This window comes from Roseburia amylophila, from assembly GCF_025567465.1.
In the GTDB taxonomy this organism is placed as follows: domain Bacteria; phylum Bacillota; class Clostridia; order Lachnospirales; family Lachnospiraceae; genus Roseburia_C; species Roseburia_C amylophila.
Genome location: NZ_JAOQKI010000024.1, coordinates 1 through 41,910, shown reverse-complemented (window position 1 = coordinate 41,910; position 41,910 = coordinate 1). Strand labels below are relative to the sequence as shown.

At 36.9% G+C, this 41,910-nt stretch carries 44 protein-coding genes, 2 tRNA genes and 2 pseudogenes; 31 read left to right on the top strand and 17 right to left on the bottom strand.

Annotated features, from left to right (window positions below; genetic code table 11):
• Nucleotides 1–189 precede the first annotated feature (189 nt).
• The 12 genes from OCV43_RS12580 to dnaA form a co-directional block, all read right to left on the bottom strand.
• A tRNA-Ser gene (locus OCV43_RS12580) sits at nucleotides 190–277 on the bottom strand.
• A 126-nt stretch (nucleotides 278–403) separates the two neighbouring features.
• Entirely contained in the window at nucleotides 404–961 is a 558-nt protein-coding gene (locus OCV43_RS12575) for a Fe-S-containing hydro-lyase (RefSeq protein ID WP_117842284.1), read from the bottom strand.
• Nucleotides 962–1,021: 60 nt separating this feature from the next.
• On the bottom strand, nucleotides 1,022–1,534 hold the full coding sequence (locus OCV43_RS12570; protein WP_262624251.1) for a GNAT family N-acetyltransferase: 513 nt from the start codon (nucleotides 1,532–1,534) through the stop codon (nucleotides 1,022–1,024).
• Nucleotide 1,535: 1 nt separating this feature from the next.
• Complete coding sequence (locus tag OCV43_RS12565) at nucleotides 1,536–2,381, bottom strand: fumarate hydratase (RefSeq protein ID WP_262624250.1); 846 nt, start codon at nucleotides 2,379–2,381, stop codon at nucleotides 1,536–1,538.
• Between the two features lie 11 nt (nucleotides 2,382–2,392).
• Nucleotides 2,393–2,893: a hypothetical protein gene (locus OCV43_RS12560; protein WP_262624249.1), complete on the bottom strand. Its 501-nt coding sequence runs from the start codon at nucleotides 2,891–2,893 to the stop codon at nucleotides 2,393–2,395.
• A gap of 6 nt (nucleotides 2,894–2,899) precedes the next feature.
• The gene (locus OCV43_RS12555) at nucleotides 2,900–3,703 is read right to left on the bottom strand and encodes a putative ABC transporter permease (RefSeq protein WP_118057781.1); all 804 of its coding nucleotides are present in this window, start codon (nucleotides 3,701–3,703) and stop codon (nucleotides 2,900–2,902) included.
• Between the two features lie 74 nt (nucleotides 3,704–3,777).
• The gene (gyrA, locus tag OCV43_RS12550) at nucleotides 3,778–6,372 is read right to left on the bottom strand and encodes a DNA gyrase subunit A (protein ID WP_227701574.1); all 2,595 of its coding nucleotides are present in this window, start codon (nucleotides 6,370–6,372) and stop codon (nucleotides 3,778–3,780) included.
• A 12-nt stretch (nucleotides 6,373–6,384) separates the two neighbouring features.
• The gene (gene gyrB / locus OCV43_RS12545; protein WP_117947860.1) at nucleotides 6,385–8,301 is read right to left on the bottom strand and encodes a DNA topoisomerase (ATP-hydrolyzing) subunit B; all 1,917 of its coding nucleotides are present in this window, start codon (nucleotides 8,299–8,301) and stop codon (nucleotides 6,385–6,387) included.
• 27 nt (nucleotides 8,302–8,328) lie between these two features.
• Nucleotides 8,329–9,420 (bottom strand): DNA replication/repair protein RecF, encoded by a 1,092-nt coding sequence (gene recF, locus OCV43_RS12540; RefSeq protein WP_262624248.1) that lies wholly within the window; start codon nucleotides 9,418–9,420, stop codon nucleotides 8,329–8,331.
• Nucleotides 9,417–9,626 (bottom strand): RNA-binding S4 domain-containing protein, encoded by a 210-nt coding sequence (locus OCV43_RS12535; RefSeq protein ID WP_022242292.1) that lies wholly within the window; start codon nucleotides 9,624–9,626, stop codon nucleotides 9,417–9,419. The genes recF and OCV43_RS12535 overlap by 4 nt, the downstream gene beginning before the upstream one ends.
• 29 nt (nucleotides 9,627–9,655) lie before the next feature.
• Nucleotides 9,656–10,768: a DNA polymerase III subunit beta gene (dnaN, locus tag OCV43_RS12530; protein WP_262624247.1), complete on the bottom strand. Its 1,113-nt coding sequence runs from the start codon at nucleotides 10,766–10,768 to the stop codon at nucleotides 9,656–9,658.
• Nucleotides 10,769–11,040: 272 nt separating this feature from the next.
• On the bottom strand, nucleotides 11,041–12,390 hold the full coding sequence (gene dnaA / locus OCV43_RS12525) for a chromosomal replication initiator protein DnaA (RefSeq protein ID WP_262624246.1): 1,350 nt from the start codon (nucleotides 12,388–12,390) through the stop codon (nucleotides 11,041–11,043).
• Nucleotides 12,391–12,868: 478 nt separating this feature from the next.
• On the opposite strand from dnaA, the gene rpmH reads away from it, so the two are divergent.
• The 8 genes from rpmH to rsmG all read left to right on the top strand — a co-directional run bounded on the left by rpmH (nucleotide 12,869) and on the right by rsmG (nucleotide 19,717).
• Nucleotides 12,869–13,012 (top strand): 50S ribosomal protein L34, encoded by a 144-nt coding sequence (gene rpmH / locus OCV43_RS12520; RefSeq protein WP_022242295.1) that lies wholly within the window; start codon nucleotides 12,869–12,871, stop codon nucleotides 13,010–13,012.
• Between the two features lie 57 nt (nucleotides 13,013–13,069).
• Complete coding sequence (gene rnpA, locus OCV43_RS12515; RefSeq protein WP_022242296.1) at nucleotides 13,070–13,393, top strand: ribonuclease P protein component; 324 nt, start codon at nucleotides 13,070–13,072, stop codon at nucleotides 13,391–13,393.
• A gap of 24 nt (nucleotides 13,394–13,417) precedes the next feature.
• Nucleotides 13,418–13,633: a membrane protein insertion efficiency factor YidD gene (gene yidD / locus OCV43_RS12510; protein ID WP_022242297.1), complete on the top strand. Its 216-nt coding sequence runs from the start codon at nucleotides 13,418–13,420 to the stop codon at nucleotides 13,631–13,633.
• 16 nt (nucleotides 13,634–13,649) lie between these two features.
• Nucleotides 13,650–14,921, top strand: coding sequence for a YidC/Oxa1 family membrane protein insertase (locus OCV43_RS12505; protein ID WP_197420872.1), 1,272 nt, complete (start codon nucleotides 13,650–13,652; stop codon nucleotides 14,919–14,921).
• 15 nt (nucleotides 14,922–14,936) lie between these two features.
• Nucleotides 14,937–15,560, top strand: coding sequence for an RNA-binding cell elongation regulator Jag/EloR (jag, locus tag OCV43_RS12500; RefSeq protein ID WP_022242299.1), 624 nt, complete (start codon nucleotides 14,937–14,939; stop codon nucleotides 15,558–15,560).
• A gap of 119 nt (nucleotides 15,561–15,679) precedes the next feature.
• Nucleotides 15,680–17,065, top strand: coding sequence for a tRNA uridine-5-carboxymethylaminomethyl(34) synthesis GTPase MnmE (mnmE, locus tag OCV43_RS12495; protein ID WP_262624245.1), 1,386 nt, complete (start codon nucleotides 15,680–15,682; stop codon nucleotides 17,063–17,065).
• A 30-nt stretch (nucleotides 17,066–17,095) separates the two neighbouring features.
• Nucleotides 17,096–18,973: a tRNA uridine-5-carboxymethylaminomethyl(34) synthesis enzyme MnmG gene (gene mnmG / locus OCV43_RS12490; RefSeq protein ID WP_118173657.1), complete on the top strand. Its 1,878-nt coding sequence runs from the start codon at nucleotides 17,096–17,098 to the stop codon at nucleotides 18,971–18,973.
• A 21-nt stretch (nucleotides 18,974–18,994) separates the two neighbouring features.
• Entirely contained in the window at nucleotides 18,995–19,717 is a 723-nt protein-coding gene (gene rsmG, locus OCV43_RS12485; RefSeq protein ID WP_262624243.1) for a 16S rRNA (guanine(527)-N(7))-methyltransferase RsmG, read from the top strand.
• A gap of 243 nt (nucleotides 19,718–19,960) precedes the next feature.
• Here the strand turns inward: rsmG and OCV43_RS12480 are convergent, their stop codons facing one another.
• A complete protein-coding gene (locus OCV43_RS12480; RefSeq protein ID WP_262624242.1) occupies nucleotides 19,961–20,905 on the bottom strand; it encodes an alpha/beta fold hydrolase in 945 nt (314 codons plus the stop codon).
• 152 nt (nucleotides 20,906–21,057) lie between these two features.
• Between OCV43_RS12480 and OCV43_RS12475 the strand changes: the two genes are divergently transcribed.
• From OCV43_RS12475 to OCV43_RS12375, 21 genes and pseudogenes are all read left to right on the top strand, one after another.
• Nucleotides 21,058–22,080 carry a sensor histidine kinase gene (locus tag OCV43_RS12475; protein WP_022242304.1) on the top strand — a complete coding sequence of 341 codons (1,023 nt, stop codon included), beginning with the start codon at nucleotides 21,058–21,060 and terminating at the stop codon, nucleotides 22,078–22,080.
• Entirely contained in the window at nucleotides 22,073–22,726 is a 654-nt protein-coding gene (locus OCV43_RS12470) for a response regulator (protein ID WP_262624241.1), read from the top strand. Before OCV43_RS12475 ends, OCV43_RS12470 begins: the two co-directional genes overlap by 8 nt.
• Nucleotides 22,727–23,220: 494 nt before the next feature.
• The gene (locus OCV43_RS12465; protein WP_022242306.1) at nucleotides 23,221–23,988 is read left to right on the top strand and encodes a ParA family protein; all 768 of its coding nucleotides are present in this window, start codon (nucleotides 23,221–23,223) and stop codon (nucleotides 23,986–23,988) included.
• Nucleotides 23,989–24,876, top strand: a complete 888-nt coding sequence (locus tag OCV43_RS12460) for a ParB/RepB/Spo0J family partition protein (RefSeq protein WP_262624240.1) — start codon at nucleotides 23,989–23,991, stop codon at nucleotides 24,874–24,876. It abuts the gene before it with no gap.
• A 39-nt stretch (nucleotides 24,877–24,915) separates the two neighbouring features.
• The gene (locus OCV43_RS12455; RefSeq protein WP_117699147.1) at nucleotides 24,916–25,416 is read left to right on the top strand and encodes a DUF4446 family protein; all 501 of its coding nucleotides are present in this window, start codon (nucleotides 24,916–24,918) and stop codon (nucleotides 25,414–25,416) included.
• A gap of 114 nt (nucleotides 25,417–25,530) precedes the next feature.
• Nucleotides 25,531–26,403: a DUF3881 family protein gene (locus OCV43_RS12450; RefSeq protein ID WP_022242309.1), complete on the top strand. Its 873-nt coding sequence runs from the start codon at nucleotides 25,531–25,533 to the stop codon at nucleotides 26,401–26,403.
• A 495-nt stretch (nucleotides 26,404–26,898) separates the two neighbouring features.
• Nucleotides 26,899–26,972 (top strand) — tRNA-Arg (locus OCV43_RS12445).
• Between the two features lie 423 nt (nucleotides 26,973–27,395).
• On the top strand, nucleotides 27,396–28,265 hold the full coding sequence (locus tag OCV43_RS12440) for a ParB/RepB/Spo0J family partition protein (RefSeq protein ID WP_055225867.1): 870 nt from the start codon (nucleotides 27,396–27,398) through the stop codon (nucleotides 28,263–28,265).
• Nucleotides 28,266–28,279: 14 nt separating this feature from the next.
• Complete coding sequence (locus tag OCV43_RS12435) at nucleotides 28,280–29,065, top strand: ParA family protein (protein ID WP_055225992.1); 786 nt, start codon at nucleotides 28,280–28,282, stop codon at nucleotides 29,063–29,065.
• The gene (locus OCV43_RS12430; protein WP_005423533.1) at nucleotides 29,055–29,963 is read left to right on the top strand and encodes a ParB/RepB/Spo0J family partition protein; all 909 of its coding nucleotides are present in this window, start codon (nucleotides 29,055–29,057) and stop codon (nucleotides 29,961–29,963) included. Before OCV43_RS12435 ends, OCV43_RS12430 begins: the two co-directional genes overlap by 11 nt.
• 78 nt (nucleotides 29,964–30,041) lie before the next feature.
• Nucleotides 30,042–31,040 (top strand): DUF6017 domain-containing protein, encoded by a 999-nt coding sequence (locus OCV43_RS12425; protein ID WP_005423535.1) that lies wholly within the window; start codon nucleotides 30,042–30,044, stop codon nucleotides 31,038–31,040.
• A gap of 9 nt (nucleotides 31,041–31,049) precedes the next feature.
• Nucleotides 31,050–31,346 carry a hypothetical protein gene (locus OCV43_RS12420; protein WP_055225870.1) on the top strand — a complete coding sequence of 99 codons (297 nt, stop codon included), beginning with the start codon at nucleotides 31,050–31,052 and terminating at the stop codon, nucleotides 31,344–31,346.
• 7 nt (nucleotides 31,347–31,353) lie between these two features.
• Nucleotides 31,354–31,758, top strand: a complete 405-nt coding sequence (locus OCV43_RS12415) for a hypothetical protein (protein WP_055225872.1) — start codon at nucleotides 31,354–31,356, stop codon at nucleotides 31,756–31,758.
• Nucleotides 31,759–31,788: 30 nt separating this feature from the next.
• On the top strand, nucleotides 31,789–32,118 hold the full coding sequence (locus tag OCV43_RS12410; protein ID WP_106492073.1) for a DUF6070 family protein: 330 nt from the start codon (nucleotides 31,789–31,791) through the stop codon (nucleotides 32,116–32,118).
• Nucleotides 32,108–33,568, top strand: a complete 1,461-nt coding sequence (locus tag OCV43_RS12405) for a YcxB family protein (protein WP_055182928.1) — start codon at nucleotides 32,108–32,110, stop codon at nucleotides 33,566–33,568. The genes OCV43_RS12410 and OCV43_RS12405 overlap by 11 nt, the downstream gene beginning before the upstream one ends.
• Before the next feature lie 196 nt (nucleotides 33,569–33,764).
• A pseudogene (locus OCV43_RS12400) lies at nucleotides 33,765–33,872 on the top strand (TnpV protein); the annotation flags it as partial.
• Nucleotides 33,873–34,048: 176 nt separating this feature from the next.
• Nucleotides 34,049–34,723: a response regulator transcription factor gene (locus OCV43_RS12395; protein ID WP_025580965.1), complete on the top strand. Its 675-nt coding sequence runs from the start codon at nucleotides 34,049–34,051 to the stop codon at nucleotides 34,721–34,723.
• A gap of 149 nt (nucleotides 34,724–34,872) precedes the next feature.
• Nucleotides 34,873–35,892: a HAMP domain-containing sensor histidine kinase gene (locus OCV43_RS12390; RefSeq protein WP_243006688.1), complete on the top strand. Its 1,020-nt coding sequence runs from the start codon at nucleotides 34,873–34,875 to the stop codon at nucleotides 35,890–35,892.
• Between the two features lie 83 nt (nucleotides 35,893–35,975).
• Nucleotides 35,976–37,040 carry an ABC transporter permease gene (locus OCV43_RS12385; RefSeq protein WP_022037030.1) on the top strand — a complete coding sequence of 355 codons (1,065 nt, stop codon included), beginning with the start codon at nucleotides 35,976–35,978 and terminating at the stop codon, nucleotides 37,038–37,040.
• Entirely contained in the window at nucleotides 37,041–37,700 is a 660-nt protein-coding gene (locus OCV43_RS12380) for a hypothetical protein (RefSeq protein ID WP_015521696.1), read from the top strand.
• 4 nt (nucleotides 37,701–37,704) lie between these two features.
• Entirely contained in the window at nucleotides 37,705–38,580 is an 876-nt protein-coding gene (locus tag OCV43_RS12375) for an ABC transporter ATP-binding protein (protein ID WP_015521697.1), read from the top strand.
• A gap of 73 nt (nucleotides 38,581–38,653) precedes the next feature.
• On the opposite strand, the pseudogene OCV43_RS14185 reads toward OCV43_RS12375, so the two are convergent.
• Both OCV43_RS14185 and OCV43_RS14180 read right to left on the bottom strand, forming a co-directional pair.
• Nucleotides 38,654–38,710: pseudogene (locus tag OCV43_RS14185) on the bottom strand (hypothetical protein); the annotation flags it as partial.
• Nucleotides 38,707–38,946: a penicillin-binding transpeptidase domain-containing protein gene (locus tag OCV43_RS14180; protein ID WP_333491578.1), complete on the bottom strand. Its 240-nt coding sequence runs from the start codon at nucleotides 38,944–38,946 to the stop codon at nucleotides 38,707–38,709. The pseudogene OCV43_RS14185 and the gene OCV43_RS14180, both read right to left, overlap by 4 nt.
• 83 nt (nucleotides 38,947–39,029) lie before the next feature.
• On the opposite strand from OCV43_RS14180, the gene OCV43_RS12365 reads away from it, so the two are divergent.
• Nucleotides 39,030–39,698: a hypothetical protein gene (locus OCV43_RS12365; RefSeq protein WP_117947910.1), complete on the top strand. Its 669-nt coding sequence runs from the start codon at nucleotides 39,030–39,032 to the stop codon at nucleotides 39,696–39,698.
• A 33-nt stretch (nucleotides 39,699–39,731) separates the two neighbouring features.
• Nucleotides 39,732–39,893, top strand: a complete 162-nt coding sequence (locus OCV43_RS12360; RefSeq protein WP_015554547.1) for a hypothetical protein — start codon at nucleotides 39,732–39,734, stop codon at nucleotides 39,891–39,893.
• Nucleotides 39,894–40,034: 141 nt separating this feature from the next.
• Here OCV43_RS12360 and OCV43_RS12355 read toward each other — a convergent pair whose 3' ends face one another.
• Together OCV43_RS12355 and OCV43_RS12350 are read right to left on the bottom strand one after the other, a co-directional pair.
• Nucleotides 40,035–41,330: a tyrosine-type recombinase/integrase gene (locus OCV43_RS12355; RefSeq protein ID WP_262624239.1), complete on the bottom strand. Its 1,296-nt coding sequence runs from the start codon at nucleotides 41,328–41,330 to the stop codon at nucleotides 40,035–40,037.
• A 160-nt stretch (nucleotides 41,331–41,490) separates the two neighbouring features.
• Nucleotides 41,491–41,910 (bottom strand): transcriptional regulator (locus OCV43_RS12350; protein ID WP_262624238.1); only part of this gene is annotated, 420 nt, incomplete at its 5' end.

The following is a 41,910-nucleotide window of genomic DNA, read 5'->3' as shown; positions in this document are numbered from 1 at the left end:
ATGCTGTCCTGAATGATTTTGTAATCTTTTGATTACGTTTTTCTCAAAATCTTTCAAGGTTATTTCACTGTTCAGTTATCAAGGTTCTTTATTGTATCTCTCAGACACAACTCATTTAGTGTAACATCTTATTTCTTATCTGTCAACAACTTTTTTCAAAAAAAATAATTTCTTTATTTTTGGAAAAAGCGGAGAAAGAGGGATTTGAACCCTCGCGCCGGTTGCCCGACCTACACCCTTAGCAGGGGCGCCTCTTCAGCCTCTTGAGTATTTCTCCATATCTGAACTTTCCAAATAAATATGATGTTGTCTGCGTACATGACGCATAGATAATAATACTAAAACTATTTCACTTTGTCAATCACAAATTCAAATTATTTTTCACTTATTTTTTTAAAGCATTTTAAAGCTGGATTTTCTTATATTTTTCTATTGCTGTTTCATAGAGGTTGTTGCCATCTCTGTCTATCACAACTATTACCGGGAAGTCTTTTACTTCCAGCTTGCGGATGGCTTCCGCTCCCAAATCTTCATAACAGACAATTTCTGATTTGGTAATACATTTAGAAAGAAGTGCGCCTGCCCCGCCGATTGCTGCAAAGTATACTGCTTTATTACGGATGATGGCATCTATGACTTCTTTGGAACGTTTTCCTTTTCCAATCATTGCCTTTTCACCCAAATCCAATAGGGTTGGTGCATACTTATCCATACGGGTTGCAGTGGTCGGACCTGCGGAACCGATTGGTCTTCCCTCTCTTGCCGGTGATGGTCCCATATAATAGATTGTGGAATCTAAAATGTCTATCGGAAGTTCTTCTCCTCTTTCTAAGACTTCCATCATTCTCTTGTGGGCTGCATCTCTTGCCACATAAATCGTTCCTGTTATATATACATAATCTCCTGCATGAAGCTCTGCTGTCTTTTCTTCTGTTATCGGTGTTGTAATATATTTATCCATTCTATCACCTGTTCTTTCTATAATAAATAATGATATTTACCAGCTTTTATAATAAATCTATTATAATGCCTTTTCGTAGCACCACCAGTCTTCTCCATAAAGATCCGATTCACCACATTTTGTAAAATTCAATTTCTGATAGGAACGCATTGCCCGTTCATTTGTCTTACTTACCAGAAAATGCACACCTTTCATGCCACTTTTTTTTAATTCTTCCATGGTCTTTTGAATCATAATGCGTGCCAGTCCATGATTCTGTTCTGCCTCTCTTATGACAAGACGAGCCAGCTCCGCGGATGGCTCTAACTGCTTCGACCAGCAGGTTAATGCATTTACTTCCGTATCTTCATCAATTGAAATTGCTCCGGCTATTTTATGGGCATTATCTTCTATTATAAATAATGCCTGATTTGCAAAATCTTTTGCAATGGTCTCCCGGCTTGGATATGTTTCATCCCAGGTGCAGCCTTCTGTTCCCATGGCACTCTGGTATAAAGACAGTATTTCTTCTGTATTTTCCGGATGTGCCATTTTAAAATGATATTCTTTTCCTTCTATTACAATTGCGTTCATTCTAAATCTCCCTTACCACATGTCTGTTTACATGACAGCAGATGTTCACTGCCACCGGAAGTCCTGCTATATGTGTCGGGTATGTATTGATGTTTACCTTTAAGGCTGTAGTTGTTCCGCCTAATCCGCCCGGTCCGATGCCTAACTGGTTGATTTTATCTAACATTTCTATTTCCAGATTTTTTACATAAGGTATTTCAGAATAGGAATCTACACTTCTGGTTAATGCTTTTTTTGCAAGAATCGCACATTTTTCAAAGGTGCCTCCGATTCCAACGCCTACTACCATTGGCGGGCAGGCATTTGGACCTGCATCAGCTACTGCAGTCATGATGGCATTTTTAACACCTTCGATTCCTTCTGCAGGCTTCAACATGAAAATGCGACTCATATTTTCACTGCCGAATCCTTTTGGTGCAACAGTCATTTTCACTTTATCGCCTGGCACAATGGAATAATGTATAACTGCCGGAGTATTATCTTTGGTATTTTCACGAATCAGTGGGTCTTTTACGACGGATTTCCGAAGATATCCTTCCACATATCCCTGACGCACTCCTTCATTAATGGCATCTTCTATAGCATCACCTTCGAAATGAACATCCTGTCCAACTTCAATAAATACCACTGCCATTCCGGTATCCTGACAAATCGGAATCTGCTCTTTATCTGCAATTTCAAGATTATCCTGTAACTGATTTAATATTTTCTGTCCTAGTTCAGATTCTTCCGTTGCAGCCGCATTTTTCATTGCTGCATCCATATCCCTGGATAAATAATAATTTGCTTCAATGCACATTTCTTTGATATTTTCTGTTATTTCACTTGTTTTTACTGTTCTTATCATTTCTGTCTCCTTTAATGCATCTGTACTTCCGGTAAAATCTCATCGATATCCATATAGTATTTTTTAAAATTATCCGGTCTTGTATAAATTTTTACCATATTATTTTTCATCATTCCCGCCGGATAAAAGAAAATGTTGCGGCTGTGAAATGTATGGATGCAGCCATTCATATCCTGATATCTGGCATATATCACATAAGGGCATCTGCCATTTACGTTTACATTATAATTCATATCTATATTTGAAATTTCTGCCATAATGTAATAGCCGTTATCTACAATTTTCTTTAAGCTGCTTTTATTATTGTAATGCAATATCAAAAAAATGACACCAATCAGGAAAAAGAAAAGTCCGGTTCCGCCAAAGATGAGTCCTAACATTTTAAAGGCTTCCTCTTTACCGGACTGTGTCAGAAAAAGGATTCCCATTATTAAAAAGGCAGAACCCAGCCCTGCAAATATCCATCCTATTATCATGATTGCGCTTATCCCTGTTTTTATTTTCGGTTTCATATTTTCCTACTTTCTTATATTGATTTTCTTTAATTTCTGCAAAATCTCGTTATGATGTTTTGATTTCATATCCGGGAATGCTTTCATCAGACGGCTGGATACTGCATTCTTTTTGGATAAAAGTTCATCATATTTATGACGCAGATTTTCGAGTTTTTCTATCTTTTCTGCATGCCCTTCTTTAAATTCTGCAGATTTTTCCAGTGCTTCTTCTACATTTTCATAAATATTTTCACCAATCTGGTTGGACAATACTTTAATTTTTGCTGCAATATCATCCATTACCTTTAACCTGCGGTTGAACTTCACAATAGTAGATACCGTTACTACTACGTCAATGGCAAATCCGGTCATTATAATTATAAGTAATACCACCCCCACAATATGCGGTATCAGATGAATGAATCCGTAAATAATCGGATGAATAATCAGCATAATAAAGGTACATGCCAATCCCCAGAAAATTGAAAATTTCAGACATACATATCCCATTATATTAAAGGGTTTATCCGAGTAATCCCACCATTTATTATGAAATACTTTTTCCATTACGAATCCTGTTATAAATTCCAGAACTGATGTTAATAGGAAGGAACCTAAATATAATATCAGTAAATTTTTCTTTAATGGTGTCAGTAACACAACCACGATTAATACTCCACATCCGTAAATTGGACAGTACGGTCCGTTCAAAAATCCCCTGTTTACAAAGATTCCCCTATCCAATGCTGCATATGATACTTCGCTGCACCATCCGATAAATGCATAAATAATAAAAATCCATAGTACTTCATAAAATGTCTGTGGCATCTTTAATCCCCCATTATTTTTTGAAAGGGCGAAATCATGATACAGTGATTCCGCCCTCTTTTTTATAAAGTTTTTTATTCTTCTTCGCTATCCTGCTCTGCGCGGTTAATTAATTCACCAAGCTCCTTGGATATCAGCTCTTCCTCCGATGCTGATGCATCTTCATCTTCTTCTACAATAACACCCTCTGGCTGTTTCGGCTCCGGAATATCATTTTCCATAATTGATTTATCTTCTTTTACCTTAGCCATGCTGGCTACAGTTACTCCGTCATTTACATTAATCAGTTTTACTCCGGATGTTACTCTGCCCAAAAGTGCTGTTCCATTTACCGGAATCCGAATAATGATTCCTTCTGTGGTAATCAGCATTATTTCGTTATCCTGATTTACGGCTTTGACACCGATGATATTACCGGTCTTCTCGGTAATCTTGTAGCACTTCACGCCTTTACCGCCACGGTTCTGTGGTGAGAATTCAGACATCAGGGTACATTTTCCAAGACCTTTTTCAGATACAATCATCAGTGCATCACCCTGGGTATTTAACTGCATTCCTACGACTTTGTCGCTGTCTGCTAAATTCATACCGATAACACCCATGGATACACGACCGGTGCTTCTTACATCTGTTTCATGGAAACGGATACACTGGCCATATTTGGTTACTAAGATGATATCTTTATTGTTATCTGTCTTCTTTACTTCAATCAGTTCATCATCATCACGAAGGTTAATTGCTGCAAGACCTGTCTTACGGACATTTGCATATTCGCAGATTGGTGTCTTCTTCACAATACCATTCTTGGTTGCCATAAAGAGGTATTCACCTTCTTTGTATTCCTTAATCGGAATAACTGCGGTAATTTTCTCACCCGGCTGAAGCTGAAGCAGATTGATAATTGCGGTTCCTCTGGCTGTTCTTCCTGCCTCCGGAATTTCGTATGCTTTCATACGATATACTTTTCCGCTGTTTGTAAAGAACATCAGATAATGATGTGAAGTTGTCATGAGAAGTTCTTCGATATAATCGTTCTCAATGGTCTCCATTCCCTTAATTCCTTTACCACCACGATGCTGGCTGCGGAAATTATCTACGCTCATGCGCTTGATATATCCTAATTTTGTCATGGTGATTACCGTATTGGTTACCGGAATCAGATCTTCCATGGAAATGTCATATTCGTCAAATCCAATAGATGTTCTTCTTTCGTCTCCATACTTATCTGCAATCAGAAGAATTTCTTCTCTTATAACACCAAGAAGCTTCTTCTCATCTGCAAGGATTGCCTTTAATTCTGCGATTCTTGCTACTAATTCCTTATATTCATTTTCAATTTTCTCGCGTTCCAGACCTGTCAGTGCACGCAGACGCATATCTACAATAGCCTGTGCCTGTGCATCGCTGAGTCCGAAGCGGTTCATTAATTTTTCTTTTGCTTCCGGTGTTGTCTTACTTCCACGGATAATGGAAATTACTTCATCAATATGGTCTAAGGCAATCAGTAAACCCTCTAACAGATGAGCTCTTTCTTCTGCCTTGTTTAAATCATATTTCGTTCTTCTTGTTACAACTTCCTTCTGATGCATCAGATAGTAGTTTAACATATCAAGAAGATTTAAGACTTTCGGCTGATTATTTACCAGTGCCAGCATAATAACACCAAAGGTGTCCTGTAACTGGGTATGTTTATATAACAGATTTAATACTACGTTTGGATTTACATCACGACGCAGCTCAATACAGATTCTCATACCCTGACGGTCTGATTCATCACGTAAATCTGTGATTCCGTCAATTTTCTTATCTCTTACCAGCTCTGCAATCTTTTCGATGAGTCTGGCTTTATTTACCATATATGGAAGCTCCGTCACAATAATACGGTTCTTTCCATTGTTCATCGGCTCAATATTGGTAACTGCACGGACACGAATCTTTCCACGGCCGGTACGGTATGCTTCGTTGATTCCGGTTGTACCAAGAATCATTCCACCGGTTGGAAAATCAGGTCCTTTTACAATATCTAATAACTCTTCAATATCAGTTCCACGATTCTGCTCTACTTCATTATCAATGATTTTTACTACTGCATTGATAACTTCTCTTAAGTTATGTGGCGGAATATTGGTTGCCATACCTACCGCAATACCAGTTGTACCATTTACTAAAAGATTTGGAAATCTTGATGGCAGTACAACAGGCTCTTTCTCGGTCTCATCAAAGTTTGGCATAAAATCAACGGTATCTTTATTAATATCAGCAAGCATTTCCATGGAAATCTTAGAAAGTCTTGCTTCAGTATATCGCATTGCTGCAGCTCCGTCACCGTCTACGGAACCGAAGTTACCATGACCATCTACCAATGGATATCTGGTAGACCAGTCCTGTGCCATATTTACCAATGCTCCATAGATTGAGCTGTCTCCGTGTGGGTGATATTTACCCATGGTATCTCCGACAATACGGGCACATTTTCTATGTGGCTTATCCGGACCGTTGTTCAACTCTATCATGGAAAACAATACACGTCTCTGTACCGGTTTCAGACCATCCCTTACATCCGGCAAAGCCCGGGCTGCAATTACACTCATGGCATAGTCTATATAGGATGTTTCCATCGTTTTCTTTAAGTCTACGTCATGTATCTGGTCAAATATCTTGTCATCCATCTATTCTTCCTCCTAGATATCCAGGTTCTGGACATACTTCGCATTTGCTTCAATAAAATCACGTCTTGGTTCTACTTTATCACCCATTAAGGTGTTGAATGTTACATCAATTTCAGATGCTTCTTCTTCATCCATTACAACACGACGTAAGATTCTCTTCTCAGGATCCATGGTTGTCTCCCAAAGCTGCTCGGCATCCATTTCTCCTAATCCTTTGTATCGCTGAATCTTATTATTACCGTCTCGTCCAATCTCTTTTAAGATATTGTTGAGCTGTTCATCGCTGTAGGCATACCAGACATTTTTATTTTTCTCAATCTTATAAAGTGGCGGCTGTGCCAGATATACATAGCCCTGCTTGATTAATTCCGGCATGAAACGATAAATGAAAGTAAGCATCAGGGTACTGATATGGGCACCATCCACATCGGCATCGGTCATAATAATAATCTTATGATATCTTAATTTACTGATATCAAAATCTTCATGAATACCGGTACCAAATGCAGTAATCATGGCTTTAATCTCAGCATTTCCGTAAATTTTATCAAGTCTTGCTTTCTCTACATTCAAAATCTTTCCACGAAGTGGAAGAATTGCCTGGGTTGCACGGCTTCTTGCAGTCTTTGCGGAACCGCCGGCGGAATCTCCCTCGACGATGAAAATTTCGCAGTTTTTCGGATCTTTATCAGAACAGTCTGCTAATTTTCCAGGAAGTGAAGTTCCTTCTAATGCAGTCTTTCTTCTGGTTAAATCTCTTGCTTTTCTTGCTGCCTCTCTTGCACGCTGTGCCAGAAGTGATTTTTCACAAATGGTCTTTGCAACCTGAGGATTCTGCTCTAAAAAGTATGTAAGCTGCTCACTTACTACGCTGTCTACGGCTCCTCTTGCTTCACTGTTACCAAGCTTCTGCTTGGTCTGTCCCTCAAACTGAGGCTCTTCAATCTTAATACTTACAATAGCAGTTAAACCTTCACGGATATCATCACCGGAAAGTGCCGGCTCAGAATCCTTTAAAATCTTATTCGCCCGCGCATATTCATTAAAAGTTTTGGTAAGCGCATTACGGAAACCTGCCAGATGTGTTCCACCCTCCGGCGTGATGATGTTATTGACAAAGCTGTACGTAGCTTCGTTATATGCATCGTTATGCTGCATAGCAACTTCAACAAGAACCCCGTTTTTCTCACCTTCACAATAAATAACCTCCGGATACAATGCTTCCTTGCTCTTATTTAAGTAAGTTACAAATTCCTTAATACCGCCTTCATAATGGAATACCCGTTCTTTTACAGGCTCTTCCCTGTCATCACGAAGTGTAATCCTAAGATTCTTTGTCAGGAATGCAGTCTCTCTTAAACGCTGCTTTAATGTATCAAAATCATATACGGTTTCTTCGAAAATGCTTCCGTCCGGAGAAAAGGTTACAGTAGTACCGGTTTTATTTATATCACATTTTCCGACTTCCTTCAGTGGATACATAGTATGTCCACGTTCATAACGTTGTTTATAAATCTTTCCATCGTGGAAAATCTGTACTTCCAGCCAGTTAGAAAGTGCATTTACAACGGATGCTCCTACACCATGTAATCCACCGGATACCTTATATCCTCCACCGCCGAATTTTCCGCCGGCATGCAATACAGTAAATACTACTTCTACCGCAGGAATACCTGCTTTGTGGTTAATTCCTACCGGAATTCCACGTCCATCATCTTCTACGGTAATGGAATTGTCTTTATTAATCGTAACGATAATATGGGTACAATAACCTGCCAGTGCTTCGTCGACAGAGTTATCCACAATTTCATATACCAGATGGTGAAGTCCTCTCACAGAGGTACTTCCAATATACATTCCAGGTCTCTTTCTTACTGCTTCCAAACCTTCCAAAATCTGAATTTGGTCTGCTCCGTATTCCGTACTCATCTGTATTCCTCCTATTCACGGATTATTTTACATTTCATTTTTTTCACTTACTGTTCCGCTTATGACTTCAAATATTTTATCAATCTGGAAGCGGTTTCTTACAAATTCATCCAGACCGGTACAGGTAATGACCGTCTGAATATCATGTATACTGTTAAGCAGATAATTCTGCCTGTTACTGTCCAGTTCGGAAAGCACATCATCTAAAAGAAGTACCGGTGTATCATGGATACATCTTTTCACCAGCTCTATCTCTGATAATTTCAGTGATAAAGCAGAAGTTCTCTGCTGTCCCTGGGAACCGAATTTACGGATATCGATATCTCCGATAAAAAAGGAAATATCATCTCTGTGGGGTCCCACGGAGGTACTGCAGTATTTTCTGTCCTTTTCCTTCGCCCGGTTTAATTCATCTTCAAAAAAAGCTTCTTCGATATCCGGCTCATACGTCAGCGTCAGCTGCTCCCTGCCACCGGAAATGCTTTCATGGATGCCCCGGACAATTTCATTTAATTCTTCTACAAATCTCCGGCGCCGGCTGATAATCCGCCTGCCGTAAGAAATGAGCTGCATATCCCACACGGATAACGTACTTTCCAAATCCGGATGAAATACCATATCTTTTAACAGCTTATTGCGCTGATTTAAAACTTTATTATACTTGGTTAAATCAGAAAGATAAATTTTATCCAGCTGGCAGATTTCCGAATCTAAAAATCTTCTGCGCTCGGAAGGACCATTTTTGATAATATTTAAATCCTCCGGTGAGAAAAATACCATATTCAGCACACCGAAAAGCTCACTTGCCTTGCGGATTGGCACACCATTAATGGCAATTCCCTTGGAACGGTTCTTCTTCAGATGCATATCAATCTGATAACTCATCTGATTTTTTTCTACCATAGTACGGATATGTGCCTCATTTTCACCAAAACGAATCATTTCTTTATCGCGGCTTCCCTTATGGGATTTCGTTGTTCCGCTGACATAAATGGATTCTAATATATTGGTCTTTCCCTGGGCATTGTCCCCATATAAAATATTGGTTCCACCGTCAAGATTCAGATTTAACTCTTCATAATTACGGAAATTCTTAAGTTCAATGGACTTTATTATCATTTTACAATCTTTATGGTTTCGCCCAAAGCTTCCACTACATCTCCATCATATAATTTCTTGCCACGCTGTACTTCAACTTCGCCATTTACCTTAACTTTTTCATCTAATATTACAAGCTTGGCAGTGACTCCGGAGTCTACGACTCCGGCGGCTTTTAACGCCTGTCCCAGCTTAATATATTCATCCCGCAGCTTAATTTCCTGCATGATTGCCTCTCTTCCTGCCTCTGCAAATCCTAGTTTGCAGTTGCATTAAAGTTTACCGGAAGAATCAGATAGATAAAGGTCTCATTTTCATCCCGGATAAAACATGGTGCCTTTGGATTTACCATATAAAGAGTTACTTCTTCTTCATCAATGACACGAAGGGCATCGATAAAGAATTTCGGATTGAATCCAATTAAAATATCTTTTCCATCTTTGGTAATATCAATTTCTTCATTCATGGAACCAATGAAAGAATTGATTTTTAATTCCATCTTATCATCTGTTATATTCATGATAATCGGCTTTTTATCTCCCTCTTTTACTAAAAGGGTAGCACGGTCGATACAGTCTAATAATTCACGTTTGTTAATCTTAACCTTTGTCTCATAATCAGAAGAAAGCATCTGTTCAATCTTAAAATACTCGCCTTCAATCAGACGGGAAACAACGGTGGTATTGCCAAATTCAAATACAATATGGTTGTCTGATAAATACATGCTGACATCTTCGTCAGCATTTCCCGGGAGAATCTTGCTGATTTCCTGTAAAGTCTTTCCAGGAACAACCACTTTCTTATGCTCATAATTATTTTTCAGTTCTATATTACGGATTGAAATACGGTGGCCATCCAGTGATACAACTTTTAAACTGTTCTCATTAATTTCAAATAATTCTCCTGTCATCAGCTTATTATTGTCATTATCTGCAATAGAAAAGATTGTCTGGCGGATTACTTCTTTTAAAGTAAACTGTGAAATGCTGATTTCTTCATTTCTTTCAATATATGGAATATAAGAAAAATCTTCACCGGATTTTCCAATGATATTGAATTTTGCTTTTTCACAGGTAATGGTTGTCTTAAAGGAAGAGTCTGTTTCGATTACAACTTCATTGTCAGGAAGCTTTCTTACGATATCAGAAAAAACTTTTGCATCCAATGCGATAATTCCTCTTTCTTCAATCTCTCCTTCTATTTTTGTTTCGATTCCAAGTTCCATATCATTGGCAGTTAATTTAATCTCGCCGGCAGAAGCATCTATTAAGATACATTCTAAGATAGCCATAGTAGTTCTGGTTGGTACGGCTTTGGAAACAATGTTTACACCATAAAGTAAATTTGATTTTGAACAGATGATTTTCATGTTGTTCATAACTCCTTTCGACATATATAAATATAATATTTAAAAAGAAATTAAACGTCTTATTCTTAGGGGATGTTAATAAGTGAATAACCTCTGCAACCCTTAATTCATAAGCATTTAAAAAAATTTTGTTACTGTATAACCTGTTTAAATGACTGCGGATTGTGTCTTAATAAAAAGTGAATAAATTTTTATGTAAAGTTAACATAATTAGTTATCCAAAGCCATTCCACAGCTAGTTCACAAATTATAAACAGAACCCTGTGCATAAATTAATTTGGGTTAATTTTTTTCTTAATGGTATTTAATAGATTTACGGTTGCTTCATTCGTCTGTAATTCAGCTTCTACCTTATTAATACCATGAATTACGGTAGAATGATCTCTTCCTCCTAAGAGTTCTCCAATATTTTCTAAGGAAACCCCAGTCATATTTTTGCAAAGATACATGGCAATCTGTCTCGGCTTTGCAATATCGTTGCTGCGGCTTTTAGAAATCATCTGCTCTTTTGTAATATGGAAATGTTCGCATACCACATCAATAATAAGCTGTGGAGTAATCTCCCTCGGCTTGTCCGGAGAAATAATATTCTGAAGCTCTTTCATGGCTACTTCCATGGTAATCTCAGTCTTTTCGAGATTGGAGTAGGCAAGCAGTTTATTTAAAGCACCTTCCAGTTCCCTGATATTAGACTTAATATTAGTAGCAATGTATTTTAAAATTTCATCATCTAAATGGAAATTATCCATTTCTTCTTTTCTTCGCAGAATTGCCATTCTGGTTTCATAATCCGGAGAACCGATGTCAGCAGTCAGACCGCATTCAAAACGGGAGCGGATACGTTCTTCTAATGTTTCCATATCCTTTGGCGGCTTATCAGAAGAAATAACAATCTGCTTCTTAGCAAGATAAAGCTCATTAAAGGTATGGAAAAATTCTTCCTGTGTACTTTCTTTTCCTATAATAAACTGGATATCGTCGATTAAAAGTACATCGATATTACGATATTTCTCACGGAATTTTGTCATAGCTGTATTATTGCCATTTCGGATGGCTTCAATCAGTTCATTGGTAAAAGTTTCCGAAGAAACGTATAAAATCTTCACATCTGGATTATTGGACTGGATAAAATGTGCGATGGAATGCATCAAATGCGTTTTACCAAGTCCTACGCCTCCATATAAAAAGAGTGGGTTATAGACTTCTCCCGGAGATTCTGCAACAGCCAGTGAAGCTGCATGAGCCAGTTTGTTATTATTTCCAACAACAAAAGTATCGAAGGTATAGTTTGGATTCAAACTGGATTTGTCAATACTTTCTGTATTTACGAAAGCCATCGGTTTCGGTGTACGCATGGATTTTGCCTGCTCCGGCAGTACAAATTCGATTTCGTAATCCTTTCCAATAATTTCAGCGACTGCTACTTTAATAGGAAGAGTGTATTTCTTGGTAATGTAGTTAAGCCCCATCTGCTCGTCCGGTACCAGTATGTATAAAGTATTGTCTTTGACATCAAATACCTTAAGTGGTTCTAACCAGGTTTTAAAAGAAATGTCAGTAAGTTCATGCTCTTCCTTGACAGTTCTTAAAATTTCTTCCCATTTTTCAATGATCTGTTCCATAAAAATCTCCATGTTTCTATTATTTAAGCTTTTTAAAGCTTCTCATATTTATAGCATTATATAGAATCCTACTCTTTTAATAATAAACTAAATGAGGCAAATTATCAATGAGAACTTTTAAAGGTATAGGTGATAAGCCTAATGTGAATAAAGTGGATAAAAAAGCCTTTATTTTAGCGGAAAAAGCTATTCAAAATTAAGGCAGGGTCATTTTAACAACAAGTTATCATTAAATTATCTACAGGTTATGCACAGGTTATAAACAATTGTGGATAACCTGTGCATAAAATTTTGATATATAAATTTTATGGTATGGAAGGAAGAAAATGGATACTAGATATAGATTAAAAATAGTTTCTTCCTTATATATATAGTAGTATAAAAATTAATTACCGAAAAATGCAGGTTTTACTTGACTTGACAGGTTTTTTTGTTATAATTGTACTGATGTTTTCTAGCATAGAGGAGGTGGATTATTATGCATAAAGGTAAGATGACATTTCAGCCAAAAAACAGACAGAGAAATAAAGTTCATGGTTTTCGTAAAAGAATGAGTACAGCAGGCGGAAGAAAAGTATTGGCTGCAAGAAGATTAAAAGGAAGAAAGAAATTATCAGCATAGGCCACAACTTTTGTGGTCTTTTTCTTCTTATTACAAGACTTTTTTAAGGATTGAAAAATGGACTCATTGAAGAAAAACAAAGATTTCCAGAATGTATATCGCAATGGTAAGTCTTATGCGGACAAGTATCTGGTGATGTATGTTCTGGAAAATGGTTTGGAATCGAATCGAATTGGAATCTCCGTCAGTAAAAAAGTAGGAAATAGTGTAGTAAGACATCATCTGACGAGATTATTAAGAGAAAGTTACAGACTGCACGAAGAGATGTTTCATAGTGGTTGGGACATTGTAGTCATCGTAAGGGTGTCAGCAAAAAATGAAGGTTATCACAAGTTAAAGAGTTCATTGCTGCATCTTTCGAATCTTCATGGAATTATTTAAAGATAATATCGAAAAGAAGATGGAATGATTTTGAAAAAAATTTTAATTGCAATCATTAAATTTTATAGAAAATATCTTTCACCAATGAAAACAACAAAGTGCCCTTATTGCCCGACCTGTTCTACTTATGGTCTGATTGCCGTGGAAAAGTATGGTGCAGTAAAGGGGGGAGCACTGGCTCTCTGGAGGATATTAAGATGTAATCCTTTTTCAAAAGGCGGATATGACCCGGTTCCATGATTAGGAGGTACGTTAAGTGTCAGAAATCATTTTAACTCAGTACAATGGTAAGATTCTCGGACCGATTGCGAAGGTCTTAGGATGGATTATGAATGGAATCTATTATGTGCTGAACAGTTTGTTTGGAATAGAAAATATCGGACTTTGCATCATTATCTTAACTTTGATTATTTATGCATGTCTTTTTCCATTAACCTATAAACAGCAGAAGTTTTCAAAGCTTTCACAGAAAATGAATCCAGAACTTCAAGCTATCCAGAAAAAATATAAAAACAAGAGAGACCAGGTATCCATGCAGAAGATGCAGGAAGAGACACAGATGGTTTACCAGAAATATGGTGTTTCACCGACCGGAAGCTGTATCCAGATGTTAATCCAGATGCCGATTCTGTTTGCTTTATATCGTGTATTCTTAAATGTACCGGCATATGTACCGGCTGTAAAAGAGAAGTTTTCTGTTCTTGTTACAGAGATTATGTCTATCGACGGCTTTGCAGATAAGATGACAAGCTTTGTTGATAAAATTAAAATTGCAGGATTATCTGTTGATTTTACTGCAACGGATACAAATGTTCTTCATAATTATATTGTTGATGTTTTATATAAGATGAATACTTCCGGATGGAGTGAGTTAAAAAACGTATTTGGTAATCTTACTAATCTGGATGCAACTGAGAAATCCTTAGAGAAGTTAAACTATTTCCTTGGTCTTAACATTTCAAACAGCCCATGGAATATTATGACAACAGGCTTTAAGTCAGGAGCTTATTTACTTGCAATCGGTGCATTACTGATTCCGGTTATTTCTTTTCTGACACAGAGATTAAATATTAAATTAATGCCTACCGCTTCTACCGGTGAAAATGATGCAATGGCACAGCAGATGAAAACCATGAATCTTATGATGCCGTTATTTTCATTTGTAATGTGTTTCACTGTACCGGTTGGTCTTGGTATTTACTGGATTGCCAGTGCTTTGGTTCGTAGTATCCAGCAGTGGGGTATTAACAAACGTCTTGATAAGATGGACTGGGATGCTATTATGAAAGCTAATCAGGAAAAAGCGAAAGCAAAGCGTGAAAAGAAAATGGGTCTGATTGAAAATCAGATTGCTAATGCAGCAAAGATGAGTACAAAAGCAAATGTTATTGAATCAGGTACTATGACAAAAGAAGAAAAGGAAGAAGCTTTAGAGCATGCAGCAGAGGTAAGAAGCAATGCAAAAGCAGGAAGCCTCGCCTCAAAAGCTAACAGAGTACGTGAATTCAATGAAAGAAACAATAAATAGAGGGGGTAATATACAATGGAATTTATTGAAGTTTCAGCAAAAACAGTGGATGATGCAATTACAGAGGCTTCGATTAAGCTTGGAACTACCAGTGATAAGATTGAGGTAGAAGTTATTGAGAAGGGCTCTACCGGATTTCTTGGTATCAAGAGTAAACCTGCAATCATCAAGGCAAGGAAGAAGAATGATACGGTAGATAATATCCGTGAGTTTTTGGAAAATGTATTTTCTGCTATGAATATGGAAGTTACCATTGACATTAAGAAAGCAGAAGATGATAAGGTCTATGAAGTAGAATTAAGCGGCAAAGAAATGGGACTGCTGATTGGCAAGAGAGGACAGACTTTAGATTCTCTTCAGTATCTTACAAATCTTGCTGTTAATAAACATTCGGATGGATATATCAAAGTTAAGCTTGATACCGAAGATTACCGCCAGAGAAGAAAAGATACTCTGGAAAATCTTGCAAAGAATATTGCATATAAGGTTAAGAGAACAAAACGTCCGGTATCTTTAGAGCCAATGAATCCATTTGAAAGAAGAGTGATTCATTCTGCATTGCAGGGTGACAGATATGTAGAAACCCACAGCGAGGGAGAAGAACCTTTCCGTCATGTAGTTGTTACACTAAAAAAATAATTTAAAAATTTTATAAGAAAATGATTTCATAAGAGTTATAAAATGATATAATTATACCGTTTTATAACTCTTATATATTACACAGATAATATAAGAATTCTTATATTAAGGAGATTTCTATGAAAACAGAGACTATTGCAGCAATTGCTTCCGCCATGACGAATTCAGGAATTGGAATTATCCGTATCAGTGGAGAAGATGCTTTTGATGTAATTGATAAGATATACCGGTCACAAAAAGGAAACAAGCTATTATCAAAGTGCAAGAGTCATACGATTCATTATGGCCATATTTATGATGAAGATGAAATAATAGATGAAGTAATGGTTCTTCTGATGCGGGCACCGAACAGTTATACCAGAGAAGATACAGTAGAAATTGACTGCCATGGTGGAACACTTGTGATGCGGCGTATTTTAGAAGTAGTGCTGAAAAATGGAGCAAGACCGGCAGAACCGGGAGAGTTTACCAAGCGTGCATTTTTGAATGGTCGTATTGATTTAAGCCAGGCAGAATCTGTCATGGATGTCATTTCTTCAAAAAATGATTTTGCATTGAAAAGCTCCATGCAGCAGTTAAACGGAGCTCTTACAGGGAAAATCAAAGAAATTCGTGGTAAAATCATACATGAGATTGCATTTATTGAGTCTGCTTTAGATGATCCGGAGCATATCAGTATTGATGGATATGGAGAGAATCTTCTTATTATAATAGAAAAATTGATGCAGAAGATGAATCAGATGATTGCATCTTCGGAAAATGGTAGCCTTTTAAAGGAAGGTATTAATACAGTAATCGTCGGAAAGCCGAATGCCGGAAAATCTTCTTTATTAAATGCGCTGGTAGGAAGAGAGCGGGCAATTGTAACGGATATTGCTGGAACTACCCGTGATGTATTGGAAGAGCAGATTAATTTAAATGGCATTACGCTTAATATCATGGATACCGCTGGAATCAGAAGTACTGAGGATGTGGTAGAGAAGATTGGTGTGGATAAAGCACTATCCCTTGTGGATAAAGCTGATTTTATTATCTATGTAGTGGATACTTCTACTGCATTGGATGAAAATGACGAAAAGATTATAGATGCCATCCGGGAGAAGAAAGCCATCATTTTATTGAACAAATCTGATTTAATCCAGGTAACCGGAGAAGATGAGATCAAAGAAAAATTATCCGGTGCAGATCATAAGATGATAGCTATTTCTGCAAAAGAAAATCTTGGAATTGATGTATTAGAAGAAACCATTACGGAAATGTTTTTCCATGGAACGATTTCATTTAACGATGAAGTATATATTACTAATATTAGACATAAAAACGCATTGATTCAGGCAGTAGAGAGCTTAAAGTTAGTAAAACAGAGTGTAGAAAATGGAATGCCGGAAGATTTTTATTCCATTGATCTTATGAATGCTTATGAAGAACTGGGTACTATTATCGGAGAAGCAGTAGAAGATGATCTGGTTAATGAGATTTTCAGTAAATTCTGTATGGGTAAATAATTATATTTAGATAGAAAGAAGGATAACGAAATGTCGGTAATCGAAGAGACATATGATGTGTGTGTGGTTGGAGCAGGCCATGCAGGTTGTGAAGCAGCACTTGCCTGTGCCAGAATGGGACTTGAAACCATTATATTTACAGTAAGTGTAGACAGTATTGCGATGATGCCTTGTAATCCTAACATTGGTGGAAGCTCCAAGGGACATCTGGTTCGTGAAATTGATGCTTTGGGTGGACAAATGGGAATTAATATTGATAAAACATTTATTCAGTCGAAGATGTTAAATAAATCTAAGGGTCCTGCAGTGCATTCTCTTCGTGCCCAGGCAGATAAGGCATCTTATAGTATGGAAATGCGGAAAACGCTGCAGTCTACTGAACATCTTACCATAAGACAGGCGGAAGTATCTGAAATTATCACAGAAGATAATAAGATTGCCGGCATTAAAACATTTTCCGGAGCAATTTATCACAGTAAGGCTGTTGTATTGTGTACCGGAACTTATCTTCGGGCAAGATGTCTCTATGGAGATGTGATTAATTATACAGGACCGAATGGGTTACAGCCTGCTAATCATCTTACAGATTCTTTAAAAGCCCATGGAGTAGAAATGTTCCGCTTTAAGACAGGAACTCCGGCAAGAATGGATAAGAATAGTATTGATTTCAGTAAAATGACCGAGCAGACCGGTGATGAGAGAGTAGTACCATTTTCCTTTACTACAGACCCGGAAAGTGTTCAGATAGAGCAGGCATCTTGCTGGCTTACCTATACAAATCCAAAAACTCATGAGATTATCCGTGCAAATCTCGACCGTTCACCAATCTATGCTGGAGTTATTGAAGGAACGGGTCCTAGATATTGCCCCTCCATTGAGGATAAAGTGGTAAAATTCGCCGATAAGGAAAGACATCAGGTATTTTTGGAGCCGGAAGGCTTAAATACCAATGAAATGTATGTCGGTGGAATGAGCAGTTCCCTGCCAGAGGATGTTCAATATGAAATGTATCATACGGTTCCGGGACTGGAGCATGCGAAGATTGTAAGAAATGCATATGCTATTGAGTACGACTGTATCAATCCAAACCAGTTGTTACCTACGCTGGAGTTTAAGAATATCAAGGGATTGTTCAGCGGCGGCCAGTTTAACGGAAGTTCCGGCTATGAAGAAGCTGCAGCCCAGGGTATTGTTGCTGGAATCAATGCAGCTTTATATGTAAAAGAGAAGGAACAGCTTGTATTGCATCGTTCCGAGTCCTATATCGGAGTGTTAATTGATGATCTGGTTACTAAGGAGAATCATGAGCCATATCGGATGATGACATCCCGTGCCGAGTATCGTTTATTACTGCGTCAGGATAATGCAGACCTTCGTCTTAGTAAATATGGTTATCAGGTCGGACTCATTTCTCAGGAAAGATATGACTGGGTAGTAAAAAAAGAAAAATTAATTCAGGATGAAATAAATCGGGTAGAGTCAGTAACAATCGGTGCTAAAGAGAATGTGCAGAAGCTATTAGAGAAATATGGAAGTACTCCTTTGAATACCGGAACCCGTCTTACCGAACTGATTCGCAGACCGGAACTGGATTATGAAAAACTGGCTCCAATTGATGAAGGCAGACCGGAGCTTCCGGAAGAAGTACAGGAACAGGTTAATATTAATATTAAGTATGATGGATATATCAAACGTCAGATTAAACAGGTGGAGCATTTTAAAAAATTAGAAAATAAGAAAATTCCGGATGATTTTGATTATGATGCAGTAGACAGCCTTCGTATCGAAGCAAGACAGAAGTTAAAGCTTTATCGTCCGGTTTCCATTGGACAGGCTTCAAGAATCTCCGGTGTATCACCTGCAGATATTACGATGTTGTTAGTCTATATGGAACAGGTAAAAAAATAGGAAGAAGAATGAGGATATCTTATGGCATATGATTTTACAAAAATGAGAAATATTCTATCAGATTGGAATTTAGAACTTACTGCAGAGAAAGAGCAACAGTTCCTGACTTTCTATGAAATGCTGGTAGAAAAGAATAAAGTAATGAATCTTACTGCAATCACAGAATTTGAGGATGTTGTGGAGAAACATTTTTTAGACAGTATTTCTCTTTGCCAGGTGATGGACTTAAAGAAGCCGCTTACTTTATTGGATTTGGGAACCGGAGCCGGTTTTCCTGGAATCCCACTTAAGATTATGTTTCCGGAGCTTAAGATTACTTTGGCGGATTCCTTGAATAAAAGGTTATTATTCTTAAATGAAGTTATGGAAGCACTTAATCTGAAGGATATTAAAACGGTTCATGGAAGAGCAGAGGAGCTTTCTAAAAGAAAAGATTATCGGGAATCCTTTGATTTATGTGTTTCCAGAGCAGTTGCTAATTTATCCACATTAAGTGAATATTGCCTACCATTTATCCACACAAGCGGCAAATTTATTTCTTATAAGTCTGGAGAGGTGGAAGATGAGCTGAAGGATGCAAAGAAGGCAGTTTTCGTGCTGGGCGGCGAGATAGAGGATGTAATTCACTTTACACTGCCGGATAGTGACATTAAACGTTCTTTTGTGGTAATTAATAAGGTTCATGCGACACCAAAAGCATATCCACGTAAGGCTGGAACTCCATCAAAAAACCCTTTAAAGTAAAAATTAAAATTAGATTAAACTACTGGAAACATGTTTGGTTCCTTCTTTTCTATCATAATTTTTCTCGCTAGTTGCGTAAACTACGAGAAACACGCTTTGCGAGTTTCTCGAGTTATCGCGGTGCTCGCCAAATCTGCATGCAAGCATGCGATTTTTCTCGCTACTCGCGTAAATAAAAAGGATAACAAATTTTTGTTTGTTATCCTTTAAAGATTTATACGTTGTTTTCAATGACTGGTTTTATTATTGTAAGAACATTAAAACAATATCTTTAAATTTATCCGGCGTTTCAAGCTGGGGAAGATATCTGGAATTGGAAATGTAGGTTGCTTCAATATTCTTATTTAAGTGAAGATATTTTTCTGTAATAGCTACGGCATTATTTCTTTCTCTACTGGAAATGATGTAGAGATTGTCTGCTTTTTTCACAGCATTGGTGATATCAATATTGACATAATTTCCTTTGGTGCTGGCAAGCAGATATTTTCCGGCACTGTTTCCTTTGTGTGCAGATTCAAAGTAAGTATCTTCTAATTTGGATGAAAGGAATGTTTTCTTGAAGATATATTTACTTTCAATGTAATTGAGGATTCTCTTGTGATGCATAATCAGGTTATAGATAAAGGTACCAAGAATTGGAATCTCTAAAATAGTTTTGGCAGCCTTTGTCTCTTTCGTAGGCATTTCCTTGATGATATTGATGTCAGATGGATTAACCAGAATAATTTTTTTAAAGTTATCCGGCTCCATTGTCTGTGCCATAATGACAAAAGAAGAAGAAATACCAGTTACGACTATATTTGCCGCTTCTTTTACAATGTCGTGGATAAAATTATTAATTAATTGTACGTATAGGAAGTTGGTATAGGTAATACCCGGTTTTTCAGAACGACCGCAGCCAAGCAGGTCGATCGTGTAGACGGTATGTTTCTTTTCCAGACGGTGTACAATCTTACTCCATTCTTTGGAGGAAGAAGCAGGATTCAGTTCATGAATCAGAATAACCGGAGTTCCTTTACCGGAAACAGTATAGAAGATGTCACCATTTTTCCAGTGATATATATTTCCTTCTTCGGTAGTTAAAAGATTTTTTTGTCCTGCAGTATAATCTACAATTCGATTTATAATATACATGCCGGTAACAGCAGTAGTAGTGATGCCGATTACTTTTTTCAGATTCCTGTTCATCGTAATTCCTCCCTAAAGTTTATGATACTTTTATTATAAACAAAAATATGCTGCTTTACAATTAAAATCATAGAATAAGACTTTTCAGATAGAAAAAAATAGTTTACAATTATTATGTATACCACATAAGAACATATGTTCTAGGAGGGGCTATGATTAGAGAATATCTGGAGAAAATTCAGAAGGAACTGATAGATCAAAAGAGAGAGACAGAAAAGAAAATTATTTCTTTAGAAAATACAGAAAAAGAAAATATAAAATTTATTGAACTTCTGGATGAAATAAATGATCCAAATTATGAAGCGTTTACTCCAAGAACAGTGAATGCCCGTAATAAGGAAAAAATTAATGAGCTGAAAGTACAGCAGAAAAATATTATCAAAGAAAAGTCTGAATTACAGAACAAGTTATATGATGTACAACGTCGTTTGGAAGAGTGTCAATCTATTATTCAATGTGAGAGGGAAAAGGAGACAATTGCCCAGCAATATCAGGAAGAAGATAATGCAGAATATAAGATTCAGTTATTAGAAGCACAGGAAATGGAGCGACAGCGCATTGCAAGAGATTTACATGATTCTACAGTACAGGATCTTACCAGTATGCTTCATAAGATAGAACTTTCTATGCGTGTAATGGATATGGATTCGCAGCGTTGTAAAATGGAATTATCAAATGTACTTGATAATATTCGCAATGTGATAAGCAATACAAGAAAAATGATATATAACCTCAGACCAATGTCAGTAGATGATATAGGAATAGATGTAACACTGAAACATGCTATTGCAAAAATAGAGCAGGAGTGGAACCGGAAGATAGAATATATTATAATAGGAAAACCGTTTCACGTGAAACCTGTTGTTGCATTGTCTTTATTAAGAATTATGCAGGAGGCATGTACGAATGCATTGAAGTATGCTGATGCAAAAGAAATATGTGTTGTATTAGAATATACTGAAAATGATATTTCACTTGTAATTGAAGATGATGGTATTGGATTTAATACAAAAAAGAAAGTTGCAAAAACAAAAAATTCCGGTTTTGGTTTATCTATTATGAAAGAAAGAGTTCATCTTTTATCAGGTGAGATTCAGATAAAAAGTGAAGAAGGAAAGGGTACTACAATAAGTATTCGTGTACCAAACTTTGTCGAGGAGGAAGAAAATGAGTAAAGTGAAAGATAAAATAGAAATAATCATAGCAGATGATCATATGATGATTCGGGAAGGCTTGAAACAATTACTGGAACTGGATGGTACGATGAAAGTAATTGCAGAGGCAAATGATGGTGAAGAATGTCTGAATTTATTAAATAAGAAGATTCATCCAGATATACTTTTATTAGATATAAATATGCCTAAGAAAAATGGCATTGAAGTATTAGAATATATTAAACAGAATAAAATTCCAGTAAAGGTATTGATATTAACAGTACATAATGAAGTCGAATATTTATTGAAAGCTGTTGATATCGGCATTGATGGATATTTATTAAAGGATTCCAGTTATGATGAATTAAAAGAAGCAATTGATGTTATTATTTCTGGAAATACTTATATTCAACCAAGTCTTCTTCCTGCATTAAATGAAAGTATGGAAGATTATGCTTTAGATAAAGAAAAAATAGAATGGCTGACTAAAAGAGAGCTAGATGTACTTCGATTAATTTCAAAAGGATGTAGCAATAAGAAAATATCTGATGAGTTGACAATCAGTGAACGAACAGTAAAAAATCATATTTCCCATATATTTAGAAAAATAGATGTGGAAGATAGAACACAGGCTGCTGTATTCGCTATTCGAAATAAGATAAGTTAGAATAAATAGTAATTGATATACAACAAAATAGAGGTATTTTGATAAAATGTTTCACGTGAAACATTAGTAAAAAAACGTCCGTGAAACATAAAATAGATACAAGATTTAGTATGAATAAAAAAATAAGTCTACTATATTATGAAAGGAAATGTTTCATGTTTCACGTGAAACATTTTTTTTGTTCTACAGGAAATTGTTTTCCTGTAAAGCAAAAAACGCTCCGCAAGAATGAACACTGCGGCGTATAAGGTAGATATTGCAAGCGACCGCCGCAGGCGCGAGAATGTGCCAAGGTATATTCTTTGTTCAAATTTATGCAAGAAAAACAAAAGTAAAAACAGAGAAAATAATAGAAAAAATTACTTTCATTTCTACATGGATTTACTGGAAATGAAAGTGTTATAGTGTTATAATAAAACAAGTTCGGTACAGAGAAAATAATAGAAAACTGAAATTTATGTTTCAATGATGAAAGAGACAGAAAGGAAAATAATATGGGAAGAATAATAGCAATAGCAAATCAGAAAGGCGGAGTTGGTAAAACCACAACGTCTATTAATTTGTCATCATGTCTGGCAGAAGCCGGAAAAAAAATATTGGCAATAGATTTGGATCCGCAGGGAAATACTACCAGTGGATTGGGAGTTGATAAAGATGATTTAGAAAATACTGTTTACGAATTAATGCTGGATGAATGTACAATTCGTGAAAGTATTCATAAAACAGAGATTGAAAATCTGACTTTGATTCCATCTAATGTAAACTTGTCCGGAGCAGAGATTGAACTTTTGGGAATCAATGATAAAGAGTATATTTTAAAAAATGCAGTAGATTATATCCGGGACGATTATGATTTTATTATTATTGATTGTCCGCCATCTTTGAATATGCTGACAGTAAATGCTATGACAACAGCAGATACCGTATTGGTTCCAATTCAGTGTGAGTATTATGCATTGGAAGGAATCAGCCAGTTGATTCACACCATTGACCTGGTACAGGAAAGACTGAATCCAGATTTGAAGATGGAAGGAGTTGTATTTACTATGTATGATTCCAGAACAAATCTTTCTAATGAAGTAGTAGATAATGTAAAAAATAATTTACATACAACAATTTATAAAACAATCATTCCAAGAAATGTAAGATTAGCAGAAGCACCAAGTCACGGCCTTCCAATTAATCTATACGACAGCAGGTCAGCGGGAGCAGAAAGCTACAGACTTCTTGCAAAAGAAGTAATCGACAGGGAGGATATCTAAATGGCAACAAGAAAAGGTGGATTGGGAAAAGGTTTGGATTCATTGATTGCAGATAAAGTTGGAACATCCAATGAGAAGACAGATGCAAAAAATGAAGTTATGGTAAATATCAATAAAGTAGAACCAAATAAAGAACAGCCGAGAAAGAATTTTGATGAAGATGCATTATTAGAATTATCAGAGTCTATCAAACAGTTTGGTGTCTTGCAGCCACTTCTGGTAGTAGACCGGAAAGACTACTACGAAATCATTGCCGGTGAGCGAAGATGGAGAGCAGCAAAGATGGCAGGATTAAAGAAAGTTCCTGTAATCATCAAAGATTTAACTGAACAGGAAATCGTAGAGATTTCACTGATTGAGAATATCCAGAGAGAAAACTTAAATCCAATTGAAGAGGCAATTGCATATAAACGCCTTTTAAATGAATTCAATCTGAAACAGGATGAAGTTGCGGAGAGAGTATCAAAGAGCAGAACTGCAGTTACTAATTCCATGCGGCTTTTAAAACTTTGTGATAAAGTGCAGCAGATGGTAATTGACGATATGATTTCTACCGGGCATGCGAGAGCTTTACTTGGAATCACTGATGAAGAAAAACAGTATACACTTGCACAGAAAATCTTCGATGAGAAAATCAGTGTAAGAGATACTGAAAAGCTGGTAAAGAAAATGCAGAAACAGAAGAATGCACCTGCAAAAGAGGTGAATCCGGAAAAGAAAAAACTGGATGCTGTTTACCAGGAAGCAGAAGAAAAAATGAAAACAATACTTGGAACAAAGGTTATCATTAATCAGAGGGATTCTATGAAGGGAAAAATTGAAATCGAATATTATTCCCCGGATGAATTAACAAGAATATATGAATTAATCGAAAGTATTAAAAAATAGAACATTTGTTTGTAATTAAGAGAAGAGGATAACAACATGATTTTTTCAGAATATTTAGGAATTGATTCCGATTATGTAATAGTAGGACTGGCAGCACTGGTATTGATACTTTTTATAGTTACCATTGTAAATATCGTCCAGATGAGTAAGTTAAAAAAGAAATATAAAAAGTTCATGTCCGGAAAAGATGCCAGGACGCTGGAAGATGTATTGAAAGAGCGTTTAGATGAAATAGATGATCTGGTTGCATCTAACAAGGCAAATAAGAAAAATATCGAAGATATATTTGCTACTTTACGTTTTACATTCCAGAAACTTGGACTTGTAAAATATGATGCCTTTAATGAGATGGGTGGAAAGCTGAGCTTTTCCCTTGCAATGTTGAATGAGCGCAATGACGGATATATCATCAATGCAATGCATAGCAGAGAAGGCTGCTATACGTATATTAAGGAAATTATTGATGGAAATTCTATTATTGCACTTTCCGAAGAAGAAAAAGAAGCTTTAGAAATGGCAATGAAATCAAAAGATGAATAAATTTAATGAATAAATTTGCAGAAAGCAGATTGTAAAAATGACAGGCATACTATATAATAGGGTATGCCTGTTTTAGGTTTTCAGATGGTATTTCAAGGAAGGAAGAACAGATTCGTGCATAGCTATTTAAGAGCAATTGGATTTCAGAACAATATGAAAAAATCTGATATAGAGAAACTCACGGATAAAATCGTTTCATCCCCGGATAGAATTGAAGTCTCAGAAGATTCCATGGGAAATGAATTTGTAGAAATGACGAAAGAGATTGCACCGGGAGCTGGAATCCGTGTTTGCGGAGAATATGCAGAAGATGGAACCTTTCATACCGAATACTATTACCCGTATGTAGAGGGTGACGGAATCACGACCCAGGAGCAGATAGAGATAGAGAAGCATTCCGAAAAAGAATCTTATGCCGGTGTCTGTGACGAAATGAAGCTGGGCGTTACATTGATTTTCTATTTACAGAATGTTGCAGAATATTTATCCGAGCATCACAGAAATCCGAAGATGCGTCCAATGTCCGCTACATTAAGTGCATTGTCATTAAATGGAAAAATCATTATGCCAATCAGCAAAAATGAAAAGCAGATCCAGAATACAAAGAAAAACAGTCAGGACCGTAATTACCTCATTGCAGCTGCAAGAGAGGGAGACGAGGATGCCATTGAAAATCTTACACTGGAAGATATTGATACTTATTCCATGTTGTCAAGACGGATAGCTAACGAGGATATCTTAAGTATTGTAGATTCCTATTTTATGCCATACGGAATCGAAAGTGACCAGTATTCCATTTTAGGTGAAATTGTAGATTACAGGATGGAGAATAATAAGATGACAGGTGATAAAATCTGTTTGCTTACACTGGACTGTAACGATTTGATATATGATGTCTGCATCAATGAAAAAGACCTTCTGGGGGAACCTGCAATTGGCAGAAGATTTAAAGGAGTCATCTGGATGCAGGGAAAAGTAAATTATTAGGTAATATTAGTTCTCATAGTTAAATGGATATAACAAGTGCCTCCTAAGGTTCAATCATGGTTGAGACTTATGGAAGTTGCGAAGTGATAAGTCAGAGTTCGATTCCAACAGGGATTGACCTGAATGTCAAAATAAGATACAATGGAAATTCATCACTAAGTGTTGAATTCATAGATATGGCAGCCGGAGCCAAAAGAGCTGAAAAGCCCGAAAATACGGCATTTGTCTCCTTAGTTAAATGGATATAACGGGGTCCTCCTAAGAGAAAGCCGAGGCATTCCCCAAAGGGAAAAAATGAAAAACAACTTTCAGTTCGAATCTATTCTGAAAAATGCCAAAGGTGACAACAAAGCATTCCCCAAATTGGGGAACGTTCTAATGTTACCAACTCGAAAAAATCTGTAGATTGACAACTCGAAAATGAGTTGATAATCTTATATATGGCCGAAGGGAAAAATTCCAGAAACCCAGTAAAATCAAGGGTTTGCGGCATGTGTCGTCATAGCTCAGCTGGATAGAGCACTCGCCTCCTAAGCGAGGGGTCGGAGGTTCAAATCCTCTTGGCGACGGGCTTCAAAGCGTTCGAAAATGTTAGCTGGATTAGCTGACAACGAACGCTTTTGTTATTTTCTAATCACGTTCGTGACACAAAATTCCATTCAAAATGATCAATTTCCAGCTAACGCAATCCGATTTTTGTTAGCTGACAGCTAATCAAAATTACCGGTTTGCAAACATGGGTTTTAGGAAGTTCAGCTAACATTTGGGTTCCGCTCTGTTGTCACCCCTTATTCGGGGATGTAAATCAGAGAAAAGGCGGGAAAAGAAACAATCTCTCCCAAACTTGCAAACATGAATTAGCTGAAACAGTATTCAATTCTATTAGCTACAGCTAATGGTCAAACAGCAATGTCTGTTTGGAACTTTACTATCTATAAAAGTTCCAGGCAGGCATTTTTTAGTGTCCTGAATCCTGGAGGAAAGGAGTCAAGATGACTGAACCAAACAGGCAATCAGGAGAAAACGAAGAAAGAATCATAGAAATTGAGATTGAGCGTCTTCGACCATTCAAAGAGCATCCGTTTCAGGTGAAAGATGATAAGGAAATGTTTCTTCTGCAGGAAAGCATTGAGAAGTATGGAATATTAAATCCGCTGATCGTCAGACCGGTACCGGATGGCTACTATGAGATCATATCCGGACACAGAAGAAAACATGCTGCGGAGAAACTTGGATACCGTAAAGTACCGGTGATCATCCGGGTATTAAGTGAAGATGATTCCATTTTAAGCATGGTAGATTCCAATCTTCACAGAGAACGGATCAGCTACAGTGAAAAAGCTTTTGCTTACAAATTAAAGAATGACGTATTGAAAAGAAAAAGTGGTCGAAAAAAGAGCCAAGTTGACCACAAAACACCAAGAAAGCGGGCGATAGAGATTATCAGCGAGGATTGTGGTGATAGCCCAAAACAAGTACAGCGTTATATCTCACTGACAAAACTGATACCGGAAATGTTGCAGAAACTGGATGATGAGATTATTTCTTTTTGTCCGGCTGTAGAGATAGCAGCATTAAGTGAAAAAGAGCAAAAGGAATTGCTTGTAGCAATGGAGTATGCACAGGCAATCCCATCACTCTCACAGGCCCAGAGGATCCGGCAACTGAGTAAAGAAAAACAGTTGTCACTGGAAAAGATGGAAGAAATCATGTGTGAAGTGAAAAAGGGTGAGATCACAAGAGTGGCATTCACAAACGAGCAGTTGCACAAGTATTTTCCAAATTCTTATACACCGGCAATGATGAAACGGGAAATACTGGCACTGTTGAAATTATGGAAAAAAGAATCATGGGAAAGTTAAAGGAGGAAGAAATCATGTGTAAAGTTATATCCGTAGTAAACCAGAAAGGTGGCGTCGGAAAGACCACAACAACCGTAAATGTAGGCATTGGACTGGCAAGAGAAGGTAAGAAAGTGTTGCTGATCGACGCGGATCCACAGGGAAGTTTAACCGCAAGTCTTGGATATGAGGAACCGGATGATCTTCGCATCACATTGGCAACGATCATGATGGATGTCATCAACGAAGAAGAAATCTCTCTGGAAGATGGGATTTTACATCACCAGGAAAATGTAGATCTTCTTCCGGCAAATATTGAGCTTTCCGCATTGGAAGTAACGATGGGAAATGTTATGAGCAGAGAAATGATCATGAAGGAATATATCGATGCGATAAGATCTCGATACGATTATATCCTGATCGACTGTATGCCGAGCCTTGGTATGATGACAATCAATGCACTGGTCTCTTCCGATTCCGTGCTGATACCTGTGCAAGCCGCATATCTGCCGGTGAAAGGGCTTCAGCAGCTGATTAAGACCATTCTTACAGTAAAGAAAAGACTGAACCGGAAACTGGCGATTGAGGGCATTCTGTTGACTATGGTTGATTTCAGAACCAATTACGCAAGGGACATTGCATCAAGAGTACATACAACCTACGGAAGTCAGATCGAGGTATTTGAAAATGTGATTCCGATGTCTGTAAAAGCAGCTGAGACCAGTGCAGAGGGAAAAAGTATCTACATGCACTGTCCAAAAGGAAAAGTTGCCGAAGCATATAAGAACTTAACACAGGAGGTTTTGAAGAATGAAAAATAGAAGTGGCGAAAAGATTAAACTGGCAAGCATAGATGAACTGCTTGGTGTGGTAAATGAAGAATCTGCAATGGAGATAGAAATCAGTAAGATCCATCCGTTTAAGAATCATCCGTTCAAGGTGCTGGATGATGAAAAGATGCAGGACCTGGTTGAAAGCGTAAAGATCAATGGAGTACTGACACCGGTACTACTTCGCATGGATGAAAATGAAGAATATGAAATGGTATCCGGTCACAGAAGAATGCATGCAGCACAGCTGGCAGGACTTACGACTATTCCGGCAATCGTAAGAGAATTATCGGATGATGATGCCATTGTGGCGATGGTGGACGCTAACATTCAGCGAGAGGAACTGTTGCCGAGTGAGAAAGCTTTTGCTTATAAGATGAAACTTGAGGCAATGAAAAGACAGGGTGTCAGAACAGATTTAACTTGTGTACAAAATGAACACAAGTTAGGTAAAAAGTCACGAGAATTATTGGGTGAGCAAGTTGGAATAAGCAGTGTGCAGGTGACTCGTTACATTAGACTGACAGAGTTGATACCAGAACTTCTTGATCTGGTAGATAACAAAAAGCTTCAGTTCACGGTTGCTGTCGATATCTCCTACATCGATAAGGAAGTACAGGAATGGATTTACGAATATATCAGCGACACTGGATTTATCAAGCCCAAACAGATTGCAGCACTTAGAAATCAACTGAATAATGGACCAATTAATCAGATTCAGATGTTATCGATTTTCAATAACTGTGTGATGGCAAAGAAAGTATCCCGGTCTCTCACTTTCTCAGAAAAGAAACTAACAAAGTACTTTCCGGATGATTATACAGCCAAAGATATGGAGCAGGTGATTGAATCATTATTAGAAAAATGGATGCAGGAACAGTCCTGTTAAGGATAGAAAAAGCTAAGAAAACAAAGTCAAAGAAGTTTAAAAAGAGGACTTCTTAGCAGAAAATGAAAGGAGGAAATTATGGAGAAAAAAATGACATTTAATTATTTTTACGGTACCGAAGCTGATCAGTTCAGCTTCTACCGCATACCAAAAGTATTATTTACAGACAGTTATTTTAAAGATTTATCGAGCGATGCTAAAATTTTATATGGACTGATGTTGGATCGAATGTCTCTTTCCATCAAGAATCAGTGGTTTGACGACAAAAACAGAGCATATATCTACTTTTCCATCGAAGATATCATGGAATTACTGAACTGTGGCAGAAATAAAGCCATTAAATCCATGAGAGAACTGGATGACGAAACAGGAATTGGTCTGATTGAGAAACGCAGACAGGGATTTGGAAAGGTGAACGTTATCTACGTGAAAACCTTTATGCCTGAGAAAACAGATGAGAAAAAATTTGGAGAGGAATTAAAGAAGTTTAAAAAACAAACTTCTGTGGAAAATGAGGAATCTACAGAAGTTTACAATTCAAACTTCATGAAGTCCCAAAATCAAACTTCTAGAAGTCCCGAAAACAAACTTCAAGAAGTTTACATTTCAAACCCTAATAATACTAATCTTAGTGATACTGAAATGAATGATAATAAATCTAATCATATCATATCTGTGGATGAGAAAAGATTTGATAGCGATAATCACTCTGAGGATTATCAGGCTTATGAAAACCTTGTCAAAGAGACCATTGATTATGAATCACTGGAAGTAACCCATCATGACGATATGCGACAGGTAGATGAAATCGTGAACCTGATCGTAGAAACTGTGATGTGTAAAAACGACAAGATATTGATTGCCAGCAATTGGTATCCGGCATCACTGGTGAAGAAAAAATTTCTGATGCTGACCTATTCACATATCGAGTATGTCTTACACTGTATGAGTGGTAACACCACAAAGGTGAAGAATATCAAGAAATATTTGTTAGCAGCCCTGTTTAATGCACCGTCAACGATGAACGGGTATTATCAGGCAGAGGTGAACCATGATATGCCAGGACTGGTAAGATAGGAGGTGCACATGTTTATTTTAAAATTTGCTGGGAAGATATTATTACTGCCGGTATGGCTGATCCTTTTTGTGATCGGCTTGGCAGTAAAAATGACAGTACATACTTATGCGGTTGTCAGAGGGATCCTTGGGTTTATTTTCACTTTGTTGATTATAGCGACTGCATACTGTTATCATGACTGGGTACAGGTTGCATTTCTGTTTGTGCTGAGTGTAATTCTGTATCTGATCCTGTTTGCAGGAATATTTGTAGATACTGTACTGGACATGACAAGAGAACGTATTATTGATTTTATTATATCGTGAGGAGGATATGAAAATGAGCGAAAACAATGATTATATTCAGTTACCACCACTTAAAAAAGACACACCATCCGATGTGGTAGCATTTATGTGGGAGTACATGAAAGTACCGGAGAATTCAAGAGAAAAAGTTAAGAATCTACTTAAAGATGCAAATGAAAATGGGGTAAAATTAAGTCATCAGGCACCAACACTGTATGATGTTGTCCCAAAAGAAGAAATTGCTGAATTTGAAGAGCTTATGCGCAAAACCATAGCTGACATTGTATCAGAATCCAGTAGCGTTGCCTGTTGGGTGTATGTGCAGAAATACGTGAAACAGAAAACTCTTGACGAAATGCTGCAAGAATTGCCAGGAGCAGGCCAGTTCATCATTGTCATGGATACCTGGTTCGAAAGACTGATGGCGGAATAATGGATGCTATGATAGAATAAAGAAAACGATTTGAAGTGCAAATCGGAATTTGATGAAGAAGCAAAAATGTATGCATGGGCACCGTTGGGATGTGGTAATTATGCCCCTAACTTTTTTGGGACTTCTGTGCCGGAGGTGGTGGAAGTAAGAGAAAATCCAGATGGTACGGTTACATTAACGGTAAATGCAGTATGCGACATGGTTATCTGTGATGATGCTCTTATTACGCATGATTTAACAGTGAAATTCAAAGAAGATGGGAGTTTTCAATATTTAGGGAATGAAATCCGGAAAGAGGATAGAAACAATGTCCCGGAATATCAGTATCGTGTGAAGGGAGAAATCAAGAATGGTAGTTGAAGAATTTCATGATCAGAAAATTATATATCACTTAAATATAGACGAAGAAGTAAACAATATTTTAATGCATCTTAGTTCGTTAAAAACTATAAAGACTAATAGAGTAATCAAAGGTACAACTTTGGTGGGTGCTTTTTATATCTTTTCTTTAGCATTTTATTCATACTTGTTTCATATATTATTTGCATGGATATTTTTATTGTTAAGTATTGGATTTGCTGCAATAGGTTTAAGTGTAGAAAAATTACAAAAAGTATTTATGAGAGCAATCATAAATAAAGAAAAACAGAAAATGAATAATGAGCGAAAATATGTGTTTTCAAAAGAAGGTGTGGATATAGTCACACAGGCTGGAGCTACACATAATTATTGGAGTTCATTTGTTAATAAGGGAGAGATTGAAAATCATATTTATTTGGTTCGTAAAGACAATAAAGTTATATTGATCAATAAAAATGTTCTATCTGAAAATGAATTACTGTTGCTTAGAAGTTTTATTCAAGATATAGAAACAGAACAGTTAGAAACGGAAAATAAAATGTCTTTTAAAATGAAGGCATTGGTGGTTGTTACGATGATTACTATTATTGTTTCATTGATATATACTGGCATTAAAATCGGATATCCTTTATCAAATGGAGAGATTTTTCGTTTATGGTTTATAAGAACAGTTCCTATCATACAATTTTTAATTCTACAATGTTTGAATATTATATGGACGTGTGTTTTGTCTAGGACAATAAAGAAGAACAAAAAGAAATCTTTATTGAAAAGAATTTTTTTATGGGCAGTCGGAATAATTGTAGTGCTAACAATGGCATTGGGGATATTTGTGACCATGTTAAATGAAGATTCAGAACATTATAATAGTAATGGAACCGTGATAGTTAAAACTCCTGTGTGGTTAGATAAACCATCGTATAGACTGTATAAAGAAGAAAATATTCTGGTTCTTCGGTTCTTAAGAAATGCAGATGGAATAGATGATATAAATGCTTCAACTACACAGCAGGAATATATAGATAAATATATAGCTAAAAAGTATGGGTATTTAGAGAAAAAATCAGAACATCAAGATGACGATAAAAATGAATCACGTCAAAACGATATGACAATCGAAAGTCAACAAGATTCAAAAAAAATCAAGAAAATAGACGAAGGCTATCAAAAAATATATCAAACCTATATAAAGGAAACTGATGCAGAATATAGAAAAGACTATAATGCAAAGGGGTATAGCTATATTGTTACCTACGAAGATGAAACGCAGATTAGATATCTAATGTATGATCGTGATAATCAAGAAGGAACAAAGACTCAATATGTGTATTATAAAAATATAAAAAGTACAGATGGATCATGGAGTATGATGGATGCTGAAATTTTAGATATGTACCAGTATGATTACGAATCAAAAGAGGTAAAGGATTTACAAAAGACTTCCTGGTAAATTTAAAAAGAGATCCATTGAATATGAATAGTTACTACATCTCTGGAAAGCCTTGATAAGGTTTTTCAGAGATTTTTCTTTTTATTGGCTACATCTGCCAGTTGGCTACTATCTGGGACTGTTGTTCCGTTGATAAGATTTTCAAGTTGTTGTGCGACTTCGGCTTGTTTGTTTGGATACAGATGACTATAAGTATTTAAGGTTTGAAAGAATTGTAGAGCAGATGAAACAGGCACAGGGGATCACGGAACAGTTAAAGGCAGAAAATCAGATGGAATGGGTAGCGAGAATGAACAATATATAATCGTGTGCAAGGGAGATTGTGGATACAGAGATGGTTTATCAATAATGGAAATAAAATGAAGGAGAAAAGGCGGCAGTTTAGAAAGGCTGTTGCCTTTTAGGAATTGTTGTTTATTTGTTGTTTTTTATAAGCTATACTATAAGGAAAAGATAACATTAGAGCCAGAGGTGAAATTTATGAACTATAAAATTTTAATGGTTGATGATGATAGAGAATTGCTAAAAATGCTGAATCAATACTTTACATTGAAGAATTATACGGTAATGATTGCAGAAAATGGCATAGAAGCAATGGAAAAGATAAGTGCAAATCCCGATATTATTTTATTGGACGTAAATATGCCGGGAATGGACGGAATTGAAGTGTGCAGAAGAATCAGAGATATGGTTTCCTGTCCGATTATTTTTTTGACTGCAAAAGTAGAAGAACAGGATCGAGTAATGGGATTGTTGTCTGGTGGTGATGATTATGTTTTAAAACCATTCAGTTTGAAAGAATTAGATGCTAGAATTATTGCCCATTTGAAACGTGAAGAACGTTTACATAGGAAAAAAGAACAAAGGTTTTATGGAGAATTAGTGATTGACTATGCCAGTAAATGTGTACATATTAAAGGGAATGCTTTAGAGCTTACGAAATTAGAGTATGAGATCATAGAATTTTTGTCTATGAACCCTGAAATGGTATTTGATAAAGAACGAATCTATGAGAAGATTGGCGGATATGATGCAGAAGGGGACAGCCGGGTGGTTACGGAGTTGATTCGCAGAATCCGCAAGAAAATGAAAATGTATTCGGAACACGAATATATTGCAACGGTATGGGGGAGGGGATATAAATGGGCAAAATAAAAAATCTTTCGTTAAGGAAAACCATTGTTTTGTATATGATAATTAGTTTAATAATTAGTTTTTATCTTTCAGCACTAATTATGCGAATAGCAAGCACAGTACAAAACAACATTTGGTGGAATTATGTAGACCAAGAAGAATATTTTGAAATGGCTGAAGGGGATGGTAGAAGGTATTTGCCAGATGTTCCGAGACCACATTCTTATGAAATGAAAGAATTTGATTATCATGTATCGGAAATATGTGATTTTCTTCAGACATTTACAGTGCTTATCGTATCTGTTGCAGGGAGTATTATAGCGGTATTTCTTTTTTATAAGCATAAACTGAAATGCCCTATCGAAGAATTAGAACTGGCTTCCCGACAAGTTGGTCGAAATAATTTAGATTTCCATATCACTTATGAAAATGAAGATGAGATGGGCGGATTGTGCAAAGAGTTTGAACGAATGAGAGGACAGCTGGCAGAGAATAATCAACAGTTATGGAAAATGCTTGAGGAAGAAAAGGCTTTGCGGGCTGCCATTGCACATGATATACGTTCTCCGCTCTCTGTGCTGGAGGGGTATCAGGAAATGCTTTCAGAATATCTTCCGAAGAAAGAGATAAATATGGAGCAAGCCTTAGAAATGGTAAATGAAAGCAAAAAACAGATTGAACGTATGGATATCTTTGTGGAAACTATGCGAAAGATGAGCAGTTTAGATAGAAGGGAGTTAGTAGCAGAAGAAATTACCAGTAAACAGGTAGAAATAGACGTACGGGCAGAGATGAACGTGTTTAGGAAAAAATTTGGAAAGCTATATGAATTAGAATGTTCGGAAACAGAAGAAAAATTTTCAGGAGATAAGGAAGTGATTTTAGAGGTTATAGAAAACCTTTTGTCAAATGCCTTTCGTTACGCCAAGACAAAAGTGGAAATGGAAGTGTTTCTTACCTGTTCTGAATTACAGATCAGAATAAAGGATGATGGAGTGGGATTTACAATAGATAAGCAAAAGGCAACAGAGCTTTTTTATCAGCAAAATGTGAAAGACAGTTTGAAACATTCAGGAATGGGCATGTATATCAGCAGATTGTATTGTGAAAAGCATGGTGGTCAGTTACTGATAGAAAATGAAAAACAGAGTGGAGCTGTAATAACAGCAGTATTTCATCGGATTGCATGAGCGGTCCGATTTTTTTATGCTGTTGTCTTTTTGTTGTGATTTATATTTTATGATGTCTATAACGAAGGAAAGGAGGAATACGTATGATTGCTATTTTTAAAAGAGAGATTAGGAATTATCTAAAGCGACCGTTATTTTGGGTAGGTGTTCTGCTTGTGATTTATGGTGTGTTTAATGCGACAAGTCCATATTTAACCACACATTATCTTACAACGGGGGAGGAAATCATCAATGATCAGTCCAACACTTCGGTTGAAGGAGAAGTGTATGAGGGCTATATTCCAGCCACGCCTGAAAAGCACAGAGAGGTATGGCATGAAAAGGTAAAAATAAAATTAACGGATGTGTTTGGATTGACGGATTCAGAAGCACAGAATGTCATTGAAAAGCTGGAAAGCATGAATTTAAAAGAGGCCTATGCGTATTTGGAGCAGGAATATGACTGGTACGGGGCAAGGTATTTATACGAGGACAGTACGTATTATAAGGGAACGGCAGAAGAAATCAACGCATATCTAGATAAAAAATTGGAAGATAAGACATTTTCTTTTTATTACGCAAGAAAATTTGCTGATTTTGCGGGTCTGTATATGGTGTTTTTTGCAATTATTATGTTGGCGGTTTTATTTTTACAAGATACAAAAAAGCATACTTATGAATTGTTGCATACAAAGCCTGTGACTGCCGGGAAGTATGTAATGGGAAAAGTGAGTGCAGGATTTACAATTTGTTTGCTTGTGCTAACTATTTTGAATATACTGTTTTGGGTATTGTGCCGCATCTATACAAAGGATAGTGGATTTGAAGTGCGACTATGGGATTTTGTGGCTTCTACGGTACTTTATATATTGCCTAATATGCTGATGATTGTGAGTATATATACATTGATTTCACTCATATTTAAAAATCCACTTCCGGGTGTACCACTTTTGATTCTTTATATGGTGTATTCCAATTTGGGCGGAACTAATGCAGAGGGAGTTTACGGATATTGGGGCAAACCTTTGGCAATCATGGTACGATTTCCGGGGCAGCTTTTTGATACGACACCGCCCCCGATGGCGCTCTTAAATCAAAGTTTTCTTATTATTGTATCGGTAGTAATTATACTGATTTCGATACAGATTTGGAAGCGGAGGCGAATATAAATGAAGAAGGAAATGAAGATTGTTCTGCCATTTTATAAAATTGCTTATGCAGTATCCTTTGTTGTAATTTTAAGTGTGATTCGTGCAGTTGTTTTCACGTATGAAATAGGACTATCCATAGAGCCGCCTTTTGCGATATTGACTGCTGTTTTTTGTGCAGATACTTATGTGCAGGAAATTACAAGCAACCGTTCCGAAGTTCAGAGACTGTATCAGATAAAAAAGAGAATCTATTCTATTATACAGAGACTGATGATACAGGGAACTTTTTTGCTGCTGCTCGCTGTTCTTGGATATGGATTGTTTTTTGCGTTTCAGAAACCAATTACACATCCAGTAACAGAAAGTGAAATACTTCAGTTTATTACCTGTTTTGGGGCGATTGTAGTAACTATTTTCTTTTGGGGAATATTGGCTAATACATTGTCTATGCTTTTTCGCAATATGTGGATGGGAATTGGAAGCAGTCTTTTGATATGGGTAGCAACAAATTCCACAGGTGGAGATAAACTTTTTGGAGCATGGAATCTGTTTTCTTATTCTTTTAGAGATATAGAAAATACTGCCGATATTACATGGCTGTATGGGAAAGGCTTGTGTATTTGTATCGGACTGATTTTGTTACTGGCATTGCCGAAGATCGTAAGAAAGAGAGGGTAAATTTATGAGTATTCATATTGAGGATTTAACGGTAAGATTTAAGAATAGTGTCACAGCAATCGACCATGCAGATTTAGATATACCAAATGGGATATTTGGACTATTGGGAGAAAATGGAGCGGGAAAGACAACTTTGATGAGAGTTTTGACCACTGTGCTTAAACCTACAAACGGAATGGTTACATTAGACGGAATTTTGTATAGCGAAGGAAACTATGAAAAAATCCAAAGAAAGATAGGGTATTTACCACAGGAAATTGAACTGTATCCTAATTTGACGGTTCAGGAGTGTTTGGAGTATATGGGAGATCTGGCAGGTGTTCCGAAAGCAGAATGTAGAAAGCGGATAGATTATTATTTGAAAAAGACCAGTCTTATAGAACATCGTAAGAAGAAAATGAAGCAGTTATCAGGCGGTATGAAGCGACGGGTAGGATTGGTGCAGGCGCTTTTAAATGAACCGGAATTTTTAATTGTGGATGAGCCAACTACCGGTTTAGATCCAGAGGAACGTATTCGCATCCGCAATTTGTTAGTAGATTTTTCTGAAAACAGAACGGTTTTGTTTTCAACTCATGTGGTAGAAGACTTAGCTGCCACCTGCAATCAGCTTGCAATTATGCATAAAGGTCGATTTCTGTATGCGGGTTCTATGAAGAATTTGACAGAAGAAGCACAGGGGAAAATCTGGATTTGCAAAGTACCTGATGAGAGAAAAGCAAGAGAAGTGGAACAGAAGTATCGTATTACATCTAAACAGTATGTTGAGGGGGGATTGCAGTTAAGAGTGATTTCTGAAATACAGCCAGAATTGGAGTGTATGTCAATTCCTGCAACGTTGGAAGATGCTTATATTTATGTGACGAATCAATACGAGTAGATAAAGCACCATCTGATGCTTTACTACCAGTTGCACGTTGTTCGCTTTGAATATTTGTGGAGAAAAAGTATGTATTATTTTGGCTTTCTATAAAACCTATAAACCAGCCATTTATATCCTGCCCGTTCACTCGTCCGGTTCCGGTTTTTCCATAAATTCTCCATTTTCAGAGGCGGTAAGATGGATGGAATTTTTGACGGCATGAATATTAGCAGGAGTAAAGTTGAAGTTGTTTCGATATAAATTTTTCAAAAGTTCAACTTGTTCTACTGGTGAAATCTTTAAGGATGACTGCATCCAGTAGGAAGAGAAATCTCCGGATATATTTTTATTGCCATATCCTATTTGCTGAAGGTATGAATTTATAGTGGAAGATCCGAGCTGCTTGTCGATTGATTCAAAATACCAGTTTATAGAGTTAAAAAATATAAGTTAAGGAGGCATGTATTATGAAAAAAGTAATCTATCTGCTTGTATTATGTATGGTGCTGGGAATGGCTGGATGTGGAACGAATCAAGAAAATAAAGAACCTGTGTCTGGAAATGTGTCCGTAGAAACAGAGAATAAAGAAAATGATGATGTAGTACAAAATGAGCAAATAGCAGATACTGGCTCATATCCTCCATGTGTTATGGTTGATGGTGTTATATATAAAGACACAGGATATGTAGCGTCAATGCCTGGTTGTGGAACAATGGATGGAGAAATTGTGTCAACAGTGGCAGGGACAGAGTTACCATCTGAAAATAATCAATCAAATTTCGGAAGCGGATATCATTATCAAAGGAGTTCTGAAGGTCAGCTCATAGTAGTCATTGATGACGAACGAATCATATTTAGAGATATTGAAAAAGATGATACGTCTATTCCAATAGAGGTTATCAATTTTAATGCAAAAGTAAAAGAAATTACCGATGATGGAGAACTTCTTGTAACGCATGTGAGTACAGCTGAAGGCTTTTGTCAGATGAATGATGGAGAGTATTATGTATCGGCAGAAAATTTAGCGGAAAATGTTCAGGTGGGAGATATCGTTACAATATGGTTTAATGGAATGATTCAAGAAACATACCCTGCTCAATTGGGGGTAGTTTATAGAATCATTAAAACACAATAATTAGTCAAATTCTTATTTATGGAGGTATATATTATGAGAGTAATCATTTCAATCATTCTTATGGTAATTGCAGCGTTGGTCGGTTTTTTCTTTGGTGCTGGAATGAACGAAGCAATGGGTGGAGCAATACTACTTTCAATGATTACAGGTTTTGCTTGCACTATTAATGCTATTGAAAAGAACAAGAAGGACTGACAACTTCAAGTTTGCCGAAATATCTTTCTAACTTTCCCTATTTTACAAGCTTTTCAGCCCATTCATTAGTGAAATGATATGTATTTTCCCTTATTTTTGCCCTTATGAGATAATCGTAAGGGAAATAAGGGAAAGTTTTATTTAGTCGTTGCCTGCCACTTTATCAAGTAACTTTGCGGATTCCCGCTTGGCTTTTCTTGTGGAATGGGCGTAGACATTCATTGTGGTACTGACATCTGAGTGTCCTAACAGTTCCTGTACATCTTTCGGAGCTGCTCCATTTGCCAGAAGGTTGCTTGTGTAGGTGTGTCGCAACTGGTGAAAATGAAATCCTTCAAATCCATCCAGTTTCTGAGCAATCTTCCTGCAAACAATTCCTAACGTGCTTGGCAGTTCCAAACTTCCATTCGGTCTTAAGCAGACAAAGGATATTTCCTTATAATCTTCTGGAACATTCTCTGTTCCGTCCAAATGATAGAACTCATAGTAAACTCTGTTTTTGTCTTTTACTTCTCTGTAGTAGTTTTTGTGGTAAAGTTCTCCGTACTGCATTCGGTTTTTAAGCTGTTCCTTTTGGGCATTACGAAGAATCTCTGCCAGTGTATCTCCAAAATCAACAATCCTTACCTTTTTTCGTTTGGTTGGTCCGATGATATTCTTGTGCCTTGAACCATCATAGCGGATACTGCGTCTGATTGTAAGGCACTGTTCTTCAAGATTTACATCCTGCCATGCCAGACCACAGGCTTCACCGATACGAAGTCCTGCATAATAAGCTATCTGGATTGGAAGTATTGCCGGTGGATTGTAATCCTGTAGAAATTCAATCAGTCTTTCATAATCCTCTCGTGGAATTGGCTGTATATCGCCATCCATGTCATCATCAGAAAACAGGTCAACCTCATCCGTCTGGTATTTCAGCTTAATATACTGCATCGGATTGAAAGTGATATATTGCTTTGGTGATACTGCAAACCGGAATGACTGCTGTAATACTGCCGAGAAAGAACGAATGTAATCTTTGCTATAACCTTTTCTTTCTGAACCATCTGGATAAGTGCCACCAAAGGAAAGCAGATCGAAGAAGGCTTGTAAATGCTCAGATGTTACATTTTTCAACTTTCTCTCTGAAATTGGATGCTTCTTGATGTTGGTAATTGCACCGAGGTAATTCTGGACTGTCCCATTACTGAGAGTACCGGTCTTTAATTCTTCCTCTGCCCATATATCAAGTAATTCTCCAACTGTAATATTTTCCGACTTTGCAATGAATTTCTTGCTTTCGTAATCGTCCATTGCCTGACGGAGCAGTTTTTCCGTTTCACTTTTACTTTCTGTTCCAGCGTATTCTTTCTGAACCAGATTGCCGCTTGAATCTTCTACATAGAAGCGGTAGTACCATTTCTTTCCTTTTTTTCTTACAGATCCTTTTGCCATAATCGTGTGTCTCCTTTCGATATCAGACAATCGGAACTGATGAAATGCTTCTTGCGTGTAGGCATCTTATGGACAAGTCCATAAGCCAATTCGCCGCTCGTCAAAACTGTAAACAGCCTGACTCGCTCGTGCTCATTGTATCATAACTCCGGTTGTCGTTCTATACCGAATCGGAATCCTCATACAAAACTTCTGATAAAAGATTTTCAAGCCTTTGTTCTGCTGCTTCCGGTTTCTTGGAATAGAGTCTTACGATATCTGCCATGTCATTAAAGGCATTGACGGTATGGGTGATTTCCCGGAGAAACATAATCTCGTTATATTCATCATTCGATTCAAACCCCATTACTTTTGCAATATCCGCTTCATTCGTGCTGCCCTTGTAATTCTTGCAGGCAAACTGGAATGATTCCAGAAACAGGTTATATTGCTTTAACATTAACAGCAGTAAATCTTTTGAAAAAGCATCTTCCTTTTTACTAAGGTCGAGAGGTAACTGTTGGAGAATATCGCCCATTGCATCACGAATCTGTAATTCTTTCTTATCCGTAATATCGGTTTCGTATTCATCGGTTTCCCC

What these genes read in the sequence shown, in the direction of transcription:
- OCV43_RS12575 (WP_117842284.1), bottom strand. Translation starts at nt 961, where the DNA reads ATGGATAAATATATTACAACACCGATAACAGAAGAAAAGACAGCAGAG.
- OCV43_RS12570 (WP_262624251.1), bottom strand. Translation starts at nt 1,534, where the DNA reads ATGAACGCAATTGTAATAGAAGGAAAAGAATATCATTTTAAAATGGCA.
- OCV43_RS12565 (WP_262624250.1), bottom strand. Translation starts at nt 2,381, where the DNA reads ATGATAAGAACAGTAAAAACAAGTGAAATAACAGAAAATATCAAAGAA.
- OCV43_RS12560 (WP_262624249.1), bottom strand. Translation starts at nt 2,893, where the DNA reads ATGAAACCGAAAATAAAAACAGGGATAAGCGCAATCATGATAATAGGA.
- OCV43_RS12555 (WP_118057781.1), bottom strand. Translation starts at nt 3,703, where the DNA reads ATGCCACAGACATTTTATGAAGTACTATGGATTTTTATTATTTATGCA.
- gyrA (WP_227701574.1), bottom strand. Translation starts at nt 6,372, where the DNA reads ATGGATGACAAGATATTTGACCAGATACATGACGTAGACTTAAAGAAA.
- gyrB (WP_117947860.1), bottom strand. Translation starts at nt 8,301, where the DNA reads ATGAGTACGGAATACGGAGCAGACCAAATTCAGATTTTGGAAGGTTTG.
- recF (WP_262624248.1), bottom strand. Translation starts at nt 9,420, where the DNA reads ATGATAATAAAGTCCATTGAACTTAAGAATTTCCGTAATTATGAAGAG.
- OCV43_RS12535 (WP_022242292.1), bottom strand. Translation starts at nt 9,626, where the DNA reads ATGCAGGAAATTAAGCTGCGGGATGAATATATTAAGCTGGGACAGGCG.
- dnaN (WP_262624247.1), bottom strand. Translation starts at nt 10,768, where the DNA reads ATGAAAATCATCTGTTCAAAATCAAATTTACTTTATGGTGTAAACATT.
- dnaA (WP_262624246.1), bottom strand. Translation starts at nt 12,390, where the DNA reads ATGGAACAGATCATTGAAAAATGGGAAGAAATTTTAAGAACTGTCAAG.
- rpmH (WP_022242295.1), top strand. Translation starts at nt 12,869, where the DNA reads ATGCATAAAGGTAAGATGACATTTCAGCCAAAAAACAGACAGAGAAAT.
- rnpA (WP_022242296.1), top strand. Translation starts at nt 13,070, where the DNA reads ATGGACTCATTGAAGAAAAACAAAGATTTCCAGAATGTATATCGCAAT.
- yidD (WP_022242297.1), top strand. Translation starts at nt 13,418, where the DNA reads ATGATTTTGAAAAAAATTTTAATTGCAATCATTAAATTTTATAGAAAA.
- jag (WP_022242299.1), top strand. Translation starts at nt 14,937, where the DNA reads ATGGAATTTATTGAAGTTTCAGCAAAAACAGTGGATGATGCAATTACA.
- mnmE (WP_262624245.1), top strand. Translation starts at nt 15,680, where the DNA reads ATGAAAACAGAGACTATTGCAGCAATTGCTTCCGCCATGACGAATTCA.
- mnmG (WP_118173657.1), top strand. Translation starts at nt 17,096, where the DNA reads ATGTCGGTAATCGAAGAGACATATGATGTGTGTGTGGTTGGAGCAGGC.
- rsmG (WP_262624243.1), top strand. Translation starts at nt 18,995, where the DNA reads ATGGCATATGATTTTACAAAAATGAGAAATATTCTATCAGATTGGAAT.
- OCV43_RS12480 (WP_262624242.1), bottom strand. Translation starts at nt 20,905, where the DNA reads ATGAACAGGAATCTGAAAAAAGTAATCGGCATCACTACTACTGCTGTT.
- OCV43_RS12475 (WP_022242304.1), top strand. Translation starts at nt 21,058, where the DNA reads ATGATTAGAGAATATCTGGAGAAAATTCAGAAGGAACTGATAGATCAA.
- OCV43_RS12470 (WP_262624241.1), top strand. Translation starts at nt 22,073, where the DNA reads ATGAGTAAAGTGAAAGATAAAATAGAAATAATCATAGCAGATGATCAT.
- OCV43_RS12465 (WP_022242306.1), top strand. Translation starts at nt 23,221, where the DNA reads ATGGGAAGAATAATAGCAATAGCAAATCAGAAAGGCGGAGTTGGTAAA.
- OCV43_RS12460 (WP_262624240.1), top strand. Translation starts at nt 23,989, where the DNA reads ATGGCAACAAGAAAAGGTGGATTGGGAAAAGGTTTGGATTCATTGATT.
- OCV43_RS12440 (WP_055225867.1), top strand. Translation starts at nt 27,396, where the DNA reads ATGACTGAACCAAACAGGCAATCAGGAGAAAACGAAGAAAGAATCATA.
- OCV43_RS12435 (WP_055225992.1), top strand. Translation starts at nt 28,280, where the DNA reads ATGTGTAAAGTTATATCCGTAGTAAACCAGAAAGGTGGCGTCGGAAAG.
- OCV43_RS12430 (WP_005423533.1), top strand. Translation starts at nt 29,055, where the DNA reads ATGAAAAATAGAAGTGGCGAAAAGATTAAACTGGCAAGCATAGATGAA.
- OCV43_RS12425 (WP_005423535.1), top strand. Translation starts at nt 30,042, where the DNA reads ATGGAGAAAAAAATGACATTTAATTATTTTTACGGTACCGAAGCTGAT.
- OCV43_RS12420 (WP_055225870.1), top strand. Translation starts at nt 31,050, where the DNA reads ATGTTTATTTTAAAATTTGCTGGGAAGATATTATTACTGCCGGTATGG.
- OCV43_RS12415 (WP_055225872.1), top strand. Translation starts at nt 31,354, where the DNA reads ATGAAAATGAGCGAAAACAATGATTATATTCAGTTACCACCACTTAAA.
- OCV43_RS12405 (WP_055182928.1), top strand. Translation starts at nt 32,108, where the DNA reads ATGGTAGTTGAAGAATTTCATGATCAGAAAATTATATATCACTTAAAT.
- OCV43_RS12395 (WP_025580965.1), top strand. Translation starts at nt 34,049, where the DNA reads ATGAACTATAAAATTTTAATGGTTGATGATGATAGAGAATTGCTAAAA.
- OCV43_RS12390 (WP_243006688.1), top strand. Translation starts at nt 34,873, where the DNA reads ATGGCTGAAGGGGATGGTAGAAGGTATTTGCCAGATGTTCCGAGACCA.
- OCV43_RS12385 (WP_022037030.1), top strand. Translation starts at nt 35,976, where the DNA reads ATGATTGCTATTTTTAAAAGAGAGATTAGGAATTATCTAAAGCGACCG.
- OCV43_RS12380 (WP_015521696.1), top strand. Translation starts at nt 37,041, where the DNA reads ATGAAGAAGGAAATGAAGATTGTTCTGCCATTTTATAAAATTGCTTAT.
- OCV43_RS12375 (WP_015521697.1), top strand. Translation starts at nt 37,705, where the DNA reads ATGAGTATTCATATTGAGGATTTAACGGTAAGATTTAAGAATAGTGTC.
- OCV43_RS12365 (WP_117947910.1), top strand. Translation starts at nt 39,030, where the DNA reads ATGAAAAAAGTAATCTATCTGCTTGTATTATGTATGGTGCTGGGAATG.
- OCV43_RS12360 (WP_015554547.1), top strand. Translation starts at nt 39,732, where the DNA reads ATGAGAGTAATCATTTCAATCATTCTTATGGTAATTGCAGCGTTGGTC.
- OCV43_RS12355 (WP_262624239.1), bottom strand. Translation starts at nt 41,330, where the DNA reads ATGGCAAAAGGATCTGTAAGAAAAAAAGGAAAGAAATGGTACTACCGC.